Source organism: Bacteroides sp. An51A (assembly GCF_002161565.1).
In the GTDB taxonomy this organism is placed as follows: Bacteria; Bacteroidota; Bacteroidia; order Bacteroidales; family Bacteroidaceae; genus Phocaeicola; species Phocaeicola intestinalis.
The window spans coordinates 1-57671 of the sequence record NZ_NFIC01000010.1; the positions used below are offsets into that span (position 1 = coordinate 1).

The window sequence follows — 57671 nt, forward strand, 5'->3', positions numbered from 1 at the left end:
TTATTTAGAAGCTGTTTTGATTTCATTCGATAAATTTGTTAAGCATGATTTGGATGAATGCAATCTGTACCATAGCTTCTGCGGTTTCAGCAAGGAATTCATAATCGATGGTCAGCCTTCTGAAGTTTTCCAGCCATGAGAAAGAGCGTTCCACAATCCAGCGTTTGGGCAGTACTTGAAATTTGGATGGACATTCGTCCGGTCTGAGTACGACCTCCAATATCCATCCGAATTTCTTCTTGACCCAATCAGCCAAATCTCCCCTGTAGCCTCCATCCGCCAATATTTTAACCAAGCGCGGAAATTTATAAGCGAGTTTTTCTATGGCTTGTGGGGCGCCCTTGCTGTCATGCAGGTTGGCTTCATGGATTGTGACGGCTAACGGAAGGCCAAGCGTATCGACTATGATGTGCTCTTTCCGTCCCTTGATTTTCTTGTTCCCGTCTATACCACGGTCAGAATCAACATGATGGGAAGTCTTTACGCTTCTGGAATCCATGATGCCAAGACTGGGACTTTCCTCCCGTCCCGCCTGTTTACGGATAAGGGAGTGCAAGGCATCCATCACCTCTTCAAACACACCTTCAAGCTTCCACTTGCGGAAGTAGTAATAGACGGTTTGCCAAGGGGCGAAGTCAGAAGGAAGCATACGCCACTGGCAGCCGGTCTTGTTGATATAAAGGATGGCATTCATTATCTCTTTAAGCGGATGTTTTCGGTTCCTCGCTTGCGGCTCTAAAATATTTTTTATAACTTGCCACTGTTTTTCAGTCAGGTCGGTTGGATACTGTGTCATAACTTTATTGTTTGGTACCTTTAAAGATATAACATTTTTCCAATTGACCGGCTGATTTGAGATCTGAAGATGCTTATAACATTATTCTTGAATCAATTCAAAACAGTTTCTGAAACTTTATGCAAATATATAACGATTAAATAATATACAATGAAAACGATGAAATTATCAGGCATTTCTTTCTTAAACAAGGAAGATTTGAAAAAAGTTGAAGGCGGCAAAGTTGTACGCTCTTCTTGTCCTACAACAGGTTCTTGCAGTGGAACTTGTACTGATTTTATGGGAAATGTTGGAGTATGCAGAACTAGTTCAGGTCCAACTTATGATTGTCAGTGTATAACAGGTGCTTAGCACATATATAACAATTTAAAAGGAGCTGTCTTCAATTTATAAGACAGCTCCTTCACATAATCAACACTATGAATTTAAAAACATTCCTAATATTATTATTTACATTTACTCTATGCAATAATATCAAATCCCAAAATATAGAACTACGAGTAAATGAAAATGTTGAATTAATGAGTATTATATCTAGAATGGCTGGATATCCAGAATACCACATGGACATTGCTGGACAATATATCAAGGATATAGACCAACATTTCAGTCCTGTGAAAAGACATCCGATTATACCATTTATGAAAAAAGTTAGGAAGCAATATGGCATTTCTTTTGATGCAGTCATGTCAATGGCTATCCACCTCCAAAAAGAAAATGATAATTTCTTTTTAATAAAAGAAGAAATCAATACATTAGAAAAACGATGGAACGAAGTGGATAAAACTCAGTTTCTTAACTTGCTGACCGATTTCTATAAAGAGAGTTGCTTTCATGATTTCTTTGAAGCACACACAAAAATTTATAAAAAAGCTATACAAGATTATAAAGAAAAGGTACTCAATCACTTGGATATAAGCTGGTATGAATCATTTTATGGTAATAAGCCAGAAGAAAACTTTTCAGTCATTATCGGCTTTTGTAACGGCGGAGGAAATTATGGCGTTAACCGCCACGCAAGAAATAAAGAAAAGGAAGTATTTGCCATTGTGGGTTATTTCGTTAATAAGGATAATGAACCACAGTACAGTAAAGACTATCTTCCCACCCTAATACACGAGTTCAACCATTCCTTTATCAATTATCTACTGGATGAAAGCAAATATCCAAATCATGTAGAAGAACTTGAAAAAGCTGCTACAGATTTGTTCGAATCCTCTCAATGGGCTATGTCAAAACAAGCATACGGAAACTGGAAGACCATGATAAACGAATCATTGGTACGTGCCGCTGTCATTTGTTATATGCTGGATAAGAAGTATCCTTTGTTAGAAGTAAGAAAAGAACTATCAGCGCAAATACAACGCAACTTCAGGTGGATGCCTGAACTTGTCTATCTACTAAGAAAGTATGAAAAAAAACAGAGCCAATATACAAGTCTAAAAAATTTCTATCCTCACATCATCGATTTCTTTTCTGATTATGCGGAAAAAGAAAACAATAAACTAAACATAATGTATTAGCTATTCCCCTGCTAGGGACATACACTAAACGGTAATAATTAGCCAACTAATTTATATACACAAAGTATTGCAAATTAGTTGGTTTCTTATATATTTGTCTTGTACGCCGAACATGCTTTTTAAGCCATCTATCGTATGAATCAAAACTTGAATTTTCACCCTTCTTTTTATTCTTAAAGGCTTTTGCTGTTTTTGCCATAGCTACCTAAAAAGGGATATTCAGTAAATGCTAAGTTACTCACGACTTACAGTGCTACACAACCTGTCCACATCGCTTTCATCCCACAAGTCGAATACTTCCATATCTTTTAAACCAGGATAAACCAACTTACAGTGTGGAATAGCAGGAACTTTATAAGTATTTCTGATACTCTCTACATCACGACAAAACATAGTCCGCCAAGGAATAGCTTTATCTTTTACAAATGCTCTCCATTCTTCTACAGTATTTTTTTCATCAATAGAAACTGTTACCATATCCAACTTTTCTTTCAATCGCGCATATAGTTTTTTCTGCAATGGCAGTTGCTTATGGCATGGCTGACACCATGAAGCTGAAAACAGAATAAGAGTGTATCTAGAAGAATCTGCTATAACATATTCTTGCTTACCGGTCTTAGCATTTTCAAGCAATTCATTGGAAACAAGTTCATCCAAATATTTTTGTATTTTCTGACCAAAAACAGACTGTTTCATTCTATCACTAAAACAATCATACATACGTTTTATATCTTCTTTTGTCTTATAAGACTTCAGTTGGGTTGCAAGACGGGATATATAATATCTTGAATCTGGATTTCGTTTTACTTTATCCAGATATTCATCATAAAAAGTCCGATAAGGATAAATTGTATCTTTCGCCAAAAACATGGAGAAATAAGGATCATCCATGCGCAACAAAAAATCAAGGTTCTTTTTCGGTTCTTTCAAGGAAAAAAATATCTGCTTGTATGTACCACACACCAATTCCCCATTGGGAGCGGACATAAAAATACTATCGTGTATGACTGTTTCTTTATATTTAATAAAAATAAAATCCAAAGAATCATTGAAATTTAACTGCTGCAAATTACAAAGTTTACCATTAACTTGTTGTTGAAATACCATCCGATAACTAGTACTCTTATTATAATCAAAAGTTTGTGGGACAAACTCAAAGTCTACTAGATTATTATATACAGTATCAGGGATAGAGAAAAGCCATTTCCCTTTTCCTTTTTTTTCACCTGCAATTTTCAGTTTTGAGAAATCACCAGGAGAAAAACGGTAAATGAACAATGAGTCATAATCAATACCTTCAATTTCTACCGTCAATTTATGCTCTGGAGCTGGTTGCTTATTTTCTGAACATGAAATACAAAGCAAACAAAATAAGCAATAGATAAAACATTCTTTTCCCATATTTTTAGAATTAAGTTTCAAACAAAATGAATATTATAAATTCTGACTTACAAAAATAGATTATTTCCATAACTTACGAAATAAAATCACAAATAATTATCAAAACAACATTTAACTTACCACACACTATATGGATAGTGTAAAATAAACTGTATCACGCATTATTTTTCAGTAGAAAACTCATTGGTCGAAACGGTCAGCACCAAGGGGCGAAATCACCCGTATCGATGAGCGAAAATTACAATAATTAAAATTGTTCTCCAAACTTTATGCCAGTTGCTGTGAGATTGTAGCCCAATTGGCCAATGTCATAGTCCACTTCTTATGTTGCGGTATGCAAGATAAACCAATTTTTCAAGGGCTGTATCTGAGGGACACTGTCTAAATTTATTTATGTAAGTATGAATATATATCGAAGTAAGGACGTTAAATATATATTATTCCTTAACTCTGAGCTTTTTTATCTTATTACAAATTCGTTTTGATACAAACTTAGTACTTTAATTTTGAAAAGATATTCATATTTAGTAGAAAGATACTGAGTCTGAGCATCAATTAGAGAAGACATAACATCATTATATTCTAAAATACCAGCGGCTCCAGTTTCAAATTTTAGCGTTATCTGTCGTATCGCTTCTTTGGCAGAAGACAGATATTTCTTTGACCCTTGAAATTTCTTCCATGCAGTTTCTACATCCATCATTGCCTGAGTAAGTTCTTTCTCGACCTGTTTCCTTACCGTATAGAAAGCATACTCATTACGTTTAAGTTCCAACTTAGCTTTTTTTATGGAATTAACAGTCGAATTACTAAGAAACTGTTTTGAATTGATTCAAGAATAATGTTATAAGCATCTTCAGATCTCAAATCAGCCGGTCAATTGGAAAAATGTTATATCTTTAAAGGTACCAAACAATAAAGTTATGACACAGTATCCAACCGACCTGACTGAAAAACAGTGGCAAGTTATAAAAAATATTTTAGAGCCGCAAGCGAGGAACCGAAAACATCCGCTTAAAGAGATAATGAATGCCATCCTTTATATCAACAAGACCGGCTGCCAGTGGCGTATGCTTCCTTCTGACTTCGCCCCTTGGCAAACCGTCTATTACTACTTCCGCAAGTGGAAGCTTGAAGGTGTGTTTGAAGAGGTGATGGATGCCTTGCACTCCCTTATCCGTAAACAGGCGGGACGGGAGGAAAGTCCCAGTCTTGGCATCATGGATTCCAGAAGCGTAAAGACTTCCCATCATGTTGATTCTGACCGTGGTATAGACGGGAACAAGAAAATCAAGGGACGGAAAGAGCACATCATAGTCGATACGCTTGGCCTTCCGTTAGCCGTCACAATCCATGAAGCCAACCTGCATGACAGCAAGGGCGCCCCACAAGCCATAGAAAAACTCGCTTATAAATTTCCGCGCTTGGTTAAAATATTGGCGGATGGAGGCTACAGGGGAGATTTGGCTGATTGGGTCAAGAAGAAATTCGGATGGATATTGGAGGTCGTACTCAGACCGGACGAATGTCCATCCAAATTTCAAGTACTGCCCAAACGCTGGATTGTGGAACGCTCTTTCTCATGGCTGGAAAACTTCAGAAGGCTGACCATCGATTATGAATTCCTTGCTGAAACCGCAGAAGCTATGGTACAGATTGCATTCATCCAAATCATGCTTAACAAATTTATCGAATGAAATCAAAACAGCTTCTAAATAAGGGGATATTTAAATTTAACAATATATATTGATTAGCATTATCTTTGTATTGTTCCCCAAAAGAATATGGACTATATAGATATGAACCATCTTCATTTTGCAAAACTTTTTGTCTTGCACTGGAAAAACTTGTTCCATAACCTAAACTTAGTGACAAAGTTGGGTAATATTGGGCTTTTGAGATTTGTATACTCTTTCTAGACAACTCAATATTCTTTTTTGCCAAAGCGATTTCCGGTAGAAAATCAATTCCTCCTAAAATATCCGTATGACTATAAGAGGAAAATTCTATACTATCTGTATTTTCTACACTTGGAATAAAAGATGTATAATTCTTAATCTCCAAAAGCTGACATAAGTTCATTCTGGACAAATCATAACTGTGCTCCGCGGATAAAAGTGTATTTTCAGCATCCGCAAGTTTTGATTGAATTTGCAATAAATCGGCTTCAGTAACTTTGCCATGATTGACCTTTACAGATACTAATTCTTCTTGTTCTTTTAACGACTCTACGATACTCGTACAATTCTTAATATTCTCCAGCGCACAAAGAGTCTCCAAGAAATAAGCTGTTATGTTTAGATACAAATCATTTTCAGCCTTTTTGTATTTCAATGCAGCAGCTTCCTTATTTAATCTAGAGTATTGCAGTTGTCGTAAGCTTTTTAAACCATCGAAAAGCAATATATTTGCAGAGACGGATGAACTAGAACTTTCCATCATCTGATTCGTTACAAATTCATAAGTAGTTTCATCAAGAACACGACCTATTGAAAGATTATATGAAGTACTGGCTGAAACATTTGGAGCAAAAGCCCATTTGCTGTCAGAAAAAGATATTTTGCTTTCTTCCACAGAAAGCTTTTCAGACTTTAATTCAATATTATTTTCCAAAGCATAACGAATACACTCTTCCAAAGTCCAATATTTTTGCAAACGATTATTCTCCTGAGAATATGACATATTCTCAGAGAAAATTAAAAATGCTATAAGCCAAAGATAAGATTTCATCTATATACCACTTTTTAACAATGCAATAATAGGATCAATTAAACGCATCATTAGACTACGCTCTTCTGTTATTATTTCTGCGGTTCCATTCATCTTTTGAATAAGCCTTAGTTCTTTTCTATAAGAAGTCTTCATACCATTAGGAAAAACGATTTCTGCTGTATATTGAGGAGAAGATTGTTGATCTGTAGCTTCTTCTGGAACAGAAGACAAATATCCGATAACCCCTATCAGCAAACCATACTCCATATAAGGATAGCCATTTAATCTAACATTTACCTTTTGTCCTTTTTCAATCTTACCAAAATTTTCTTGTGGTATTTTAACAATGCCAATAACCTTATAGTCTTTCTTTGGTACTACTGTCAAAAATGCTTCCCCTGTATTAATAAATTGTCCTTCATCCCATTTCCTAACAAAAGAGATAGTGCCATCAATAGGAGACACTAACAGGTTTGATAATTTCCAGTTTTTAATTAAAGCAAGCAATTTTTCCTTGCTATTATTTATATTTTGCTCCATTTCCAGTACTTCATCATCCTGTTGTATAGATAATTCTATTATCTGTTGTCTGTTCTGCAAAATAGACAATTCTGTCGATGTCATTTGAGCTTCAAATGAAACAACATTATTGCGTGTCTGAAGCAATTTTCGAGCTGATTCTTCGTATTCGGTTTCCGAAATCGCCTTATGAATGAACAATGAAGAATCACGTCTGTAGTCTTTTTCTTCGTACTTCAAATCGTTCCTCAAAATATCAGCTTGATCTTTCATCTGGGAGTAATACTCAGTCTGTTTGCCTATTTGTTCTTTCAATAGTCCTTTCTTCTGCTCTATAACAGCTCGTTTTATATAATCACGATACTTTAAACAAGCCGAAGAGAATGAAGTCCATTCACTTTGTAAATCGCCAAGGTCATATAGTTTATATATCCAGTTATCAAATACAGCAAACTTCAACACAGAATCATTAACCTGCATAACATCTCGTTCAACAGCAAGAATATCCCTGTAATTAGCATTAGAATGTATAACACCAAGAATTACATTACTTTTTATTGAATCACCATTGTTCACAAATATTCGTTCAATGTTGCCTGAGCTTTTTGAAACGACATCAATGGGTGAGCATACCGTTGTTATGGTAACCGTACCGTTAACTCTTTCTGGATACTTTATAAAGCAACATCCAATTATAATTGCCAAAAAAATTAGGAATATCAATGTAATGCCCCACCGTATAATCCATGATGGTATCTTTCCTAAAATTTCTTGAGCTTCTTCACTATGAAAATTAGTATCATGCGGCATATTCTATATCTTAGTTTATCAGTTTCCTAATTCTAGTTGGTTCTTAACTAAATTATAATAACATCCCTGTAATTGGGTAAGTTCCTTATGTGTTCCCTGTTCAACAACTTTCCCTTTGTTCAAAACTATTATATTATCGGCATTTTTCACAGTGCTTAATCTATGAGCAACAATAACCACAGTTTTGTTTTCAAAAAGTTCATTCAAATTTTCCATTATGACTTTTTCATTGTTTGCATCAAGAGAATTTGTCGCTTCGTCAAAGAATAAATAACGTGCATTTCTATATGCCGCTCTTGCAATAAGCAACCTCTGTCGTTGTCCTGTACTTACACCATTACCTTCGGCTCCGATTTTGGTATTATATCTGAGCGGAAGCCCATTAATAAAATCATCAATATTAGCTATTTTTACTGCTCGTTTTATCTTGGCCATATCAGGAACTTCGTCTGAAACTCCAATATTATTCGATATCGTATCAGAGAAAACAAATCCCTCCTGCATTACTGTTCCACATTCTTTCCTCCAAACTGTAGGACTATAGTCGGAAATTTTATATCCTCCTAATAAAACCTCTCCAGAAACCGGTTCGTAAAATCCAAGCATCATCTTCAACATGGTTGTTTTACCACTTCCTGACGCTCCAACAATCGCTGTTACTTTATTATGTGGTATTCTTATATTTATATTATTCAAGACTTTTTCTGAATGAGGACCATTGTATTGGAAAACTACATCTTTAAATTCAATATCAGCATCATCAGGAATCTCATTAATATAATCCCGGTCATTATCTTCTTCATCTTTCTTATCATTAATCTCACTTAATCTCTCCAATGATATTTTGGCATCCTGAGCTTCCTGAACAAAAGTAATAAATTGGGAAATAGGAGCATTCAGCTGACCTATAATATATTGCATTGCAGTCATCATGCCTAAAGTCATATCTCCGTTTATCACAGCTTTTGCAGCCAAAAAAGAAATGAATACATTCTTGGTCTGATCAATGAATGTACCTCCAACCTGTTGCGTCTGTCCTAGAACCAAACTTTTTACGCTGACACTAAATAGCCTTGCTTGTATTCTTTCCCATTCCCATCTTTTTTGTTTTTCGCAACCATTCAACTTAATATCCTGCATACCAGTTATTAACTGAACAATACTACTCTGATTGGCTGATGCTTCCTGAAAGCGCATATAATCCAATTTTCTTCTTTTCTTCATAAAAAGCAGAACCCATATCACATAAAGAATACTGCCCAACATGAAAATTCCAAGAATTTCTATGTTATAACCTCCCATAATAAGAAGCTGTTTTGATTTCATTCGATAAATTTGTTAAGCATGATTTGGATGAATGCAATCTGTACCATAGCTTCTGCGGTTTCAGCAAGGAATTCATAATCGATGGTCAGCCTTCTGAAGTTTTCCAGCCATGAGAAAGAGCGTTCCACAATCCAGCGTTTGGGCAGTACTTGAAATTTGGATGGACATTCGTCCGGTCTGAGTACGACCTCCAATATCCATCCGAATTTCTTCTTGACCCAATCAGCCAAATCTCCCCTGTAGCCTCCATCCGCCAATATTTTAACCAAGCGCGGAAATTTATAAGCGAGTTTTTCTATGGCTTGTGGGGCGCCCTTGCTGTCATGCAGGTTGGCTTCATGGATTGTGACGGCTAACGGAAGGCCAAGCGTATCGACTATGATGTGCTCTTTCCGTCCCTTGATTTTCTTGTTCCCGTCTATACCACGGTCAGAATCAACATGATGGGAAGTCTTTACGCTTCTGGAATCCATGATGCCAAGACTGGGACTTTCCTCCCGTCCCGCCTGTTTACGGATAAGGGAGTGCAAGGCATCCATCACCTCTTCAAACACACCTTCAAGCTTCCACTTGCGGAAGTAGTAATAGACGGTTTGCCAAGGGGCGAAGTCAGAAGGAAGCATACGCCACTGGCAGCCGGTCTTGTTGATATAAAGGATGGCATTCATTATCTCTTTAAGCGGATGTTTTCGGTTCCTCGCTTGCGGCTCTAAAATATTTTTTATAACTTGCCACTGTTTTTCAGTCAGGTCGGTTGGATACTGTGTCATAACTTTATTGTTTGGTACCTTTAAAGATATAACATTTTTCCAATTGACCGGCTGATTTGAGATCTGAAGATGCTTATAACATTATTCTTGAATCAATTCAAAACAGTTTCTAAATGCATATACAACAAATGTAACTGTAGCCATCATGATACTGAGCAAGGAGCCTGTAAGAAAGGATTGAATACGACTATGATCTCCTATACGCTGCATAATGTCTCCCACCATTTTAGAATCAAAAAAAGAAATCGGAAGTTTCATTAATTTAGCAAGGAAATCAGATATAAGAGAAATACTGACTCTTGTTGTCATATGGAGCATTAGCCAACTACGTATTAATTCATTCGCCATCTGACCTAGTACCAAAACAATCTGTGCAATCAAGACAACTATAACAAAACTCAAATCACTTACTCCAATACCAACATCTATAACTGACTGAGTAAGGAATGGCAATATCAAACTTATTATACTGCCAGTAAGCATCGCTAAAAAAAGCTGTACAATAAAACGCCTATATGGAAATAAATATTTTAATAGGTTCTTAAAATTCAACCTAGCATTTTCATCTTTTTGTTCTGCAAACTTTGGAGTTGGTTCCAACAATAAAGCTATACCAATTGACTTATTACCAGAATTTTGCAACACAATTTGCGCCCAGCACTTTAGAAACTGCTCTTTTTTATATTTTAACAACCCAGAAGCAGGATCAGAAACGTAAATATAAGTCTCATTTTTCTTTTTCTCAATTTTGTATACTACAACAAAGTGGCATTGATTCCAATGCACTATACATGGAAAAGAAACCTCATTACACAACTGTTCAAAACTAATTTTTACCCCCATTGTACGGAAACCAATCCTTTCCGCTGCATCACTTATACCGAGAAGAGATACACCTTCACGATCAATATGGCAATAATCTCTTAATTTTTGTAACGAAAAACTTTTACCATAATATTTAGCAATAATTCTCAAGCAAGTTGGACCACAATCCATAGTATCCAATTGAGTATATGCAGGAAACTTATTTAACATATTTCTTATACATTACTAAAAGAAAAATAGAAAGATTCTTTTTACCAATAAAATATAACTATCATGATACAAATATAGTGAATTTTCTACAAAACTCTTTTCAAGTAATAAACATTATATAAATTAATTTGTTACATGTCTCATTTTGTGATTGATTCTGAAGTTATGTAACTCACAAACAACAAGAATCACCATATCTTCGAAACCGAATTTATGGCATCAAAATAGTTCTTTAACCATACGACATTTTTCATACGGCTTATGGTATGCTCCACTTTAATCTTGATTCCGGCAATTCGCTTAATATTTTCAGCAGTGGTAAGCTCTTTACCTTTAGGTTTCATCTTGGACATGCATATTTCAACGCTATCCAATCTATGTTCGATGAGATCAATATCTTACTAAAGTCTAATGTCTTTTGACTGAGAGACTTTGGAAAGTCTTTTGTTCATCGCGTACCCGGCACAGTTCCCGGTATGCCTTTTCCTTGTAGGCTTGCAGCTCTTTGATTTCGTTACGTAACCGGTTGCTTTCTTCCTGAATGAGTTGAAGTTCCTTTGTCTGTTCTTCAGTCCGTTTTTCAGCTTTTGCTTTTTCTTCTGTAGCCTTTGCTATGATTTCAGGAGCCGGAAGCTGTTTTGAGGTTTGTTCCTGGACCGCCAGAAGAAGTTAGCATTGCTGTGTTGTATGGGCTATATAGTTATCCGTTTGTATCGCCATCAGGTTTGCCGATGGCGTACGAGACGGAGAGTGGCCTTCGCGTCTATGGCTACAATTTAGCACGAAAAGCCAAACAATATAGACGAATTTTATAGAAATGTCAATTAAATCTCTCGGCCATTCAAGTTTTAAGTTTATTTATTTTTACTGTAAGGAGTCATTTCTTTATATGTTCTTGACATGCCTATTTCTCCAAATTCGCCGCTTCTGTCGTAAAATGCAAATTTTTTCTCGTTAAGTTTGTCTATATCCCAATAATGTTTGTTCCCAAAATAAATAGTGTTAAAGGCTGGGTCATAAAAGGACCATTGTCCATTTAGTGTGCCAGTGTTTTCTGCACCGTTATTACTTGTCGTGATGATTAATCGTTGGAATGTTCCATCACGATTAAATTGGTAGATTTCTTGATATGTACTTCCATTGTCATTATAAATTATATCTTTAGCCCATGTTATATCACATATTAGTGATATGATGCGATTTTCACCAGCATTGTAATACCCAGTTTTTTCTATACAAGCAGTTGGGAATATTACAATTATTAGTATGAAGATAAATTTTCTCATATAAAAATGAATCTATATTTTGTACATATGCAAAATTAATTGTATTTTTGTATAGTACATTCATATTAAACTGTTAAATAATTATTATAAAGGAGGTTTTTATGAAAAATTTTTATTTTGTTTGTGCTACTTTGGTTGCTGGATTTTTCATGTCGTCATGTACTCAGGATGATGGTATTGTAAAGAATTCTGTGAGAGATACTCATACGGATATGGAAATTCTATCTCGTTTCATTGACATAAATGAGGCTACAAATGAGTATTATCTCAATGAAAATAAAAAGACAAGAGCTTTGTCTTATGTGACAAATTCTGATTTTGAGGAATTAGAAAAAGTTAGCCCGGTTAATGTTGAAAAATGCCAAAAGGAATTAAACGAATTAAACGCTAAAGTGGCGCAAGCTATGGCTGATCCAAATATTGCTTATTTAGTACTTTCTGTTGAAGGAAAAACTGTTGTGAAGAATGTTAGAAAAGCAAACTTTGAATTTAAACTTGATGATAATGTTAAGGTTATAGCTTCTCGTGCTATTCCATCTACTTTGATGGTTTATGGTGGCTCTACGCAAACGACAAATGAATTTTTAGATGCGACTCGTACAATTCGTATGTCAGTTATAAAGGATTCTTTTGTTTCTGGATATTATTATTTTACGGTAAATAGCAAAAATGCAAAAGTAAATCCTGATGATAATACCACAACTCCAGAAACAGTTGCTTTTAGCGGAACAGGATCATTATGGAATACGTATTTTACTTGGACTTCTTATGCAGATTCAGAGGCAATGCAGGATGGAAAGTATAAATGGGAATTTAAAGCAACAGGTATAACTCCATCATCTGGAACGATTGCAACTTTAAATTTTAGCAAGTAATTTTTATGGCATAGATACTGCCTCGGATACATTCTGAGGCAGTATTTTTTTATTGCCGTTCTTTATCGTTGATTGTATTTTTCGAAAGTCTTTTGTTCGTCACGTACACGGGCAAAGTTCCCGGCATGCATTTTTTGTAGACTTGCAAGTCTTTGATTTCGTTACGCAATGGTCGTTTTCTTCCTGAATGCGTTGAAGTTCCTTTTCCTGTTCTTTATCCGTTTTTCAGCTTTTACCTTTTCTAAAGAAAGTATTTAACTGAAGAATAAATAACTAATCAAAGCAACATTTCAGAACAAACAATATCTATAATAAAAGAATTTCTTTCAATTTCGCCATCCCCAAATATGACTTCAAAAACACATCCAGATACATCTTCACATCTGGGAAAGAAACAAACGATTTCCGAGCAAAAGAAAAACAAGCAAACGGTCTGACCTCACAAGCATCCATATCCGGATAACGTTTCTTCGTCTGTTCGGAAACCGTTTTATTTAATGTAGCCACAAAGTTAGCCAAACGGATAGGATTCCATTGCAACATTTCTAAAATGACCATTCCGTCTTTCCTTTCAACGATAACGGCATAATCATCCTGCACATTACGGACATAATAACATATAAAATCAAAGGCTTCAGATACCTCATCCCCTACATGAATGCCGATTATACGCTTTTCTTTCTCCACAGAGGAAAAACACTTTTCTATCTGCTTCAGCACGTAACCGCATACAACGGGAGAAGAAGAAGCCAACAGATAAACCGGTGCATCCGGTTCTCCCCCCTTTTCAATGGAGTGGAATACACAAGGATTCCAACACAGGTGGATGACGCTCCCTTGGCAATCCCCACGTAAAGAAGCGGCACAGTTTCTGCTGTCAAACAACAGACGGGATTCTTTCTTCTCCAGATCAAACTGGAACAAGTTTCTGACCTTATCCGCTTTTGCCAAATCATACAAAAGATACCCCTGCAAACCGGAAGTATGGCGGATTTTCGCACAACCTTGGCTTTCCTTCACATCAAACAAGTAATCAATGATCTGTTCCTTCGTACAGCTTGCGGAAAAGGAAAACTCATCTTGCTCGTCTTTGGGCTGAAAGGTCAGCAACAAGGCCAACTGCATGGGACTTATCTCTGAGAAGTTGTACAATTCGATGCAGGAAACCATATCCTTTTTCGGAGAGAACAGCACATACCCCCTGCCGTTTATCTTATACCTCAACATAAAATCTCCCTGCTCGATTGGCAGGTAATCATTTAGAATAGTACGGTAATTCATCGTATTTTAAGTTTAATAATTATTTACATCTGTCACAAAGAAAAGCCTTGCTCATTCTTGCGTTTCTTCTTTTTCTTGGACGGGATGAAATCATCCTCATCAGGCTTCTTGCTGCCACCCGTTACATCCACATCTGGTATATAAGGAATCGAACCATGCTGCATATACATTGATTCCCGTTCCACCCTTTTACGGAACTCCCCTACCCTATCAATATGCGGCGACATCCCTGCTGCCACACCGTCAAAATGCTTTTGTATATTCCGGTAGGTCAGCTTGCGAGAAATGTCAGAGCCTTTGAACATTTGAGGGCTGTCAATGCCGGACATGCCGAACGAGATGCCATATACACCGCTTGCATTCTCATGTTCCTGCACCTGAATGCCTTCCTGCTCCAGCTTTTCCTTAAACTGCCGGTAACTGCCGGAACCGTTCAATGCCATGAACACATGGTCATAGAGATAGTGTTTCTGCTCATCGACACTCATGCCCTTACCGTCAAAGCGGATATGCCCGAAACGGTATTTCATGGGCAGTGAGGTATCTTTGACATAGAAAGATGTGTCTTTCATGCCATAGACATAATAAGACTTGTCTTTCTTCGTGACCAAACGCATATACAACCCTTCATACTCCAGATTCTTCCGGAAATCCGCCGTATTCTCAGAAAAGGCATAAACACGGTCAAGCTGATGAAGCAGTTCGTCTTTGAGCAAAGGTTTGAAGAATCCTCCTTTTTCCAATACATTGAAAAGGTCATCATACAATTCATCACCAAGCAGCACCCGCCATTCCTCATTGGATAGCGTAATCTCCTGAGCCGGTTTCCCGGAAGATCGCAGGGCATCCGCATGACACAACAAGGACGATACCTTATCCCGGTAAGCATGGTTGCGCAATGCCTTTTTCATGGCGGCATCGAAATAATAAGTACGATAGTGGGATTCCCCTAAGGTCGCTTTGGCGGAATGGCTGTTCTCTACCGGCATCAGCCCGTATTTCCGTTCCAGTTCACGGGAGATCTTTTCCGAACGGCGGTAGTTGTTTCCCGATGGGACGCTTCTTCCTTCTTCATCTACCGTAGTCAGGAGCACATGCACATGCTGATGGGCTTTGTCGGTATTCAACACCACAGCGTAACAGCATTCTCCGTAACCCATCCGCCTGACATATTCATTGACCAGCGAAAGCCATTCCTTATCTGTAAGCGTTTCCCCAGGATATAAGCTAAGGATAAACTCGGCATAGGGTAATTTTACCCGCTCATTCATTCCTGCGATCAGCTGCATATATTCCGGAATGTTTTGCAGTGCATCACCGGTCGAGGTGAACAATACCCGTGCGTCACCCTGCTCTATCTTCGTAAGCTGATAGGCCACTTTGCGTTCCATTGCAGCCGATGAGGAAAATGAAGGTTGTATCTCGGCTATCATAGAAGATTCTTTTTTATCCGGTCAATATCCGACAGGTATTCGTTCATACGAGCCAATAATTGCCTCACGTTTTCATCAACTGGAAGCATATTCGCGTGCTTTACCAACTGGTTGATATTGGCTCCAATTTTCTTCAGTTCATACACGGTTTGAATGTCTGTCTTGGAAGTTATATTACCTTTCAAAGACACCTCGCGGATGTATGAAGAAAGGGATTTCCCAACAGAACCGGCTTGTTTTACCAGCTTATTCTTTTCTTCTTCCGTCAAGCGAATGACTATATTCTTCGTCTTGTTTTCTTTCATTGCATACTATCTTTTAATACACTTACTGCATTGGTGAGCAAAGCGAATGGACTCGGCTGCCCGGCTGCCGCAAGGTTTTTTGTATATACAAAAACATACCTTGCATTCCACAAAGATAATGATATATTTCAACATGGAGAAACATCCGATGATTGGTTGCCGATTTCTTAATCTGCATTAAGAATACACAGCCATATACAAGCCTGCACAGTACAAATGTAACAAAGTAACAATGTTACATCGTATCATAGTTTCATATTATACAAACAACAAATATTACTTAGTTACTTATGTAACATAGTTACTTACTTAATTATGTAAGTATGTAATATATTACTTAATTACGAATATAGGTAAGAACGTAATAAATTGATTGCTTAATTTCATTCTTATTTACTTTATAAATTACGTGATTAATTAAGCTACTAAGAAATAACTAAATTTCGTTGTTGATAAAGAAATAAATTACTATATTTGCAACGTGCTTAATCAATAAAGGAATTAAAGATGGGACAGAAATTACCAGGCATAACAGTTGCCTTTGAAAACCCCAAAGGCGGGGTAGGGAAGTCAACACTGACCGCCTTGTTCGCCGGTTACATCCAATCCATGAATGAGGATGGGGAAGGACTGGCCGTTGCAGTTGTGGATATCGATGACATGCAGAATACGATCGGAAGATTGCGTGAGAATGAAACCTTGGAAGATGGGGATAAAGAAAACGAATATCAGGTTATCAACATCTCATCCTCCGAGTTCATCAATCAACTGGACTTTTTGAAAGATAGCTTTGATATTATCTTAGTTGATTTTCCGGGAAACCTGAAACAGAACGGCGTGATAGAAGCGTTACATTTCATTGATGTCATTATCATTCCGTTCGAGCCGAACAATACGGATTTGTCGGCCACGCTCTATTTTTATAACAACATTTATAAGGACATCCTCTCAGCCCGGAGCAAATTGGGACAAAAGACAACGGTGCGTGGAGCCATGAACCGTGTCATGCCGAATGTTCTGGAGTTCAAGGAAATCACGGCGAACAAGAGTGCGCTTCCATTCGAGCTGATGGATAACTACATCAAAGATTCGAGGGTGGACTACCAGAGGAACCTGTCGACACTCAGTAATGCGTATCATCATCCGTGTGACGCATTCTGCGAGGAAGTATTGGAACTGATTAGCAACCACATTAAAAATTGATTCACATGAAAGGAAATACATCCCAGGCAATGAAGAATCTCCTGATGCAAAGCGCAAAGCAAAAGGAGCAGGAGGTAAAGGAAACGACAAATGTAGCGGCAAATCCGGAAACGGAAACAACAGAAAACAAACCTTCAGCAATGGTCGAAGAAACTGTAGAAGCAGAAGAAAAGCAGCCTAAAGATACGGCGGAACCGTCCTCCAACGAGCCGGCTACGAATGCCAACGTGCGGAAAAGGAAATTCTCAGACTACCTGCAAGACCGGAAGATAAAAGGGAACGAAGTCATCCGCATATCCAGCGACACGCACAGGACGCTCAAGCGCATTTCAACGGCAACGGGAGTCAGCATGTACATCCTTGCGTCCAACATCCTCGACATCGTATGCGAAGAACACAATAAGGAGATACAGAGTCTCTTAAAAAAATACATGAGCATGTAACGAAGATACTTCCGGAAAAAAGCTATCTGCCTTAGAAGCCATATAGGGATGAATCCACCACAGACGGGGTTCATCCTTTTTTTGTTTAAAAATCGTTACAACCAAGGACACTTTTACACTTCAAACGCTTCATTCATCATTCCTGCAATGTTAAATAATGTAATAGCATAAAACCTTTCCCCTAAAAATTTTTTCCGAAAGTATGTTATGGTCAGTCGAAACATTTGTTTCCCCGTATTTTAGGTTTTTAGGTAATTATGAGTTTGTGGGACAGTTGTACACATCTAAAATGATGAAAGTTAGTACTAGTGCATTGAATATTAGTGTGTTGTGAAAAAATCTGCTTCAAAACAGACAAGGACAGTTATACACATCTGGGAGAATGGTCGGGACAGTTATACACATCTAAATCGGGAAGTAAGGACACCTGTACACATCTAAATCGGGGATCAAGGACAGTTATACACATCTAAATCGGGGATTAAGGACAGTTATACACATCTAAATCGGGAAGTAAGGACACCTGTACACATCTAGAGAGGGGAAAAAGGCACAAGTATGGACAGTTATACACAACTGATCGGGAGGGCAAATGCAGGACCGGAAAGTAAAAGCTCCAAAGAAGCGACTGATTGAAAAAAAATCCCTATATTTGTGGTCGTTATAGGAGATTATGGAGATAGTGGAAAAAGAACTGAGCCGCGTGCCACGAAGCCTGAACGAATCTTCCAATACAGAAGTATTGGAAGTGTTATTCGATTCTGCGGGATCCATTATGTCAGACATCATCATCTATGCCGCATCCTCACAGATGAAAGACCTGTTCGGTGAATGTTGGTTTACGATCAATGATTTCTGCAAGGCAATGGGTTATGAACGCACGCGCCTACAACGGAAGTTGCCGCAAGATGTGTTGGAGAAGCTTTTCGGGAACCAGTCTCCCATATACATGACCGAACAGAACGGGCGGAAAATCGAGCACCCCATTGAAAACTCCTTTGAAGCGGCCATCTACCGGTTAGGAACCTCCAACCTTACCGTCGCCTATTCCAAAGACGGGAAATCCAAGTATAAGTTCATCCAGATATTCGACAGCTTTGAAATCAAGGATGACTTCTCAACCAAGAAGAAAACGAAACGGGTCTACAACATCCATCTGAGCAAAGATCTGCTGAATACACTGTTCACGGAATACAACCTGATTGAGCTGAAGGATTACCGGAAACTTCCGAACCGCAAAGGCTACCGTAAGTTCTATCTGAACCTGACCCGGATGATTTATCTTATCAAATATAAGATCGAGCAGGGAAACGAGCCTTGCTTTACGGCTACTGTAGACCAGCTTGCCGACATATTTGAGGTGAACATCACCAATAATGCAGACCGCAAAAAAAAGGTAACCAGCATCTTGAATGCAATCAACAAGAATTTAGAAGTCACGAAATTCAAGTTTAAGTATATCAAGGGGGAAGGAGACCGATGGGCTTATACCGTGCAATTCCTGTTTGAAGAAGAAACGCTCAACTACTTTGACGAGAAACTGAAAGCTGTTCTTTTAGCCAAATACTATGAGAACCTGCAAAGCGAGTTTCTTAAAAAAATGGGCATACACATCAGCCAGCACTATCGCTACAAAGAACAATTCAAATTCGGCTCTGGAGAGTATTACCAATCGTTCATAGAATGGGCTTATTCTGAGGAAGATCGTCCACTCAAAGAAAATGTTTATCGGGACACTTATATCAAGGTATTAGGCGTGGCTCCAAGGAACTTTGACCTGCCAACTCTGAAAATTTGAAATAAAATCCCTATATTTGCAACGGATTGTCCGAAAAGGCAGTCCGTTTTTTTACATATTTACGCTTGCTCAACCAAAGAGTGGCATCTGAAAGTTAAAACAACGGCAAGCGCGTACCTGTATCGAAAATTCAAATCGGTGCGGGGCGTGCTTCTGTTGTTTGGGCGAGCCACTGCCCCGGTTGAGAGGTGCGCTTCCGCACCTTCATATATAAATAGACAATGAAGAGAGAAATAGCGATAGCCAGACTGATTGACGAAACTATTCTTAAAATGGGCATACATTCCCATGTACGGATGACCGAAGGCGAGAAGGCATTCATCAACGAGCACTTTGAGCCGATGACCGTCAAAAAAGGAGAACATGTAGTGAACAAGGGCGAAGAAGTCCTCTACCTGTATTATTTGGAGAAAGGGAACATAAAACTATGGTTTCCCGACAAGGATAACCGGGAGATAACCGCCAAGTTCGTAGAGGAAAAAGAGTTCATCAACTTTTTCCTGTCACACGATACACATTATGCCTATTACAACGTAAAGGCTTTATCGCCATGCAAAATCTGGCGGATGGAAAAGAGCAAGCTGCATGATTTCTATGACCTTTCGTTCAGCTTCAACAAACTGGCCAGAATTCATCTGGAGCGTTCGATTATCCACAAGATTGAACGAGAAAAAGTATTTCACACACTGACCGCAGAAGAACGTTACAGACACCTGCTCAATACAGAGCGGTGGCTCCTGCAATTCTTCTCACTGAAAGACATCGCCAGTTACCTAGGCATCACACCTCAGGCCTTGAGCAATATCCGGAAAAGGATATAAGAGAAAATGCCGTCAGCGACACAGCCGGAATAGGGACAGTTATACACAACTAGCCTATTCTGGCTATTTTATTGTGGAATAATTCCCCAACCCGGACAATCCGGAAGCCCGAAAATTTAATGCAGATTAAAGAAACAAACGAAACATCCAAAATGCCTTTCACAAAGTTTGTCGCATCGTATATAATCTATATGTTTGTAAGCGGAAAGCAGAAAAATAGAGCCATCTGTTTCCCATAAACAATACAAAGCTAACAATTTGAATATACAGATGAAAAAATATATATATCAACTTAACAAACTAACACTTATCGCATATGGAATGGATAAAAATTGCTGCGGCGACAATCGCGGCATTACTGTTAGGCATTGGGGACACTTACGCACAACAGCATTACAAAGGAGTCTCAGCCCTCGAAGTGAATTACGGAACCAACATTTTCGGTGACGCGGACAATTATTTCAACCTGTCCTATTCCCGATACATCAACCGGAAAAGCTATTGGAAAATAGGGGCTAACTACTTTGAAAAGACATACGATTATTCCGTCACACTCACAGAGGGTGAAATCCCGCTCACACGGGAAGCGAAAGGCAAAGACATATATGTGGACGGGAGCTATCATTATACCCTCGCCAGCAATCTGAAATCCGTCTATTGGGGGCTAAGCATCGGCGCATTTACCGGAGTAGAGCATACCAGACATCCTGATGAAGAATACCAGTTCATCATCGGTCCGAAGATCGGTACGGAAATGGAGATATTCATCCTCCCCCGGATGGCCTTGTTAGCCGGCATACAACAATATTGGAATCCGCTCTCATTCCATGAGTGGAACACCGTCTGGAACATAGGAATCAAAGCATTGTTATATTAGCATAATCACTGCATCATGTTGATAAGCATATTGTTATCCGCCACAGATGTGAGCGGACTGGTAGCACTGTACCGTGAAATAGGGGCATATTTAGTCGGGGTCGGTTTCATCTGCGCCGGATTAGCCGTATTGAAGAGACTGATAACCAACCATGAACGGACAAAAGAAGCGGTCATCACCTATGTCATCGCCCTCGTTGTCTGGCTAGCCGTATGGCAACTGCTATGAGCACGGCAGACTTTCTTATCATGGCCGCGATATGCCTGCTGTCGTATTTTTACTTCCGGAAAAAACAGCGGAAGGGCAGCGAACCGGAAAGGAATACCGGGCACAATCCGAACGGGGAAAAGAGCCAGAATGACCAGACAGGCACAAGCCCGGTCATCCATGTCATCTTTCAGAAAGAGGTCGAGGACGAAAAATTGGCCGCAGAGATAGCGGACATGTACCTGCACGGACGGGCTTTCTATTACACCGGGAAGCACGCTACAGACACACAAAAGGAAGACACCGTTTATGTACGGCATAAGGATGTGCAATGGAACAAGCTGAAGAACATTCATGTATAATCATTAAATATCAACAACTATGAACATCATCAAAACATCTATCAAGAAAGCAAAGACAGTCATCAATCGTCACGGGAAAGGGATTCTCACCCTGTTGGCATTCTGTACCCTGTTAGGGACAGCCGAAATGTCTTTTGCACAGAGCGGACTGAAAATCAACAGCCTGTCTGAAGTTACCGATACAGCCAAAGAAGGGGCAGACACCATCCTTGATGTCGCCAAATACATTCTTGCCGCCGTGCTCGGAATCGCCCTTGTATTCGTCATTTATTCATTGGCCACCAACAATCCGCACGCAAAGGAGTATCTTTTGGGGTGGATTATTGCGGTAGTAGTCATCATGGTAGCCTTCCTGATTATCTGACTTATGAGGACAATGCGCAAAATCAACAAACCTATCCGTTTCTTCGGGCTTTCTTCGGGTCAGTTCGGCATTTTCATGCTGTTTGTAGCCATCACTATTATTGTGAGCATCTTCAAACAGTTTCATCCGCTGCTCATCATCGGCATCGTATCGGCAATACTGTTTTTCTCAGCCATGCTGTTTAAGACCCTGAAGAAAGAGCACAAGGCCGGAAATCCCGATTACCTGAGCGGACTGAGCGTCCGAAGCGCGACACCCAGACGGATAACGGACAAAAGGAGAATATTCAAGTTCATTCTAAACACCGACAGCCCATGATAGGAATCATCTTACTATTGACAGCAGTAATCTGCCTGTTGAGCCTGCTGATAGCCTTGATTTATGTCAGGCAGACAGAAATCCGCCTGACGGACAAATCCGTAGATTTGGGGGATGTGCTGCCTATACAGACCATTACAGAGGACGCGATCATCAACGGGAACGGAGACATCACGGTCGGCTACCGCCTGTTCCTCCCCGAAGTGTTCACCCTTTCCGAAAATGACGCGCAATACATCCATGAGCGGTTGGAAGCCCTGTTTAAGATGCTTCCGGCAGGGACGGTCGTACACCAGCAAGCCTTTTATTACAAAGGGGAATACCATAACACGGAATATTCCACCAATGCCTTGGTTTCGGAGAACAACCGCTACTTTGAAGGGAAAGAAATCCTGAACAGCTATACCAACCTGTATGTCACGTTCACGAACGGCAAACGGAACGGCAAGATACGCAAAAGCGCATCCGGCACCTCGCTCATGCGCAAGCTGCACTACCCGTTTAAGCAGCCGTTTAAGGACTACCGGGAAAGGCTTGCCGAGATGGAAGCCTTTCTGCTGAACTTCGAGAACGGGCTTGCCTCCATCCAACAGTTTGAGATACGGAAGATGAACAGCCGTGAACTCAACAACGCCATATACGACTACATCAACCTCTCCTATGAGACACCCACTGACGATGCCACACAGAAAACGGTCAATCCGATGGCAGTCAGCCAGAACGGGGACATGAAGATCGGGCAACAGTTCGTAGCGATGCTGTCACTCACAAACGAAGGGGAACACCTGCATGAACTTGTCGTGCCGCATACCGGCAAGTCAAAATCCTACGGCGGACAGATAGAAGTGCCGGACAGTATCAAAAGCAAATGCTCGATGCTATATCCGGTAGGTTTGGGATTGCCGTTCGACCACATTGTGAATGTGGTGATAGAAATCACAGACCCTGATGCCACTGTAACCGCCATCGGCGCGGAAAAGGATGCGTTGAACTACATTACCAACTTCTATCCTCCGGCCTCAGAGAAGCAGCGCGAACAGGAAGCTTTCTGCAACGAAATTACCAAATTCGACTACCAGACCGCATACACGGCTTTCAATGTCATTGTGAACGACACGGACAAGACCACCCTCATGCGCAAAATCGCATTGGTACAGCAAGGTTACTCCTTCATGAACCAGAGCAGTTGTTACGTGGAGAATGCGGAATTGTGCAACTTGTTTTTCACGAACATTCCCGGCAATGCGAGAGCCAACTACCGTGGCTTCATCAACACCACGAAACAAGCCATCTGCTATTTGCAGAAAGAAGGGATGTATCTGTCTGACAGCAAAGGACACATCTACAATGACCGTTTTGGCACGCCCGTCAGGATCAACCTGTGGGATTATCCCACATTGAACAACAAGAACCGCATCGTCATCGGCCCGTCCGGTTCGGGAAAGTCATTCTGGCTGAACAACTATATCCTGCAAAGCTATGAGCTTGGCAGGGATGTCATGATCATCGACATCGGCGGCTCGTACCGCTCGATGATCGCGCTGAACCGCGGCAAGTATTTCGATTCGACGGAACAGAAGAAATTCGCGTTCAACCCCTTCCTCTGTGACCGGGACAAGAACGGGAAGTACCTGTACATCGACACCTCGGATGCCGAGTCTGCGGATGACCTCATCAAGACCATCGTAGCTATTATCAGCTACATTTGGAAAGCCCGTGAGCCGATGCTTCCGGCAGAAAGTGCCATCCTCCGGAAATCCATTATCGGATTTTATGACTATGTGAACAATTCCTCGATAGGGGAGAGGCATGAGCGCATATTCCCCTGCCTGACCGCATACCGGAAATACTTGCAAGATGTATTCGGCAACCGCATGAGCGAGTTTGAGAAACAGAAATTTGAGATAGAGGAACTGATACTGCTTCTGGAGCCATACACCGAAGGAGAAATGAGCTTCCTGCTCAACGCCAAGGAGAATGTAGACATCGTGCATGACCGTCTCATTGCGTTTGACATGGAAGATGCCAGCAAGAAAGAATACTTCCCACTGGTCGCCATCATCACCCTTCAGATGATTGTAGACAAAATCAAGAAACGGCAGGGATTCATGAAGGAACTGATCATTGACGAAGCGTTGGATTTCCTTCAGGACGAAAAGTTCGGCGATTTTATCGCCTACCTGTACCGCACGTTCCGAAAAAAGGAAGGAAGCATCACGCTTGCCGCCCAGAATATCCTTTTCCTGAAGAACATGCCGCCCAGCATCAAGGACTCCATCATCATCAACTGCGCGACCAAGATTATCTTAGACCACTCGGAACACCGGCAGAATTTGCCGGAAGTGCAAGCTGTCCTATCTATCACGGACGAAGAACTGTTTATGATAGAATCCCTCCAGCGGACGGAACGTTGGCGTGAGTTCTTCATCAAAATGTCGAATGACGCATTCATTTTCCGCAACGAGGTCTCCGAATTTGCGGCAGTCGCCTTCGATTCCCGTCAGGCTACCGTTGTCCGGTTGAAGCAACTGTTTCAGGAGACCGGTTCCACCTATACGGCCATCAATCTGTATCTTGAAGAAAGGAGGCGGCGGTATGGATGACGCGACACAAGGACTGAATGAAATCCTGAACTGGTCAGGCGACTTCAACAGCCAGTCTTACGCACTGGCCGGAAGCATCGCATCCGCCATGCTCGGAGTAGCCCTGATATTCGTAGTCTGGGCATTGGCCACCAAGAAAGACAATGCCAAAAGCTATCTGATAGCTTGGCTTGTCTGCGTGATATTCACTTTATTATTCATCCTCAAATAAGAAAAGACAAATGAAAAGGACACTTCTGGCTTTCAGCCTTATCGCCGTCTTGCTCTGCACGAACATCCGTCAGGCACACGCACAGTTTGTCGTGTCAGACCCCGGCCATACCGCACTGAACGCCACAGAATGGGTAGCCAATGTCAAGCAATGGATATCCCAAATCAATGAAATGATCGATGCCCAGGAACTTCGGTTAGGGTTACAGAAGATAGACCAGCTAAAAGAACTGCAATCGCTCAAAGAGCTTGCTGACCTGTTGGATGATGTGGCTTGCCTGAGCAGCGAATACAGTTTCTATCTGAATGTCGGTTCCAACTACCACTGCCTGAAGTTCCTGAACTTCCAGCGCGTGACCGTGAATCTCAGCCTGAGCACTGACCTGCTGTTTAAGGTAGCTACGGTGACCAGCTACTTCTCCATGAACTCGGAAGGGCGCATGTCGTTTATCGAGCAAGTGAAGGAATCTGTCGAGAAAGCCTCGGAACAGATGAGAGAGTTCAACGAATCGGTACGTTCTACCGTTATCTACAAATCATTGAAAGGGCATAACCGGAAAACCTATTACCAAGGACGGTTATCCGCCTACACACGTTATACCAATTAGCCGTTATGAATCAAGACAACTTTTTATGGGGCTTGCAGATAACAGACGGGCTGACGATGGAACTTGTTTCCCAAATGACCGTCATTGCCTTCGGCGTGGGTGTCATCTGCTTTATCTGCAACATCGCCTACAACTACCTGACTCATGGAGCCAGCCAGTTATTGAACCCGAACGAGGACAAGTTTCCGGACATGATGGAAATCGCCCGCTGCCTTGTCTTGTTCTTCTGCCTGACTTTATATAAGCCCATCGCCCAGACGATAGTCGGTACGATGGAAGTCATCAACGAGGCCACTTCGCTCACTTCGGACAGGGCACAGGAGTTCGCGCAATTCATGGCACAGTCGGCTACCGAACAGGGAGAAATGATTGCCGAGTACGACAAGCATGCCCTTGAATCGGAAGTTGCCGCCGGAGAGGACACGACCGGTGCCATGCAACAGGAACTGGACAAGATGGAAGAAGAGGATGAAATGACCGGCGTGCGCTCCAGCGTGGAAAAGATCGCCCAACTGCTCAATCCCGCCAACCTTGTCACACTGGTGCTTCACGCGGTAGCCGCCCTGCTTGTCGGCATCATCCAGATCATCATCTTAGGGCTTGGCGTGGTCATCGTCAAGATTCTGGTCATTCTCGGCCCGTTCGTGTTCGCCGCGAGCATGTTGCCCGTATTTCAGAAGCAGCTGAGCGTCTGGTTCGGCACGCTCTGTTCCGCCTGCATGGTGTTCACCGTCATCAACATCCTCAATCAAATCATGTGGCAGACGATGAAAGCCATCTATACGGAAAGCGCGGACACTGTGGATGCAGCCACCCAACAGCTTCAATATCTGGGCATGGACTTGGCATTGATCGGAGCCTATTGCAGTTGCTTCTGGCTGTCCTCTAAGATTGTCGGACACAGCGATGCCGGGAAAATCATCTCAAAGACCGTTTCCATAGTGACCACAGCCGCCACGATCGCACTGATGGGCAGTGCTGCCGCCAGCAAGCTCACCAATGTAGGAGCCGCCGCAAGTGCAGGAGAAAGTATCATAGACAACAATAAAAAATAGCATATTATGGACTTGACAAAATTCAAAGGAGCAGATGATGCCGTAAAACTGACCGTCCGTCTTTCCATCGGCTATTGCTTCCTACTGACTGCCGCTTTTGTAAGTTGCCTCATCTATCTGACCGTAAAGATAGAGAAAGCCTACAGCCAGGCATTGGTCATCGACAAGAACGGGGAAGTGTATGAGACAAGCAGCCTGCCAGCAGGTGCCATGCGCAAATACGAGTACCTCAACCATGTGAAAACCTTCGTTACCCACTGGTACGCATTCGATGAAAGCACGTATGAAGGCAACATATCCCTTGCGCTGAACCTTATCGGGAACAAAGGGAAAGAATTACTGAACGAATACAATGATGTGAACATGCTCAATTCGCTCATTCAGAAAAACATCCGGTACGGAGTCACCATCAAGGATGTGGAAATCCATACGAATACCATTCCCGTATCAGGCAAGATTCTGTTTACCCAGACCGGCTACCGGGCAAGAGGAAGCGTATCGCGCGACATTGAAGCCGAGTTCACCCTTTATGATGTATCGCGAAGCGAGGACAACGCGCACGGGGCAAAGATTGAGGACTGGATTGTCCGCTACTCAGAGCCTGTAGAAAACGGCGATGACCTGCTCCGCCACACCAACCCATCCTTCGCGGATGGAGATGAACCAAATCCTGAAAACTCAAACTGATAAGCCATGAACATGAAAGATTTATTGAAAGACAAGAACAAGCTGCTGATGGCCATTCCCATCCTATTGAGCATCCTGTTCATCTATGTGTTCTTCCTGCACGGTTCCGGTCAGGAAAAACAAGAGTCATCCGACAACCGCACAGCGGAAACTTTGTTGGAACCCGAATCGCGTGTTGCCGAGAAAGCTGACAACAAAATAGATGCGTATAAACAGGACGAACGTGAAAAGCAGGAACAAGCGCGGCTTCAGGAAGCCTCCCGTGTCAGAGGATCGGACTTCTATTTCGATATGCAGAACCGGGAAGAGAAGTATGACGAAGCGACACTCGAACGTATCCGGCGGATGCGTAAAGACCCGTATTCAGAAGTCATGGAGGGATATGGGGGAGGAAAAGACGGGCGTTTCTCACGGCAACTGGAAGCCCAACTAAGCGGTCTGGAAGATGAAGAAGCCCTGAATGAGATTATCCGAAAAGCCAAGAAAAACGCCCGCATCCGGAAAGACCTTGAAGAATCGAGCGCATACCGGGAAAAGATGTATGAACGTATTGCCGGGTACGACAAAGAGGAACAGGCAACGGAAGGACAGCCCGCTTCTTCAGACACCGTAAACAACCGGGTGCGGCACACCCCCATCTATCTGGCCGGTAACGGGAAACGGATGCGCAGACAACGTTCCGCGCTTCCCAAGAGCAGCAACCTTATCAAAGCCTGCATTCACGGAGACCAGACCATCGTCACAGGCAGCACGGTACGGATGCGTCTGTTGGAAGATGTGCAAGTGTCAGGGATGAAGATACCAGCCAACACGCTGTTCTACGGCACCGCCACATTAGGAGCCAGCCGGTTAGATATTGTCATCAACAACCTGAAAGTCGGCAACAGCATCAATCCCGTCTCCTTCCTCGTTTTCGACAATGACGCGATGGAAGGTCTGAACCTGCCGAACAACATGAAGGCGACTGCGGCAAAGCGCATGGAGCAGGGGCTTGTGCAGAACATCGACATGCCGCTCTCCAGTATCGGGACGATGACCAGTGAGGTCACCAGTGCCATCAATGCCACGACACAGATAGCCAAGCAGATTCTGAACATGAGTCTGTCGCAGACCAAGGTACATCTGAAGAGCAACTACGTGATGTACATACAGGAAGAAAGCGAGGAATCAAAGCTCAAACGGGAAGCCATACAGCAGGAACTGCAAAGGCTATACAGCCAACTGGAACAGGAGAAAGAGAAAAAGAAGTCTCACCCATTAAAAACTCTCATAGACAAGTTATGACCGACATGCTCAACTATCTGTTGGCGTTATCCGCAATTTTCTTCGGCTACCGCATCTATGTATCACGAAGGAAGGGGAAAAGTTTCCGGGAAATCCGTCCGCTTACCCTCTCATTCGCTGTCTGCGTTCTCCTGCTATGGGGGATCACCGTATTCACCGCATTTTTCAACTAAAATACAGAAACATGAAAAAGATAAAAATCGCAACCATACTGTTCGGGCTGCTCTGTTGGCTGTCCGCATCCGCACAAGAGACCGATACACCCCGGAAAGAGGCTATCGCCCAAAAGGATATCCGCATCTCTTTCGACTTTGTGACACACCTTGTCTTTCCCGTGCAGGTATCGGACATCGCCATCGGGAAAGAAAACCTGATACTGGCCGAACGGGTGGAGGAAGCCCCCCACATCGTCCGTTTGTCCGCACAGACCGAGGACTTTGAAGAAGAAACAAACCTTACCGTTGTCTGCATTGACGGAAGCGTCTATACCTATCACATCACTTACCAGTCAGGCGATGAGACAGACGCATACCAGGTCATCTGCGAAGACAACGGCAAATGGCAGCACCATGACTACCGGGCGGAAGTGAGTGACCTGCACATCACCGAGTTCTTTTTCCCGGCAGATGTCGTTTACGGCACTCCCGGCAATGAAATGTCATTCAGCCTTTCCACCTACAACAACCAGTTGAAGGTGGTTACCGCTCCCGATGCCGTGCCACATTCCAACCTGTTTATCATCGACAAGGACATGAACACCTACCATATCACAGTGAAGAAAAGCGAAACGGCATCCTATACCTACAACTTCGACAACGCACGCCAATATACGGCTCATGTCGATGTGAACAGTCAAGAGATGGAGAAGTGCATCCGTGAGCTAAGGACAAAAGAGCGGAACATTTTCAGTCTGGGTGTCATCAAGAACAAGTTTGAGCTTTCAATGGCCAACCTCTATGTACACAATGACTTCATGTTTTTTGTCTTTGACATAAGAAACAATTCCTACATTGATTACGACATCGAGTTTGTGAAATGCTTCCAGCGCGACCTGAAGAAAAGCAAGAACGCCATCCAACAGGAAACGGCCATAGATCCCGTTTACCTGAAGGACTTCGAGAACAAGATCAAGGGGAAGAGCCGGAACCGTCTGATACTCGGATTCCAGAAATTCACCATCCCGGATGACAAAGTGTTTGAAATCGAGATGTATGAGAGAAACGGCGGACGCCACATGAAGCTCGCCGTATTCAATGAATATATCCTTTCCGCAGAACCTTTATACAAAGAACGCCCATGACCCTGAAAGAAGCACTGGATTCCTATCAGTTTGACAACGTAGGACAATTCAACGGCATAGCCCGTTCGCTCGGCTACCAGACCGAATACAAAGACCAATATTTCCGTTTCCGCAAAGACGGAGAAGAAACCGTCCTGCACATTGACCAGATACGGGCGTTAGCCGGGAGCAAGACCGATGAGAGCTTACGGGAACAGTCAAAGGAACGTGTCGCCGGGATTTTCGACAAAGACCGGGCCAACGATCCTGCATACGCCGCAGAACTGGAGCGGAAGGGCATCAGCATCATCCGGTGGGAGAACCTGAAAGGGCAGGACAAGGACGGGTTCACCGTTATCGACCATCGCCACAAGGTCTGTTATACCGGGCAGTCCTTATACGAGTACGCCCATAAGAACGGGAACATCCTTGACGGTAAAGGGACGAGACTGGAGAAAGGCATCCTGTCTGACATGATGGAGATTAACGGCAAGCAGGGCAAGCTGCGGTTCAGTGAAAACGGCATATCCGTGTTCTACCGTAAAGAAGCACTGACCATTCCCGACAAGATATTGGGGAAAAAGCTCAGCAAGAAAGACAAGGAACTTCTGCTTGCCGGAGAAATTGTCCCACTTACAGTCAAGAAAAAAGACCTGATGCTGCAAGTGGACAAAGACTTGAATTCCGTCATCGTCCGTTCCAACCAAGAGATACGGATTCCTGAAGCCATCGGACAAACATCCGAATATCAGGGATATAAACTGACCAAAGCGGACAAATACCTGCTTGCCAACGGACATGCGCTTGAAAACATACTGATGCACAGTAAAGAAGGGTATTTCATTGCGGATGTCCGGCTGACCGATGACAAGAAAGGCATCCAGTTCACCAACATACAGAGCCTCACACCGTCAAAAGCACAGGAACTGATAAAAGAGATGACCCCTAAATTGGACTCATCCCCCAAACGGGATATTCCTCATGAAGAACGGCCAACGCGCGACATGGAAGCCGAACTGAGGGAAGCAATCGGAAAGAAAGACTTCGAGAAGCTGCAAATCCTGAAAGAAGAAGGCTACAGACCCAGCGAAGAATATATCCGGGGAATCGCCAAGGAAAAAGGACTGGATGAACACCAGACCGCATCCGTCTGTCAGGTGTTCGGTGTTCTTACCGAAACAAAGAACGAACAGAAAACCATAGCCAAAAAACTTTATGATGCCGCATTGAAAAACGATTTCGAGACGATACAGAAAATACAGTCCGGCGGTTATCGGCTGCGCAATGACGATCTCACCCACATGCGTGAATCCGGCGTACAGTCCAACACCCTCATCGCCATACAGAAAATATTCGGGCTGAAAGCCCAAGAGAAGAACATGGGAGATGTGCGACTTGCCAACAGCGCAAAACCGGAAAACGCCAAAGACATGGCGCGGCCAATAGCCAGCACCATCAACCGGGCATTCAATGACCTTTAAAAAACGATACAATGGATTACGAAGAACTGGTACAGAGAAATCAGGCAGGAGAAATCAGCGATCTGGAGTTCCTGCTTGCACAAGAAGAACTTGCATCAGCCTACAAGGAGGCGATGCAGGAAAACCATCAGGAGATAAATGACGAGACAGCCCGAAAATGGCTGCTCCAGTATGAAAACGACAAACTGTACGAACATGGAAACAGCAGGTGACAAAGCTCTGAAATTGTTTGCAGACCTAATGGTCGAAAAAATCCGCCAAGTCGAAGACAACTGGCAAAGACCTTGGCTATCCATCCGAGGCGGAGGATTGCCACAGAACATTGAAGGGCGTGCATACAATGGTGTCAATTCCTTCATGCTGTTTCTACTTTCGGAAAAAATGAATTATTCCCTCCCGGTATATATGACCTTCATGCAAGCGAAGGAGAGCGGCGTGAATGTCCTGAAAGGAGAGAAGTCCTTTCCGGTCATCTACTGGAACTTTTCTATCAAAGACAAGGAAGGGCGGAAAATCACACTTGACCAATACCGGGCACTGAGCAAGGAAGAGCAGGAACGGTATAAAGTCACCCCTTTCATGAAAACATACAACGTGTTCAACGTGCAGCAGACCAACCTGCAAGAAATACATCCGGAGAAATGGGAAGCCTTGAAAGAGAAATTTCAGGTACCTGCGTTAAAGGACGAACAAGGGATGTTCACCATGCCGCTGTTAGACGCTCTGATGCGCGAACAACAATGGCTTTGCCCGATCCATCAAAAGGAAGGGGACAAAGCCTATCATGTCCGAGGGGCAGATGGTTATATTGTCGTTCCGAAGAAAGGTCAGTTCGACTGCGGAGAGAATTTCTATTCAACCCTGTTGCATGAAATGGCACACTCTACCGGTGAACCAACATACCTGAACCGTGAAAAAGGCATGATTTTCGGAGATGAAAAATATGCAAGGGAAGAACTGGTAGCTGAACTCACTGCGGCAACCACCGGTCAGGCGATGGGCATATCCACCCACATCCGCGAAGAAAACGCCATGTATCTGAAAAACTGGCTCGCCGCATTGAAGGAAGACCCGAAATTCATCTATTCCCTCCTGTCTGATGTGGGCAAAGCCAGCGGCATGATTCAGGAGATAAGCCAATCCATGCATCCCTATCTGAGCCAAGAGGAACAGTTTATGTTGGCCATGCTCAACCATGACGGGAAGCAGCTTGAAAAAATGAAGAAAGACGGTTTCACACCTTCGGAAAAAGACATCGAACGGGTAAGGACGAACGGCATTACGGAAACCGGCAGCGAACTGCTTGCCACCATCTATGAAATCGCCGTCCCGCCAACGATTGAAACGGGAACCATACATAAAGGCCATGAGCCACAACTTGGATTATAGATTACAAACAACTAAAAAACAATCATTATGTTTACAGGAGAAATTATCGGTTATGTCGGTGCGGACGCACGCGCCAACAAGAACGGGAAGGGATTCAACTTCCACGTATCACACAAATTCAGAAATGCGGACAGCGAAGAACAGACCTTGTGGGTATGCTGCTTCGTGAACTTTGAAAGCAAAGTAATGGAATACCTGAAGAAAGGCACGCAAGTCTATGTTTGCGGAGATGTCTATGCCGATGTGTTCCATAAAGAGGACGGCACCCATGTCCCTTCCGTCAGCCTGAATGTCTCGCGCATCGAACTCTTGGGCAAAGCGGACAAGAGAGAAGAATCACCGGCAACCCAATCATAACAAGCGGACTATGGAAAGAGAAAAGAAAGACCTGTCATTTATCCTGATTCTGCTCTCCACCTTGATAGGCATCGCCGTACTATTTCAGTGGGCGATAGTAAACGGGCTGTATGTACCGCTCCGTAATCCGCCACTGTGGGAAAAGCTGATGGAGAAAGGCATGATGTTCCGGTTCCTGTATGTCATCCTCATTGGCGGGCTTGCCTTTCTCTTTCCATTCGGTTTACCGAAAGACGAAAGCCGGAAATGGTTCTATGCCAGCATGACACTGCTGACCGCCTCGGTATTGGTCATCGGATTCAGCCGTCTTTCCCATTGGTACAACCTGTTCGTTTTCCCCTGCCTGTTTGTCTCCTATACCTTACTAGTCATCAAGACACTTCCGTACTTCATCCGCAAGCATGTCAAGTCTGATGAAAGCATCTTCGGCCTGAGCAACGAAGAATCTCCGTTCTACTTCCGGTTTGAGACGGCGAACGGTCCGCTGACCGTCCACAAGCCCCAACAGAACATCTACATCGATGGCGGTCCGGGGTCAGGCAAGTCCGAAAGTTGGATAAAAGGCATGATTTACCAGTGCGCCGAACGTAATTACGCCGGATTCATTTACGACTGGGAAGGAGACCCGACCAAAGCCAACTCGCCCATCCTCTCACGCATTGCCTACGGCAGCATCGAGCACTTCAAGAGACAAGGAAGGGAAGTGCCCGGCTTCGCCTACATCAACTTCGTGGATATGTCCCGTACAGTCCGTGTGAATGTCCTTTCGCCACGCTACATGTACAAAGGCAACGAATCTCTGTTTATCCGGAACATTATCACGACATTGATGAAGAACCTCGAAGCCAGTTGGAAGGAAAAGACCGACTTTTGGGCAAACAACGCCATCAACTATGTCTATTCAATTGCCTACAAGTGCTTTAAGGAACGTGAGCAAGGCATCTGTACGCTTCCCCATGTCATCGCTTTTGCTCTTTCTGACAGCGATCTTGTGTTTCACTGGCTTTCAGAAGACCCGGAAATCGCACTGAACATGTCATCGATGCTGACCGCATGGAAACTTGGTGCCCAACAGCAGACTGCCGGTGCCGTTTCATCCGCACAGACTCCGCTTGTCCTGCTGAACAACAAGTACATTTTCTGGGTATTATCTCCCTTGCCTGAAGAAGAGTTCTCATTAGACATTACCAACAAGGAACATCCTACGCTGCTCTGCGTTGGCAATGCACCCACCATCAAAGAAGCCGTATCTCCGGCGATCTCCTGCATCGGAAGCGTGCTCATGTCGCAGATGAACAATCCGGGCAAGGCGACCAGCGTGTTCATGGTGGACGAGTTCCCCACCATCCTCCTGCAAGGAATAGACACCTTCATCGGAACAGCCCGAAAGCACAACGTATCGACCATCCTTGCCGTGCAGGATTTCAACCAAGCGATCCGTGATTACGGCGAGAAAAGCGCGAATATCCTGAAAGCCTCCTGCGGGACACAAGCCTACGGCATGACCGGAAACGAAAAGACCGCCAAGGACATTGAAAGCCTCTTAGGAGAACAGAAGGAAGCACAACAGTCTTATTCACATCAGGAAAGCGGAAGCAACAGCATGACTGAAAGCCTGCAAAAAGAAAAGGTGCTGAAAGCCCGTGAAGTGGCCGGTCAGTCTGCCGGTCATTTCACCGGGAAAATTGCCGGTGGGAAACCGCCCTATTTCAGCGTCCAATTCCAAATGTGCCGGTTTGAGGAACAGGAAATACCCCGTTTCTCTTTTCCGGTCAGGCTTGGAAAGGGAAAGGAGAAACTGGAACTGGAGATACTGGAAGAAATCGTACAGCAGAACTACATCAGAATCATCAGCGATGTGAATGCCATCCTTAACAACGTGGCAGACCGGTTGAAGAACCAAACCGCAAACACAACCAGCCAACGGAAACAATAATGAAATTACAAACCATTTAAAATTTTGAAACATGAAAAAGCATTATCAAGCATTCTTAGCGATTTTATGCACAACCTTATGCATCATGACCTCATGCAGCAGTGAAAACGATCCATCCGTAACAGACAGCGGAAGCATATACAGGGTAGTCGTGGAAGTCAGCGGAAACAGCCCTAAAGGAAACCTGCATCTGTATAACCTTGACGGAGTAGCGTTCAGGAACGAACAGACCGGAGAACGGACGGAACAAGTCAATGAGAGTTTCACCAGCCGGACTTCCTATGTAACTGACGGGAAAGTCAGCAAGATCACGGCACAAGGCATCCTTTATTCAAAAGAAGATGCCAAACTGACCATGAACGTATATAAAGACGGTGAAACGGTATTCAGCCAATCCAAACAACTGACTACTGCCGTGCCGGGCACAGACACCACCATTGACCTAGTGTACAGTACCGTAAAATGAAAATTCCTCTGTCCGATACCTGCCTATATCGGGCAGAGGCCCAACTGCCCGCCGCATGGGGTGATACCCTAAGAAAAGCCTTACCATAGCAAAAAAACATGCGCTTTTTTTCTCTGCTTGAAAGAAAATTATTATCTTTGTGAAAGATAATTTTTGTTATTTATAATTCCAGAAGAAACCGATGAGATTTGACAGATTCATAGACAGACAGGATTCGTTGGAACGGATTAAGGGAGCGTTCCAACGGCAGCATCCACAGTTCGTTGTCATTTATGGCAGACGGCGCATCGGGAAATCCACGCTTATTAGGGAAATCCTGACGGAAAATGATGTGTATTTTCTCAGTGACCAGACCAATGAAGCCAACCAGCGGATGCTGTTCGCCAAATCCGTTTCCGACATCATCCCCCGTTTCGACAAGGTGGTTTACCCTGATTGGGAAACACTGCTGTTGGAACTGAATGAACGGATAACCCGGCGTATCGTGGTCTGTCTGGATGAATTTCCGTATATGGTCAAAAGCTGCGCCGCACTTCCATCCGTTATCCAGAAACTGCTGAACGGAAGGACGCTCAGGTTTGACCTGATTGTCTGCGGCTCTTCGCAACAACTGATGCAAGGCTATGTGTTGGACAGGAAAGAACCGCTATATGGTCTGGCTGATGAAATCATCAAACTGGAACCTATCCCCGTCCCGTACATCTGCCAGGCATTGGGTGTGGATGAGACAACCGCTGTGGAAGAATATGCCGTTTGGGGCGGGATTCCCAGATATTGGGAACTGAGAGCCGATTACCCGGATCAGGACACCGCCATAAGAAAATTGATTTTAGACACCAAGGGGATATTGGCGGAAGAACCCCAAAGGCTGCTCCGGGATGACCTTCGCGACACGGTGCAGACCTCCACCATCCTTTCCATTATCGGCAACGGAGTGAACAGGATTACCGAGATTGCGGCACGTGCCGGAAAAGAAGCCACCCAAATATCCGAACCGTTAAGCAAGCTCCGTGAATTGGGGTATGTCAGACGGGAAGTGCCATTCGGCGAGAGCGAGAAAAAAAGCAAGAAAGGCATCTACCGCATCAACGACAACATGCTGCAATTCTATTACCGGTTTGTCGCGCCACACCGTTCCATCCTTGAATTGGGGCGTGTCGATCGGGTCATGAGCCTCGTTGAATCGCAGTTCAACCAATATGTCGGCGACTGTTGGGAACATCTCTGCCGCCAGTTCGTGAGCGGCAATGAGATTGACGGAATCGCATACGGCATGGCTTCCAGATGGTGGGGGAAAATATTCCCGGATGACAGCAAGGCAGGGAAGATGGCTGAACTGGATGTCGTGGCTGAATCCTTTGACAAGAGGCACATCCTTATCGGAGAGTGCAAATGGACGGGTGGGGAAGATGCCCAAAGGCTGCTCCACGACTTATCCGAAAAAGCCCGGTGCCTCCCGTTCGTCAAGGACAATCAGGAAGTGCATTTCGTCCTGTTTCTGAAACGGGAACCTGTACACAAAGAAGCCGTCCGCTATTTCCTGCCGGAAGATATTCTAAAGAGTCTCTAACCCTACAACACCAACAAGATGAAAGTAGACTTCAATCAGATAAAGACCGCCATTTCCTTACCGGATTTCCTGTTGCAGTTGGGATGGAAGTTCGTCAGCGGATCGTCAAATACCTGCCCGAAGATGAGCAACGGCACACACACGATTGTCATCAAGCGCAACGCACAGAACCAGTACACCTATTGGGATGTACACAGTGACAGCATTCGTGGAAGAAGCATCCTTGACTTCATGCAGGAACATCTGTTTGAAACGACCGGGAAAAGACCGTCATTGCGAGAGGTAGGGGAGATACTACAGAAATACATAAACACCAACCGGATTGTCACGCCCGAACAAAGCAGGTATGATGTAGGAAACACTTCCATGAACATGAATGAACTGCAATTCTATCTGAACCAACTGAAGCCTTACAGCGGCAATTACCTTCAGAAAAGAGGCATCAAGAAAGAAAGCATCGAGAGCAAAGTGTTTCAGAACACCTTCTTCATCCGCGAAGTGCGGAACAAAGGAAGCGTCTACTGGAATGTCTGCGTAAAGATGTACAGCGAAAAGGGGGTGGAAGCCATCTCCCAGCGGAACGAGACCTTCAAGGGCATCATCGGCGGAAAGTTCGACTGTCTCGCCACAAGCTCACACGACAAAAGCCGTCCGATTGACATCCTGTATGTAGGTGAATCCATCATTGACTGCATTTCGCATTACCAGTTGAAACACGAAAATACACCGCTGAACCTCGTATATGTATCTACCGAAGGCACACTGACCGAAGGGCAGATGCGTCTGCTCCGCATCATCCTTGACAAAAATGAAGTGAAGGCGATGCGCACGATATTCGACAACGACAAACAAGGGTATAAGTACACCCTATGGATGCAGCGTTACTTCTATGGGAAAGATATCGACACGGAAAACATGAGCACAACGGAACTGGCAGCAGAGGTGGCGATGTTGGATAGTGTGGAACTGCCGGAACACAAGGACTGGAATGATGACCTGAAAATCGTCTATAACATAACAGAGGAATCACATTAATACAAACGAGCTATAAAAATCCTAATATTTTATGACCTATAATGACAATCAAATACTAAGATACTTGTATGGTCTTGATGAAAACCGGGATTATCCCCAAAGTATAAAACGGTTCTTAAACAGTATAGGCAGCATAATTGATGAAGACCGTGAAGCTGCCATTGATGAATTATACAGAATAAAAAACAACTGTAAGAAGTTAGCTGTCTTATCTAAAAGTTTCGTGACAGCTATGGATAAATCATATATGAAATTTACACAATTCCATATAGATATATTAGCTGAATGTGACGGAGAGAATGGCGTTGTGAAAAGCCCATATTTCATTGAGGGATGCTTTGTCATATACTCAATAAAGAATGGCTCACTATCGCTATGGGTATTCCAGAACCTTCCGAATGCCAACAATAACTTAATGGCTATACCTACATTTTACATTGTAGCAAGTCCCAAAGACAGGATACAAGGTGCCGGTCATCAATTGGACTGCATGATAATTCCAATAATAGACAACTTGTATGAAGCCAATTTAAGGGATTATATTGATATGGTCTTGGACTACCTTTGCCTTAGACAATGGGCGGAAATTGAAATATCAGAAATACAAACAAAACAAAAGAAAAATGTAAAGGGCAAGAAAATAAGCCTTATCCAAAACGGCATATCATACTTTGTCTTTGACAGCAAATGGTTTACTGAAATATGTAATAACAATGAATTTATTGTTAGCGGACATTTCAGGCTACAACCATATGGCGATGGCACCAAAAAACTTATTTGGATTAATGAATTTAAAAAACACGGCTACCATAGAAAGGCTTTAATCGAAAAGGCTAATGAAGGAGAAGATTTTCTTTCTTAAATGCAAGCATCCAAATCCATTAAGCCCGACAAACATGATAATACACTTTGCCAATCAGGACAGATTGATTTTGGCATCATCAAAAGGAGCTTCCAAGTCGGAAGCTCCTTTTGATGTTTACTGAAGATAAATAGGCTCAGTGCCTTTATTATACATATACATCGGGTCATTACGAAATCCCTCAAAGCACACATTAAAATCATCAAAATCCCGCTCGGTAGCCAAACGGACTTTATCGTCAAAGGACACATAGCGTCTCATATTGATAGCATCCAACAAAGAAACACAATCCCCCGATTCAACCGCCAATGCAACCACAAAAGATGTCTTGTCCGGGTAGATATATCCCAGCATCCTTTCATTAAGTACCACCAAGCGGATAACATATTCATCCAACTTTGGTATATTATTCAGTCTAACTTCCATAGTTCATTACTTTATTTTAATGATTCATCACTTCCGGAAAAAATACTCTATTGCCGAATGCACCAAGATATAATGAGTGTCTGTCTGCCTGCACCGGTCGGCATAAGGGTTGGGGAACTGCAATGCCAAAGAATCATAGACATGTGGAAGCTCTTTTTTGATGCGATTGACAAGAAGCCTGTAAGAGCAGCGTCTTGAACGGCGCATAAGGCATCGCCATTCCTGCATGGTCAGCAGCGTACAATTCGTTTCGTAAGTCATAGGATAACAGTTCTTAGCAGGGTAGGGAATACCCTACCCTTGAATTATCAGTTACACAATCTCAATCTCATGCACAAGCAAGAACGAATGTCCGTTCCATTCGGTAAGCATCGGTTCCACATCTTCAAATTGCCTTACCTCGATACCTGTCATCTCCCTGATTACAGAAGCTACTTCTTCAAAATCATCAAAATACTCACATCCTTTGCTCTCACTATCCACCATATATCTGGCAGAGAAATAGACACCTTCCGCATCGTTCGTCTGGAAAATGCCCATACCCGGCTCTTCCGTATAATAATATGGATGCAATGCATATTTGTCGGCAATCCTTTGCATCAGTTCCTCACAAGCACACCAAGCGGTTTCCGTTGAGAAACGGACTCCCGCAAGCCCATCGCTGTACTCATGCAGTTCATCATCAAGATAAGAAACCTCACCTCTGCATGGAATATCCATACCGCATGATTCAGGCAACAAGGCTTTCCTCACATAAGCCAACCAACTATCGGCGCATACTGCCTGTTCCAAATCAGCCAATAACCTACGTGCATTCTCTGTAGCACCCACAAACATATAATCCGTTGAACACCAATTTGCCATAACTCCACATTTTAAAATTAACAAACCATGAATTTTTCTCCAACGAAAAGGGATTTCAGGCAATCCCCGACAGTCAGACCTTCGGGCAATTCACAATCCACCTCAGCAGTAATCCCGTGCAATTCCAGTTCCGCAATCTCCGAAAGGGTGAAATACCCCCATTCCCATTCAAGGATATGGCAATACCCAAAGAAAATCCAATCCCCGTCCTCTTGTCTCTCCGCTTCGGTAACAAGCCACACGGCAGAAGTGAACGGCATGAAAAACTTGGCAATTACAGTAGCCTCAAACCCCTTTCCCTCTTTGGAATACAAAGAAGCGGAAGCAAATGCACCCAACATCGAATCTGTTATCTGTATCATACGCAAAGAATTAAAAAATTAAACTTGATTTATGCTTCAGCCAGATTTAAAGACCTTTTTCTGAAAAACTTCCGTCCCGTCCTTTTCCTCTCAGCCGACTTTTTTTTAACGCAATTCATGCCCCATCCGAGTTTATGAGCCTTTTCCTACGGCAAAACAAACGGATGGAAAAGGGGAAATACGAAAAATTTTGATAGGGAAAAATGTTGGGAAGGCAAGGACTTCATCGTTATTTTTCCTGAAGCAAAGGCTCTGACGGAATTTTTCATTTTCCCCTCACATCAGAAATTTGCCGACGGGAAAAGGCTTCCACGGATGGGGTGGACTGCCAAAAAACGGGAGTGCAGGAGAGACAAGGAAAAGGACGGGACGGAATGGGAAAAGAAATGATTGAAACGGAATCCGATACTGGGAAAGAAACCCATGAAACACTAAATTATATGGAAAGCTGACTGACAGCTTTCAAGGGGTCAGACAACGGGCTGCCGGAACAGACATCAGGAATGGCCGTGTACAGAAAGGGCATCGGAAGTTGTTAAGGCTATAGCCTTAGCTCAGGAGAGGAACATCCGGACACCGTCTTTCGTCTGTTCTTCCCGGATGGCATATACAGTTCCGTGAGCCAGTGAGCGGATCTGTACATGTCATTCACACGGGACAGCCATTCCGCTACAGGGTGGGTGGGACATCAATGCGTACACGCAAACCGTTTCCGTCCGCCGTGCAAAAAGAAAAGCGGCTTAAAGCCGCTTCGTAAGGCTGAAGGATCATTTCTTCCTTCTGGATGCCCGTTTTTTGGGGGCGGGTACTTCTTCCTCCTCTTTTTCAGGAGTAGGATAGAATTTGACACCTGCAAAAACAATGCGGTTCCGCTTTCTCTTCGTTTCCTGATCAAACCATTCTTCGGGTTTGAAGAATCCCTCTACAGTAATCAGCGTGCCTTTCTTCAACACCTCAAAGGTATCGATGGCTTCATTATTACGCCAGGCTTCCACGTTGACGAATGAAGAAACATATTTCCCGTCTCTCTCCGGTCTGCTGATAGCTACAGCGAATCTGGCTACGCTTGCCTTCTCAAAATTGATGATTTCTGCATCCTTACCGATGAAACCTGATACTGCGAATGAATTTTCCAACTTTTTCATGACTGTAATTTTTTGAAGTTAATAAATCATTTTTACAGTGCAAACACCGAATGACGGCTTTAGGGTACACCAAGAAATCCGTTTGAAATACGCTTTTTTATCCTTAAAAAAGGAAGATTTTGAATGGATTTATTGGTTAAGATGGCAGCGAATAATTTGCGCTTAAATACGCTTTCCTAAGAGGGAAGGAAGATTTCAGCCAAATAGGAGAACGGTATTTGCGAATCGTCCCTAACCCATGAAGGGTTAGCGTCATACGAAATTTGCACGAGGAAAAATGATTTGACTTCCAGAAATAGCAGGGAAAGGGGGAAAATCCAGTATCAGGTTCGGCAAGGATGCGATTCAGCAGCCAAGGCAAGCGGAGTTCCATTTTTGCATATCATAAAAAGGAGAGGGACGGGGAATATTCCATTACAGCCAATAAAAGTCTGGCGCAACAATGAAGCACCACCTGAACACATCAAGAAAGGCACGCCGATTACCGTAGAGATACACAAGCCACATATCCGGTTTGGAAACGAAAAGAAAGCACTGCCGGACAATGCAGGTGCCTACCATAAGGCACACCGAAAAAGAAGAGGAAGAACCGCCCCTACCCATCCAAAGAAATCCTTCAGCCATACGAAGCCTTACCGAAATCAAAAGGCACGGCGGATGCTACCGCTCTCCCTTACATGTAAGGGGTCTGACGGGTCATCCTCCGGCTGTATGCAGCCCTACCGATAATGGGGTGGGTGGGGATTATTGGATTAAGTAAAAATACTTCCCGAAAGCCTTTTTTGCTACTTTTTGGGGTGACTGCCAAAAAGTAGGGCAACCGCCCGCAACCCTTCAGGACATCAAAACAGGTTACGGACAACCACCCGTTTGCCATTTAATGCCTTTCGGACAGTGTAGGAAGTCCCTCCACAGGAAAAGCCGTCCCAATAGGCAATCAGGACACTTGAATGCAGCAGCATAAAATCATTGCGTTTGAGATAGCATTCAGGGCTATAACTTTCGGAAAGAATGACTGCCGCATCCGCTTCTTCCAGAATCCGCTTGTACCGCAGCTTGGCTGACTGGCTGAAAAGTGCATCCTGCCCGTTGAACGGCACGGCAACCACCAGCACCATGTCCGGACAGTTCCGTTTTTCCGACAATACGGCTTCGGCTGCCAACGTATCGAATCCGACTGCCCCACCCGTATAAAACAAGCGGTAGCCCGAAGCGTAACACGCACGGATTTCCGACAACAGGCAGGGCAATACCCGATTGGGATTACCCTGCAATTTACGATGACCGCTGAAAGCCACAGAACGCTTTTTCAGCCATTCGGCGCAATGCTTCCGGCATTCTTCCAATGAAGCCGCCTCCGTTTCATAGGCAACACACCCCACCATGAATCTGTAACGGCATACGGACACATCACCGAACAAGCCTTTTCTTATTTCGGTGACGGTCTCTGTTCCTACATTTTCAAAAAATCTTTCCCTCATCCTGATAGCTGTAATAGGTATCGTTCGCCACAATGATATGGTCAAGCAAGCGGATGTTCAACGCTTCTCCTGCCTTGCGCATACATTCGGTCAGTTTATCATCCTCCGCACTCGGTCTGTTGTTTCCGCTTGGGTGGTTATGGCAAAGCACCATTGCCGTAGCCTTAGCCAACAACGCTTCTCTCAGCACGATACGGACATCCACCTGCGTAGAAGCATATCCACCGCAAGAAATACGTTTCTTGCTTATCACTTTTGCCGACTGGTTCAGAAGAAGCACCCAACATTCCTCCGTCACGATGTCGCCGACAATCGGCTGCATAATTTCAAAAGCATCCCTGCTGCATTGAATCTGAAAGCCATTGAGCGATTTCGGCGCACACCGCTTGTAAAGCTCGATTGCCGCCATTGCCACCTGCCTGCGTGCAGGGGTCATGGAATCAAGCACCGCATTGAGGTCAAACCTCTCGTCAGTCCGCATTTCCTTTTCCCTTACCTTACCTGCCATCCGCTCGCTATTGGTCAGGATATACACAAGTTCCGTATTCTCCATAACCCGATATTCACTGTTGATTTCAAAATTTCCTTTCATGATTTACGATTTAAAGATTATTATTCCGTTAGTTGCTATGAAAAATGGTTTTACCCAAGAAGAAACCTCCCAAGATTTCAGCACCGAATTTCTCCAGTTGAAGCGCAAACCTCGCATACGAAAACCCTTTGGTCAGAATGTCATCAAACACCAGCACTTTCTTTCCGTTGAAAAACTCCTTGTCAAAGTCAACCACCTGCACATTCCGTATGCTTTTCTCGTCAAACCGCTCATGCACCCCCAAGCGGTTTCCCTCGATACGGATATGGTCGTATGCGTTGATGGCTCCTGTCAGACCGCACACCTTTTCCGCGAATTTTCTATATCTTTTCTCGTTCTTCGCTGCCGAAGAAGCGGGCACACATGCAAAGACGATATTCCTTGTCTCCTTACCGAAAAACCTCACCAGTGCGGATGCCGTGATTTCAGCCACACTTTCATAGGCTCTCCCGTCTTTGAAGTCCCAAACGAGATGCCTTATCTGCCAATCCCGTGCGCTTGCGTTCTTATACTGCATGGGCAAATAGTCATAAAATGCGTACATCAGCTTCCGCCATTGCCGTTCCAAACTTGGGTATTTTCCTTTCTGTGCCATAATCTGCGATTCTTAGGGTTGAACTTCCTGATTTATGCTTCGGCAAGATTCAAAGACCTTTTTTCAAATTTTCCTTTCCGTCCTTTTCCTTCTGCCGACCTTTTTTTAAAGCGGGTTCTGCCCCGACTGAGTTCATGAGCCTTTTTTCACGGCAAATACGAACTAATGAAAGGGGGAATACGACAAATTTTGATAGGGAAAAATGTTGGGAAGCCAAGCCTTCATCGTTATTTTTCCCGAAGCAAAGGCATCGCCGGAATTTGTTCATTTCCACCCCTCATCATACCTTTGCCGAAGAAAAAAGGCTTCTCGGTCGAGACAGTACTTCATACAAGAAGGGGGAGGTAGAAAGAGGGAAAAGGGCGGAAAGGAATAAACAACAGATACCGCTTAACGCATAAGGGATAGCAGAGTAAAGCCCACAGCCACAGCGAGGACTTGCAACGGACAGCCCGGCGGCTTGCCGATATGCCCCATATAAATTTTTCCGAAAGTAAAACCTGCAACGCCCATAGCCCGGAGTCAAAAGAAAGAATCCAAATAGAGAGAACATCGCAATCGCTAAGGCAATGAAACAAGACAATATGCCATTTGATAAGATAGCAGAATACACCAAACTATCTGAAGAAATAATAACCTCTTTATAAAAAAAGGCGTGTTACGGACTTGCACCGATTAGAGAATATGGTAGTGCTGGCCGAACTGAAAAAAGGCTTGTCCGAATGAAACTGACAAGCCTTTTTTCTTTCTATAGATTCTGATTATTTATCCTGAGTATTATGCTAGGAATCAACTTTTTATCAATTTCTCTATCTAGTCATTAAAGTGTCTACATTTGGCACGGAGCGTTTCAATCCCAATCTGTTTGGCCATATTTTTCCCGTAACAGGCTTATTATAATTGTAGTGTGTCTTTTTATCTCCCTCTATTGCCTTAATAATACGCTTCGTCTACCGGAATGTCTGCGTAAAGATGTACAGCGAAAAGGGGATGGAAGCCATCTCCCAGCGAAATGAGACCTTCAAAGGTATCATCGGCGGCAAGTTCGACTGCCTTGCCACAAGCGCACACGACAAAAGCCGTCCGATTGACATTCTGTATGTTGGTGAACCCATCATTGACTGCATTTCGCATTATCAACTGAAACACGAAAATACCCCGTTAAATCTCGTATATGTATCTACCGAAGGCACACTGACCGAAGGGCAGATGCGTCTGCTCCGCATCATCCTAGACAAGAATGAGGTGAAGGAAATGCGCACGATATTCGACAACGACAAACAAGGGTATAAGTACACCCTATGGATGCAGCGTTACTTCTATGGGAAAGATATCGACACGGAAAACATGAGCACAACGGAACTGGCAGCAGAGGTGGCGATGTTGGATAGTGTGGAACTGCCGGAACACAAGGACTGGAATGATGACCTGAAAATCGTTTATAACATAACAGAGAAAAAAGATAAATCAAGGAAGCGCATGTACGGCATCTTCCTTACTGCATATTGTATGTGTCTCGGGGCCGAACCATAGGATGCAAACTCACCGATTTTTGATTCGATAGTATAAATATGCTTGGTGTAGCGTTCAAATAGGCAACCTTTTTAAAGTTAAGACAATCTTTAATTTCTAGGAGGAAGGCGCATTGGTAACATTTTATTTTGTTGTTTATTATCTTTTATACTTCTTACAATTTCGTATAATATACCTCCAATATCAATTCCTAAATCAAACTTTTCAAATTTATAATAGGGTATGAAAATTGGGACTGTTTTCCAACCGTTCTGAGCATCGTAATATCTTTGTACTCCAACTTCTATACCGACTCGCTCTGAAAATTCATAACCTATTGTAGTACCATAATATGAATTATTAAAATTGTATATATTGTTAGGAGTATAACAACCAAAAATACTGATGTGTAGTTTTTCTGTAGGTAAATATGTAGCAGAACCCAATAGGCCAAAAGATTGTCCGCTTTGTTTTAAGTTGGGTAAATGGTATTTTATAGCATTAATTCCTATCTTAATATTAAAATACGAATTAAAATTTTTCTGATATATTAATGATGCTTGATTAATAATGCCAATACCAGGAAGTGTATTTTGAGAACTTTGACCATACATATAAGATGCAATTTTTCCCCATCTATTATAATCATAGGAAAAAGTATTGGAATGATTTATGAAATTTGGAAAGGCATCATACTTATAGCATTTCATATCAAATATTTTATTCATGTATGTATTCTTTCTTATTCCAAAATCTGTATGATTATTATAATGAATTAGGGAAATAGGACATTTATAATAATCTTCAAAATAGTGAACATTATTATTTATCCTTAATTGAATAATACTATCATTTTGTGAATAGATATTTAATGTAAGTAAACATAAAATCAGTAATGTAATATTTTTATACATGCAATGATTACTTTAATTTATGTGTCTAAAATGTATTCTTTATAATAGAGTTTATACAGAATAAGAAACAGGGCTATTGGTTATCAGTGCCCTAAAACCTTATTCGATATAATGTCTAATATTTATTTGAACTAAGTTAAATAAAAAAGTGCTAAGTATTATTTGCTATATAGATAATAGCTCATAATAGATAGCACAAAAAATCACTTTTTTCTTTTAGAAAGTAACACTCCCTGTGACTCCTATTCCGGTTATAGTCCTATCTGTACGAGTAACAGATATAGGTCCAACTGGAGGTTTACCCAAAACAACCCCTCCTCCTTTTACTTCATTTAGAGAACCTTTACTTAATCGGTCTAATTTCTGCATTTTTTCAGAAACAGATTCTTGCATAACTTTTTTCATATTTATATAAATTATTCAAGTTTCGCAAGTTAATAGAAAACCTTCTTCTTGGGATATAAAAGGGGCACAGGGATTTCCGCATATCGCAGAAAATGAGTAATTTTATAGTTGCAAATCAAAACATTACTCAGCCCTATGCCCTTGCACAAAGTTACAGACTTTCTTTCAGAAATCAGCGCATTTTTTAGAAAAAATGACGCGCATAAAGCGATGTATTCCATACTGGACGTTATCAAATGGTTAAGAATGAATGAATCCACCTTGTTCGGCATGAAGAGCAAGTGCAACAATGTGTATCCGTTGTTGCAGGTGTTCCAGGCTTTGCTGTTGTACCCGTGTTTCATGGTCCGTAACCCTTATCGTTTCACCGGGTCTTCCTTAAGCGGCTTGCTGGGATGCAAGAAAGACGTGTTCTACCGTTTCATGAGTAATCCCAAGATAAACTGGCGGAAGTCCGTCTATCACCTCACCCTCCAGCTTTGGTCGAAGATCAGACTCCGCTCCGGGCGCAAGGAAGGCACGGTCTGTCTGATAGTCGATGACACGGACTATCCCAAGACGGGACGGCGCATGGAGAACATCGGCAGGGTGTTTTCCCATGTCCATCACAGGTGCATCCTCGGTTTCAAGGCATTGTTCCTTGCCGTCACGGACGGGACAACCCAAATGCTTCTGGATTTTGCACTGCTGGGTGAAAAAGGAAAGGATGGAAAGTTCGGGATGTCCGATGAAGAGCTCGCAAGACGTTTCACCAAAGGACGTGACAGCGGCGACGCCTTGCAGGAGCGTATCGATGAATACACGGCAAAGAAAACCGACCTGATGATTGCCATGATAGGACGCGCCATCCGCAAAGGGCAGAGTCAACCAGCGAGTGCAACATTACGAAATATTTTTGAAAAAGACCTCAGCCGGAGTCAAGAAATTGAGTTTTTCTCTCGGTCTGGCATTAATTTTCTTCCTGATCTTGGTTATTTTTCCTTCTGTAACCGTACTGATGTCGGTTCCTTTCGGGATATATTGCCGTATCAGCTTGTTGCCGTTTTCTATGGCTCCTTTCTGCCATGCGCAATAGGAATCGGCAAAATACACGGGCACGTTGAGCTTCTTGGTTATCCATTCATGCTCGGCGAACTCACTGCCGTTGTCCGTGGTGATGGACTTCAAGGCCTCTCCCTTGTATGGCAGCAGCAACCTCCACACGGTTCTTGCCACAGGCTTCGCTTTCTTCCCGTGCTTGAGCCTTTCCATCAACAGGAAGTTCGTGCTCCTTTCCGTCAGCGTGAGGATGGCGTTGCTGTCCTTGTCCACGATGAGGTCCATCTCCCAGTCCCCGAAACGTTTGCCGTCGGCTTCCGCCGGACGCTCGTGTATGCTCACACGGTTACGGATGTTCGTGGCCTTAGTCTCATGACGGTGTGAGGCCTTGCGCTTGTATTTCATCTTATGCCGGCAATGGGAAGCCAGTTCCCCGCTTTCGTCCTTGCGGATGAGGGCGTAAATGGCTTCATGGGAGACGTTTATACCCTCCAGCTTCAAACGTCCGGATATCTGCCGGGGAGACCACTGCTCGTTTTTTATGAACTCAATGATGCGCCATTGCAGCACATCATCCAGCCCCCTGTTGCCGGGCGTATGACACCGGCGGGATTCTGCCATGTCATGCGCCTTGTTCCATACATACTTGCCGCTCGGCGTGGAGTTACGCTTTATCTCACGGCTTACCGTCGATTTGTGGACTCCTATGGAACGAGCAATCATTTCCAGAGTCTCACCCTTTTGTCGTCCCAGGTAAATTGCGTACCTTTGCTCACGGGTTAAGTGCTTATACTTCATAGACAATACAAAAGTAATTAATCCGTGGGAGACAGAGGTCTCCCTTTTTTATTTTGTATTGCCGGATGACCCTGATTCCGGGCTTCCACCGCCTTCCTCCGCCCTTTCCGCTACGCTCCAAGGACGGAGGAAGGCGGTGGCGGAGTTGCACTTCTAACTTGACGGTGGGGTTTTTATAAAAAATAACTTCTAATGAATATAAAGCTTTTTGACTGAAGTTTATATAATTAGGCAACTATTCAAATTTCTATTATATGACATTTTATTTACAATGTAAAAGTATCTTTTTTTGTCAGTTATTTCAGTTTTATATTAAGATAGCATTTCTAAAGAATATTATTATTTTTCTAAGATATATTTGTATTTTGGTAAAAATCTTAAGTGAAAATTTTATCTATAAAAACAAATGTTGATAAATTAACGTGAGTTCGACAAATTCAGAACAATGTAGACTGTGTGTCAATAGTTCTCGTAACATTGATACACGGCTTCTTTGGAAAACAGCAGTATGCTGCAATCGCACTTAAAAAGTTGACAATAAAATCAACAAAAGCTCTGTATCTTGAATGTTCCACTTGTGCTATATTCTTAAGTTCGTCATTGATGGTTTCGATTATGACCCGTTTCCTAAGAAGAAGTTTGTCGGAAAGTGACATTAATGCTCCTTTCATATTGCTTTTCAACTTAGTTATAAGTTGTATGCCATCAACAAACAGTCTCTCAAAGAGCTTCTTGCCAATATATCTCTTGTCGCCGACAAGCCTTCCATAGATGAAATCTACAAATGACCTGTACTCAAGAGGCTTACGATCATCTACATCACCGGGCGTAATCATGAAATTCAAGAGTTCTCCACATTCGTTGCATATCAGATGTAGTTTGAATCAGAAGAACAAGCTCATAGAACATTTACCTCTTTGGGCTATTCATTTGAACGCCTTATGAATATGAATTCTCTGGTTTTTGCATACCCGTAAGGAAGTACTGTCAACAAAACTGATACCGGTACATTTGCCAAAAAATACCTTCTTAATGAACAGAGCCAATGGAATTGCCACCTCTTTTTCCAACTCTACAAAACGGTTATAAGAGACGACCTTTGGAAAGAGATGGCGTATATTTTGCCATCATTTCATCAAAAAAATGGCAGAAATCATCTGCCATACAGAATAATTCTATAACTTTGCTCTCGGTGATTATAACGATTATTGTTTGTAAATCTTTGTAATTCAGCACTATAAAGATACAACAATTTTCGCTAATCACCAAATTCTCAACTACTTATAATTCGTCGAACTCACGTTAAATTAAAATTATATGAAGAATAGAATAGTTTTGAATTGGTGTCCGCCAGCAACAATCGATATGCCATCACCAAGTATGTCTGTTTTAAAAACATATTTAGAGAGATTTAATTTTAACGTTGAAATAAAATATTGGAATATTGCGATTTGGAAGCTTCAAAGAGAATTTGTTTTTGAAGTTCAATGTGCTAACGAGATGTTGTCTTTGTTGCTTTTTTATAATTATTTAGCTATAAAATATGATGATAAGGATGCATTGTGTAGAGTAAAAGCTAATTTAATGAGTGTAAAACCTCAGTATTTAAATTTGCCGAACGATTTTTTTGATAAACATATGCTAGCATATGCAGATAAATTGCATGACATAATAATACAAGAGCTAAATAATATAAACTTTGAGAATGTATTATTTATAGGTTTTACTGCAAATCTTTATCAATGGATACCATCTTCTATAATTGCAAAAATAATTAAAGAGAAATATAACATTCCTATAGTAGTAGGAGGTATAGGAACAAGAGGTAGTGCATTATCTATTTTAAATAATTTCCATTGTTTCGATATCTCAACATGGGGAGAAGGTGAGAATATCTTGTTGAAGATATCATCTTTTTTGCAAAAAAATGATACTACTAATGATAATATGTTGTTAATACCAAATATTGCAATTCGAAAATCTACTGGCGTAGCAGTTTCATCAAACATAAATCATGATTTTACGAATTTGTCGGATAGTCTAAATTCACCAAATTTTCAAGATTATTTTAAGCAATTGTCTGAATATTGTATACTTAATGAAAATATTGCTTTAACTATTGAAGGTGGAAGAGGATGTCATTGGAAAAAATGCAATTTTTGTTATTTAAATATGGGTTATAAATATAGAACCAAAGCGGTATTGACTATTATAAAGGAAATTGCATATTCAATAAAGAATTATAATATAAAGAAATTTACTTTTCTAGATAATGATCTTATAGCAAATGATATAGAAAGATTTGATTCTTTGTTAGATAGTTTAATTTCAATAAAAAAGAAGTTTCCTTCATTTCAAATAGAAATGGCTGAAATAATAACAAAAGGGGTTAATGCCAAAACAATAAAAAAAATGTCTTTAGCAGGTTTTAAACATGTACAAATTGGCTATGAATCTGCAAGCGATGATTTATTAAAGAAAATATCAAAAAAAAATTCATTTGGAAGTAATTTATTTTTTATTATACAAGCTATAAAATATGGAATATCTATTGAAGGAGCAAATATTATTAAGGGACTTTTTGGGGAAACAGAAGATAATATATTAGAATGTATAGAAAATTTAAGGTATTTACGATTTGTTCTATCGAATGATAAATTTAGTCATAGCTATTCAACTTTAACAATTTCTCATTCTAGTAAAAATTTTCAGATATTGAAAGATTCTCCTAAATTTATAACTAGTCATATTTTGTATTATTTACCAAAAGGATTTATTCTCCCTGATGAACTTGAGGACTGCTTTTTTACAGAAAGGCTTTTATGGGTTGAAAGTCCTCTTTGGAGCCATTTTGAATTAATTGAACGTTATTTTAGATCTTCCATCTATACATATAGGTTAATAGAATATAAAAATCAAATTGTTTATACAGAATTGTTAAATAATGAGACAATCAATATTTTAGAATTTTATAAAGATTCATTGGATTGTTTAATATTGAAAACTATGAAGCTGTTTTGATTTCATTCGATAAATTTGTTAAGCATGATTTGGATGAATGCAATCTGTACCATAGCTTCTGCGGTTTCAGCAAGGAATTCATAATCGATGGTCAGCCTTCTGAAGTTTTCCAGCCATGAGAAAGAGCGTTCCACAATCCAGCGTTTGGGCAGTACTTGAAATTTGGATGGACATTCGTCCGGTCTGAGTACGACCTCCAATATCCATCCGAATTTCTTCTTGACCCAATCAGCCAAATCTCCCCTGTAGCCTCCATCCGCCAATATTTTAACCAAGCGCGGAAATTTATAAGCGAGTTTTTCTATGGCTTGTGGGGCGCCCTTGCTGTCATGCAGGTTGGCTTCATGGATTGTGACGGCTAACGGAAGGCCAAGCGTATCGACTATGATGTGCTCTTTCCGTCCCTTGATTTTCTTGTTCCCGTCTATACCACGGTCAGAATCAACATGATGGGAAGTCTTTACGCTTCTGGAATCCATGATGCCAAGACTGGGACTTTCCTCCCGTCCCGCCTGTTTACGGATAAGGGAGTGCAAGGCATCCATCACCTCTTCAAACACACCTTCAAGCTTCCACTTGCGGAAGTAGTAATAGACGGTTTGCCAAGGGGCGAAGTCAGAAGGAAGCATACGCCACTGGCAGCCGGTCTTGTTGATATAAAGGATGGCATTCATTATCTCTTTAAGCGGATGTTTTCGGTTCCTCGCTTGCGGCTCTAAAATATTTTTTATAACTTGCCACTGTTTTTCAGTCAGGTCGGTTGGATACTGTGTCATAACTTTATTGTTTGGTACCTTTAAAGATATAACATTTTTCCAATTGACCGGCTGATTTGAGATCTGAAGATGCTTATAACATTATTCTTGAATCAATTCAAAACAGTTTCTATAAATAATAGGAATATTTCTATATTAGAACTTAAAGAAATATTAAATGAATATTCGTTTGAAGAGATTCAAACTACTTTAAAGGCATTAAACGAAGAAAAGTTAATTTATGTCAACGCTGACTTTTCGGAGATAGTTCCTATTATAGATTTTGAACAAATGAATTAGTTTCTTAAATAAATATTAAATTCCTAAATTATGAAATACATATTATTGACACTGTATTTATTGTTAGTATCTACTACATCTGTTTTCAGTCAATCTGCAAATAAAATCATAGTTGATGCTATAGATGTAGGTGATTGGAGGACTTTACGTGAAACATATTTTTCTATTGGAAAAAGATTAGAGCCAGAATATTTATCAGTTTTATCTCGATTCTTTATATATCATTTTTACAATCAACCAGATTCAGCTATCCATTGTGGTACTATATTATTGAATGATTATCAAACAGAAATAAGTGAATATATAGGAAATGTAATGTATTTTATGGCAGAAGACTATGCGAAGTTTGGTGAATATGAATATGCGGCCGATATTCTTAATATGTATAATAGCGCTGTAGAACAGGCAAATCTTGAGGAAAATAACTTTTTTATAAACTCTGAACATCAATATAGATTTCGTTCTAAGTATAAACCATTTGAAGTTATAAAACCAAGTCATGATGTAGTTATTCCAATGACATATTGCAATGATAAATCGAATAAATTACAAATGATTTTCGTTCCTATAGAAATTAACGGTCTTGGGTGTCAAGCAAATTATGATACTGGAGCTGGTGTAAATGTTATATCATATAAAATGGCAAATAAAATAGGAGCGCATATAACAGAAACAAATGGGGTAACTCTACTGGGAATCGCTTCGCACCCTTCTAAATTTGCAATAGTAGACTCGATAAAAATAGGTGAAATTACATATAGAAATATACCATTTCAAGTTATTGATTTTGAAACGGGAGATAAAATTGCGGACAAAAAAATGGAGGAAATAGGGTATCAATGTATATTAGGTAATCAAAGTATGTTTCCGTTAGAAGAAATACATTTTAATTTTAAAGAAAAGAAACTTATTATACCACATAAAATCGCAGAAAAAACGCCTTTTGCTCCCAACATATATAAATCAGAAAGTGGTTTATTGATATTATCGATATTTGATAAAATATCAGGCAAAGTAATTGATGGCAATTTGGATACAGGGGCTAATGTTGCCAAATTAACATCAAAATACTTTAAATGCAATAAATCATTGTTTTCCAGTTATTCTGAAACAGATACCTTAAAAGTTGCAGGTATTGGGGGGGTAACATTTAGTAATGTTTTTTCTGTTAGTTGGGATTTTGAAGCAGGAGGAATGTCTCACACAGAACCGTCTATTCTTGTTGATACAAATTTAGAAATAAAAGAAAATTATGATTGTTTATTTGGTCTTCCTTTACTTATGGAATATAATTCAATCATTCTAAATTTCAAAGATATGTGGGTGAAATTTTTAGATGAGTAATAAATAACTGTTAGTCTTGTATATTATTTAAAGTTCGAATTCAGTAGGAGCGTTGCTGCAAAAATTCTAATGTAAGTAGCTGATTATTTGCAAGAAATAATTTCCTTTTTTTTTGGGAGGGAGGATATCAAATGGCCGAATAATGGGTCAGCGGAAATTTCCGGTTGGTATCACTTCTTTTTCATTAACATTTCCTATCTTTGTTACATGAAAACAGAATTATTCCTTCGTGCCATCCTTCTAGATGTACTCATATAGTTAGCCTTGACAAGAGTGCCGATCGTTTTGATATTTTTTTGACGAGAAAAAAGTTCGTGAGCATCCTATAAAGTACACATTGTAGATTCATATGGCTTACCATCCCCCGACAATGAAATGGAGCGAAAAAAACTTCAAGTAAATGTTTAACAATTAAAAAACTTGAAATTATGCCAAATTGGTGCAGCTTATCAATAGATTTTGATAATGAACACCAATTTGGCATAACATTACATTTTAAATTTAACAACTATGGATTCATCTCTCACAAAAAGGGATTTCAGGAAATCCTCAACAGTCTGACTCTCCGGCAATTCACAATCCAGCTCAGCCGTAATCCCGTGCAAATCTTCTATCTTCAGGACCATTAATATCGCATTTATCAGCAATCCTTGAATTACCAAAAACCAGTTTGTCCTTTGACTCCTAACTCCATCTTCATGCTCTAACATTCGTCTAATGGAGTCGTTATATTCCTTAATCTCTTTTTTGTCCATTTCTTCCGTAATAATTAAAGTTCATCATATATTAGGTTGTGCTTAACTATTCTAATATGCATTCATTGTTTATGAATGTCATAAAATAAATATCATTATTAATATAAAATGAAATCACATAAAATATTAAAGTTTTTTATCTATTTGTTCATGGATAACGTTTATTCATAGTGCTTGAACAGAAATAAAATCATGAACAAAAAAATGGCAGAAGAAATCTTTAACGGTTCTTTCATTTGCCCTGTTCTTTATGACGAATACGTTATACCTTCTTTTCCTTGAAATACAAACAAGGGGATTCCGGCAACAGCCCATCGATTGAACCAATCCGCTCAATGACTTTCAGCAATAACAAGAAAGTCCCTAACGAAGTTTGAGGCTATTCCCGTTATAGCTTATGAAGTATCATTACCGTAATCCCTGAGAGTTCAGACTCCTAAATTATCCAAACAAATAAAACGTATGGATTTTTAAATTTTCCAAGCAAATAATTCCTTCCCTTCATAAAGAATCCAAATATCTGAATCTCGAAAAGAACTATGAATTTATTACCTATCGAATCGTTCGGAGACTGATTTTTCAGTCTCCGAAGCGACTTTAAAAGTCAAAAGACAGTTGCAGCTGCCTCATGGCTTTTGCCGCTTTTATCTGAGGCGTATTCTGAATACGGGTAATCAAAGAAGTATCTCCAGCACCGCATACAGACAACAGCGGCAACCATACGCCACAGACAGAAACAAGCTCAACCTTATAACTCCGCCAATGCTTCAATGTCAGCGCATCCATCCAAGCGACCTCACCCGGTATTGAGTTCATCAGGAGATTGACCGTTGCCATCTTCACACAATTTAAATCAATGTCCGAACCATAGCAGAAAGGTCTATTTGAAACATCAGACTTCGTGCTTGCCTTGACTGCCGACAAAAGCATCCTGCCGGAACCACAACAAGGGTCATAAACAGACTGACCACGCCGCAATGTCTCACAGCCAGACACAACCGCCATAAAGTCAGAGATAGGTATCGGAGTGAAAAACTGCCCGTGATGCCCGTGACTGACATGCTCCATAAACACATCCCCCAACACATCATTGAAACCCTCCGAATGATTGGCAACAGAATGCAACATCTGTATAAAAATCTCCATTTCATTTTCTTTATAAGAAATAGAAAGCCTGTCGTAATCTTCCCGATATGTACCACCGGACAACATAAAAAGAGACACATCCAAAAAATCACGGAACACATCTTCACGCCCGTGCGTATAAGACAGCCGGTCGTATAACTCTAAAAAATCTTTCGGTGTCATAGCTTATTCACTTTTAACGGTCACACGAACATCATCATACAGCATATCAAACGCATCTGCGATATTGTAAGGAAATTGGCAAGCAGATTCAATCACAAGCTCCTTCAACCAAAAATCAAAACTGAACCAATCAATCCCGTCAACATTCACACAAACATAATCAGGCAGACCGCTCCGGCAGACAACCGCATGAACACCCATTCTAAAGGAGATATTCAACGGAGTGCCGCATCTTGTTACCTTCTCTACAATTTTATCAATCCATTTCATACGCAAAGAATTAAAAAATTAAACTTGATTTATGCTTCAGCCAGATTTAAAGACCTTTTTCTGAAAAACTTCCGTCCCGTCCTTTTCCTCTCAGCCGACTTTTTTTTAACGCAATTCATGCCCCATCCGAGTTTATGAGCCTTTTCCTACGGCAAAACAAACGGATGGAAAAGGGGAAATACGAAAAATTTTGATAGGGAAAAATGTTGGGAAGGCAAGGACTTCATCGTTATTTTTCCTGAAGCAAAGGCTCTGACGGAATTTTTCATTTTCCCCTCACATCAGAAATTTGCCGACGGGAAAAGGCTTTCACGGATGGGGTGGACTGCCCAAAAACGGGAGTGCAGGAGAGACAAGGAAAAGGACGGGACGGAATGGGGAAAGAAATGATTGAAACGGAATCCGATGCCGGGAAAGAAACCCATACCAATACAAATACATAAGAAACGGACAGACTGCATATCCCCAAAGACTGATAAGGAAACCTAACCGAAACAGA

The 57671-nt window shown here is 41.8% G+C and carries 59 protein-coding genes and 4 pseudogenes; 34 read left to right on the forward strand and 29 right to left on the reverse strand.

The window, feature by feature from the left end; translation table 11 throughout:
* Positions 1-22 precede the first annotated feature (22 nt).
* Positions 23-796 carry an IS5 family transposase gene (locus tag B5G04_RS16700; RefSeq protein ID WP_087396588.1) on the reverse strand — a complete coding sequence of 258 codons (774 nt, stop codon included), beginning with the start codon at positions 794-796 and terminating at the stop codon, positions 23-25.
* A 150-nt stretch (positions 797-946) separates the two neighbouring features.
* On the opposite strand from B5G04_RS16700, the gene B5G04_RS19470 reads away from it, so the two are divergent.
* Positions 947-1147, forward strand: coding sequence for a hypothetical protein (locus B5G04_RS19470; RefSeq protein WP_143270478.1), 201 nt, complete (start codon positions 947-949; stop codon positions 1145-1147).
* Between the two features lie 68 nt (positions 1148-1215).
* Positions 1216-2319: a DUF4932 domain-containing protein gene (locus B5G04_RS16705; protein WP_087398096.1), complete on the forward strand. Its 1104-nt coding sequence runs from the start codon at positions 1216-1218 to the stop codon at positions 2317-2319.
* A 234-nt stretch (positions 2320-2553) separates the two neighbouring features.
* On the opposite strand, the gene B5G04_RS16710 is transcribed toward B5G04_RS16705, so the two are convergent.
* Both B5G04_RS16710 and B5G04_RS16715 read right to left on the reverse strand, forming a co-directional pair.
* Positions 2554-3720 carry a TlpA disulfide reductase family protein gene (locus tag B5G04_RS16710; protein WP_087398097.1) on the reverse strand — a complete coding sequence of 389 codons (1167 nt, stop codon included), beginning with the start codon at positions 3718-3720 and terminating at the stop codon, positions 2554-2556.
* A 460-nt stretch (positions 3721-4180) separates the two neighbouring features.
* Positions 4181-4552 carry a TolC family protein gene (locus tag B5G04_RS16715; RefSeq protein ID WP_087398098.1) on the reverse strand — a complete coding sequence of 124 codons (372 nt, stop codon included), beginning with the start codon at positions 4550-4552 and terminating at the stop codon, positions 4181-4183.
* A gap of 91 nt (positions 4553-4643) precedes the next feature.
* Here B5G04_RS16715 and B5G04_RS16720 point away from each other — a divergent pair, with 91 nt between their 5' ends.
* Positions 4644-5417: an IS5 family transposase gene (locus B5G04_RS16720; protein WP_087396588.1), complete on the forward strand. Its 774-nt coding sequence runs from the start codon at positions 4644-4646 to the stop codon at positions 5415-5417.
* Here the strand turns inward: B5G04_RS16720 and B5G04_RS16725 are convergent.
* From B5G04_RS16725 to B5G04_RS16755, 7 genes and pseudogenes are all read right to left on the reverse strand, one after another.
* On the reverse strand, positions 5407-6450 hold the full coding sequence (locus tag B5G04_RS16725) for a TolC family protein (protein WP_087398099.1): 1044 nt from the start codon (positions 6448-6450) through the stop codon (positions 5407-5409). The two genes, B5G04_RS16720 and B5G04_RS16725, sit on opposite strands and share 11 nt — an antisense overlap.
* The gene (locus B5G04_RS16730) at positions 6451-7761 is read right to left on the reverse strand and encodes an HlyD family efflux transporter periplasmic adaptor subunit (protein ID WP_087398100.1); all 1311 of its coding nucleotides are present in this window, start codon (positions 7759-7761) and stop codon (positions 6451-6453) included.
* Between the two features lie 18 nt (positions 7762-7779).
* Entirely contained in the window at positions 7780-9087 is a 1308-nt protein-coding gene (locus tag B5G04_RS16735; RefSeq protein ID WP_239414134.1) for a peptidase domain-containing ABC transporter, read from the reverse strand.
* Entirely contained in the window at positions 9084-9857 is a 774-nt protein-coding gene (locus B5G04_RS16740) for an IS5 family transposase (protein ID WP_087396588.1), read from the reverse strand. The genes B5G04_RS16735 and B5G04_RS16740 overlap by 4 nt, the downstream gene beginning before the upstream one ends.
* Before the next feature lie 81 nt (positions 9858-9938).
* Positions 9939-10892, reverse strand: a complete 954-nt coding sequence (locus tag B5G04_RS16745) for a cysteine peptidase family C39 domain-containing protein (RefSeq protein WP_239414135.1) — start codon at positions 10890-10892, stop codon at positions 9939-9941.
* Between the two features lie 408 nt (positions 10893-11300).
* A pseudogene (locus tag B5G04_RS20615) lies at positions 11301-11561 on the reverse strand (hypothetical protein); the annotation flags it as partial.
* A 185-nt stretch (positions 11562-11746) separates the two neighbouring features.
* On the reverse strand, positions 11747-12178 hold the full coding sequence (locus tag B5G04_RS16755; protein WP_087398101.1) for a hypothetical protein: 432 nt from the start codon (positions 12176-12178) through the stop codon (positions 11747-11749).
* A gap of 101 nt (positions 12179-12279) precedes the next feature.
* Between B5G04_RS16755 and B5G04_RS16760 the strand changes: the two genes are divergently transcribed.
* Positions 12280-13053, forward strand: coding sequence for a hypothetical protein (locus B5G04_RS16760; protein ID WP_087398102.1), 774 nt, complete (start codon positions 12280-12282; stop codon positions 13051-13053).
* 306 nt (positions 13054-13359) lie between these two features.
* On the opposite strand, the gene B5G04_RS16765 is transcribed toward B5G04_RS16760, so the two are convergent.
* The 3 genes from B5G04_RS16765 to mobC are packed head-to-tail and all read right to left on the reverse strand — an operon-like array spanning position 13360 to position 16072.
* Entirely contained in the window at positions 13360-14334 is a 975-nt protein-coding gene (locus B5G04_RS16765; RefSeq protein WP_087398103.1) for a hypothetical protein, read from the reverse strand.
* Between the two features lie 32 nt (positions 14335-14366).
* Positions 14367-15767, reverse strand: coding sequence for a relaxase/mobilization nuclease domain-containing protein (locus B5G04_RS16770; RefSeq protein ID WP_087398104.1), 1401 nt, complete (start codon positions 15765-15767; stop codon positions 14367-14369).
* A complete protein-coding gene (gene mobC / locus B5G04_RS16775) occupies positions 15764-16072 on the reverse strand; it encodes a plasmid mobilization relaxosome protein MobC (protein WP_087398105.1) in 309 nt (102 codons plus the stop codon). Before mobC ends, B5G04_RS16770 begins: the two co-directional genes overlap by 4 nt.
* A gap of 507 nt (positions 16073-16579) precedes the next feature.
* On the opposite strand from mobC, the gene B5G04_RS16780 reads away from it, so the two are divergent.
* The 25 genes from B5G04_RS16780 (at position 16580) to B5G04_RS16900 (ending at position 39287) form a co-directional block, all read left to right on the forward strand.
* Positions 16580-17275, forward strand: a complete 696-nt coding sequence (locus B5G04_RS16780; RefSeq protein ID WP_087398106.1) for a ParA family protein — start codon at positions 16580-16582, stop codon at positions 17273-17275.
* A 5-nt stretch (positions 17276-17280) separates the two neighbouring features.
* Positions 17281-17718, forward strand: a complete 438-nt coding sequence (locus tag B5G04_RS16785; protein WP_239414136.1) for a DUF3408 domain-containing protein — start codon at positions 17281-17283, stop codon at positions 17716-17718.
* A gap of 673 nt (positions 17719-18391) precedes the next feature.
* Entirely contained in the window at positions 18392-19516 is a 1125-nt protein-coding gene (locus B5G04_RS16790) for a hypothetical protein (RefSeq protein ID WP_087398107.1), read from the forward strand.
* A gap of 221 nt (positions 19517-19737) precedes the next feature.
* Positions 19738-20337 (forward strand): Crp/Fnr family transcriptional regulator, encoded by a 600-nt coding sequence (locus B5G04_RS16795; RefSeq protein WP_087398108.1) that lies wholly within the window; start codon positions 19738-19740, stop codon positions 20335-20337.
* Positions 20338-20653: 316 nt separating this feature from the next.
* Complete coding sequence (locus tag B5G04_RS16800; protein WP_087398109.1) at positions 20654-21214, forward strand: conjugal transfer protein TraO; 561 nt, start codon at positions 20654-20656, stop codon at positions 21212-21214.
* A 15-nt stretch (positions 21215-21229) separates the two neighbouring features.
* On the forward strand, positions 21230-21442 hold the full coding sequence (locus B5G04_RS16805) for a hypothetical protein (protein WP_087398110.1): 213 nt from the start codon (positions 21230-21232) through the stop codon (positions 21440-21442).
* Entirely contained in the window at positions 21427-21783 is a 357-nt protein-coding gene (locus tag B5G04_RS16810; protein ID WP_143270479.1) for a hypothetical protein, read from the forward strand. Before B5G04_RS16805 ends, B5G04_RS16810 begins: the two co-directional genes overlap by 16 nt.
* Positions 21784-21802: 19 nt before the next feature.
* Positions 21803-22147: a hypothetical protein gene (locus B5G04_RS16815; protein ID WP_087398112.1), complete on the forward strand. Its 345-nt coding sequence runs from the start codon at positions 21803-21805 to the stop codon at positions 22145-22147.
* Between the two features lie 3 nt (positions 22148-22150).
* Positions 22151-22465 carry a hypothetical protein gene (locus B5G04_RS16820; RefSeq protein ID WP_087398113.1) on the forward strand — a complete coding sequence of 105 codons (315 nt, stop codon included), beginning with the start codon at positions 22151-22153 and terminating at the stop codon, positions 22463-22465.
* Entirely contained in the window at positions 22462-25068 is a 2607-nt protein-coding gene (locus B5G04_RS16825) for a TraG family conjugative transposon ATPase (protein ID WP_087398114.1), read from the forward strand. The genes B5G04_RS16820 and B5G04_RS16825 overlap by 4 nt, the downstream gene beginning before the upstream one ends.
* Positions 25061-25279 (forward strand): hypothetical protein, encoded by a 219-nt coding sequence (locus tag B5G04_RS16830; RefSeq protein WP_087398115.1) that lies wholly within the window; start codon positions 25061-25063, stop codon positions 25277-25279. The genes B5G04_RS16825 and B5G04_RS16830 overlap by 8 nt, the downstream gene beginning before the upstream one ends.
* 10 nt (positions 25280-25289) lie before the next feature.
* Entirely contained in the window at positions 25290-25886 is a 597-nt protein-coding gene (locus B5G04_RS16835) for a hypothetical protein (protein ID WP_143270480.1), read from the forward strand.
* A gap of 5 nt (positions 25887-25891) precedes the next feature.
* Positions 25892-26941 carry a hypothetical protein gene (locus tag B5G04_RS16840; protein ID WP_087398116.1) on the forward strand — a complete coding sequence of 350 codons (1050 nt, stop codon included), beginning with the start codon at positions 25892-25894 and terminating at the stop codon, positions 26939-26941.
* A gap of 6 nt (positions 26942-26947) precedes the next feature.
* Positions 26948-27628 (forward strand): hypothetical protein, encoded by a 681-nt coding sequence (locus B5G04_RS16845; RefSeq protein ID WP_087398117.1) that lies wholly within the window; start codon positions 26948-26950, stop codon positions 27626-27628.
* A 12-nt stretch (positions 27629-27640) separates the two neighbouring features.
* Complete coding sequence (gene traM / locus B5G04_RS16850) at positions 27641-28912, forward strand: conjugative transposon protein TraM (protein WP_239414137.1); 1272 nt, start codon at positions 27641-27643, stop codon at positions 28910-28912.
* A gap of 184 nt (positions 28913-29096) precedes the next feature.
* Positions 29097-30212 (forward strand): DUF4138 domain-containing protein, encoded by a 1116-nt coding sequence (locus B5G04_RS16855; RefSeq protein ID WP_087398119.1) that lies wholly within the window; start codon positions 29097-29099, stop codon positions 30210-30212.
* Positions 30209-31672, forward strand: coding sequence for a DUF3945 domain-containing protein (locus tag B5G04_RS16860; RefSeq protein ID WP_087398120.1), 1464 nt, complete (start codon positions 30209-30211; stop codon positions 31670-31672). The genes B5G04_RS16855 and B5G04_RS16860 overlap by 4 nt, the downstream gene beginning before the upstream one ends.
* Positions 31673-31683: 11 nt before the next feature.
* Complete coding sequence (locus tag B5G04_RS16865) at positions 31684-31884, forward strand: hypothetical protein (protein ID WP_087398121.1); 201 nt, start codon at positions 31684-31686, stop codon at positions 31882-31884.
* On the forward strand, positions 31844-33061 hold the full coding sequence (locus B5G04_RS16870; protein WP_239414138.1) for an ArdC-like ssDNA-binding domain-containing protein: 1218 nt from the start codon (positions 31844-31846) through the stop codon (positions 33059-33061). The genes B5G04_RS16865 and B5G04_RS16870 overlap by 41 nt, the downstream gene beginning before the upstream one ends.
* A gap of 27 nt (positions 33062-33088) precedes the next feature.
* Positions 33089-33418, forward strand: coding sequence for a single-stranded DNA-binding protein (locus B5G04_RS16875; RefSeq protein ID WP_087398123.1), 330 nt, complete (start codon positions 33089-33091; stop codon positions 33416-33418).
* Between the two features lie 10 nt (positions 33419-33428).
* Positions 33429-35354 (forward strand): TraM recognition domain-containing protein, encoded by a 1926-nt coding sequence (locus B5G04_RS16880; RefSeq protein ID WP_087398124.1) that lies wholly within the window; start codon positions 33429-33431, stop codon positions 35352-35354.
* A gap of 31 nt (positions 35355-35385) precedes the next feature.
* Positions 35386-35820, forward strand: a complete 435-nt coding sequence (locus B5G04_RS16885; RefSeq protein WP_087398125.1) for a hypothetical protein — start codon at positions 35386-35388, stop codon at positions 35818-35820.
* A gap of 181 nt (positions 35821-36001) precedes the next feature.
* Complete coding sequence (locus B5G04_RS16890; RefSeq protein WP_087398126.1) at positions 36002-37390, forward strand: ATP-binding protein; 1389 nt, start codon at positions 36002-36004, stop codon at positions 37388-37390.
* An 18-nt stretch (positions 37391-37408) separates the two neighbouring features.
* The gene (locus B5G04_RS16895; protein WP_087398127.1) at positions 37409-38425 is read left to right on the forward strand and encodes a toprim domain-containing protein; all 1017 of its coding nucleotides are present in this window, start codon (positions 37409-37411) and stop codon (positions 38423-38425) included.
* Positions 38426-38456: 31 nt separating this feature from the next.
* Positions 38457-39287: a hypothetical protein gene (locus B5G04_RS16900; protein ID WP_087398128.1), complete on the forward strand. Its 831-nt coding sequence runs from the start codon at positions 38457-38459 to the stop codon at positions 39285-39287.
* A 117-nt stretch (positions 39288-39404) separates the two neighbouring features.
* Here B5G04_RS16900 and B5G04_RS16905 read toward each other — a convergent pair whose 3' ends face one another.
* The 5 genes from B5G04_RS16905 to B5G04_RS16925 form a co-directional block, all read right to left on the reverse strand.
* On the reverse strand, positions 39405-39713 hold the full coding sequence (locus B5G04_RS16905) for a hypothetical protein (protein WP_087398129.1): 309 nt from the start codon (positions 39711-39713) through the stop codon (positions 39405-39407).
* A gap of 27 nt (positions 39714-39740) precedes the next feature.
* Positions 39741-39974, reverse strand: coding sequence for a hypothetical protein (locus tag B5G04_RS16910; protein ID WP_087398130.1), 234 nt, complete (start codon positions 39972-39974; stop codon positions 39741-39743).
* Between the two features lie 51 nt (positions 39975-40025).
* Positions 40026-40577 carry a hypothetical protein gene (locus tag B5G04_RS16915; RefSeq protein WP_087398131.1) on the reverse strand — a complete coding sequence of 184 codons (552 nt, stop codon included), beginning with the start codon at positions 40575-40577 and terminating at the stop codon, positions 40026-40028.
* 17 nt (positions 40578-40594) lie between these two features.
* A complete protein-coding gene (locus tag B5G04_RS16920; protein ID WP_087398132.1) occupies positions 40595-40939 on the reverse strand; it encodes a DUF2958 domain-containing protein in 345 nt (114 codons plus the stop codon).
* Positions 40940-41706: 767 nt separating this feature from the next.
* Positions 41707-42084: a single-stranded DNA-binding protein gene (locus B5G04_RS16925; RefSeq protein WP_087398133.1), complete on the reverse strand. Its 378-nt coding sequence runs from the start codon at positions 42082-42084 to the stop codon at positions 41707-41709.
* 282 nt (positions 42085-42366) lie between these two features.
* On the opposite strand from B5G04_RS16925, the gene B5G04_RS16930 reads away from it, so the two are divergent.
* Positions 42367-42813: a hypothetical protein gene (locus B5G04_RS16930; protein ID WP_087398134.1), complete on the forward strand. Its 447-nt coding sequence runs from the start codon at positions 42367-42369 to the stop codon at positions 42811-42813.
* 113 nt (positions 42814-42926) lie between these two features.
* Here B5G04_RS16930 and B5G04_RS16935 read toward each other — a convergent pair whose 3' ends face one another.
* Genes B5G04_RS16935 through B5G04_RS16945 form a run of 3 tightly spaced genes read right to left on the reverse strand, consistent with a single transcriptional unit; the run spans position 42927 to position 44752 of the window.
* The gene (locus B5G04_RS16935) at positions 42927-43565 is read right to left on the reverse strand and encodes an SLOG family protein (protein WP_143270481.1); all 639 of its coding nucleotides are present in this window, start codon (positions 43563-43565) and stop codon (positions 42927-42929) included.
* Positions 43546-44157, reverse strand: coding sequence for a JAB domain-containing protein (locus tag B5G04_RS16940; RefSeq protein ID WP_087398135.1), 612 nt, complete (start codon positions 44155-44157; stop codon positions 43546-43548). Before B5G04_RS16940 ends, B5G04_RS16935 begins: the two co-directional genes overlap by 20 nt.
* A gap of 28 nt (positions 44158-44185) precedes the next feature.
* Positions 44186-44752 (reverse strand): phosphoribosyltransferase, encoded by a 567-nt coding sequence (locus B5G04_RS16945; RefSeq protein ID WP_087398136.1) that lies wholly within the window; start codon positions 44750-44752, stop codon positions 44186-44188.
* Between the two features lie 948 nt (positions 44753-45700).
* Here B5G04_RS16945 and B5G04_RS16955 point away from each other — a divergent pair.
* A pseudogene (locus tag B5G04_RS16955) lies at positions 45701-46189 on the forward strand (toprim domain-containing protein); the annotation flags it as partial.
* Between the two features lie 185 nt (positions 46190-46374).
* Here B5G04_RS16955 and B5G04_RS16960 read toward each other — a convergent pair.
* Complete coding sequence (locus B5G04_RS16960) at positions 46375-46992, reverse strand: hypothetical protein (protein ID WP_143270482.1); 618 nt, start codon at positions 46990-46992, stop codon at positions 46375-46377.
* 402 nt (positions 46993-47394) lie between these two features.
* The gene (locus B5G04_RS19480) at positions 47395-47583 is read right to left on the reverse strand and encodes a hypothetical protein (protein WP_143270483.1); all 189 of its coding nucleotides are present in this window, start codon (positions 47581-47583) and stop codon (positions 47395-47397) included.
* A 135-nt stretch (positions 47584-47718) separates the two neighbouring features.
* Between B5G04_RS19480 and B5G04_RS16965 the strand changes: the two are divergent.
* A pseudogene (locus B5G04_RS16965) lies at positions 47719-48441 on the forward strand (transposase); the annotation flags it as partial.
* Between the two features lie 24 nt (positions 48442-48465).
* Here B5G04_RS16965 and B5G04_RS16970 read toward each other — a convergent pair.
* Both B5G04_RS16970 and B5G04_RS16975 read right to left on the reverse strand, forming a co-directional pair.
* Positions 48466-49419 carry an IS30 family transposase gene (locus tag B5G04_RS16970; RefSeq protein ID WP_087395476.1) on the reverse strand — a complete coding sequence of 318 codons (954 nt, stop codon included), beginning with the start codon at positions 49417-49419 and terminating at the stop codon, positions 48466-48468.
* Positions 49420-49856: 437 nt separating this feature from the next.
* Positions 49857-50619, reverse strand: a pseudogene (locus tag B5G04_RS16975) (IS982 family transposase).
* A 117-nt stretch (positions 50620-50736) separates the two neighbouring features.
* On the opposite strand from B5G04_RS16975, the gene B5G04_RS16980 reads away from it, so the two are divergent.
* Positions 50737-52440 (forward strand): radical SAM protein, encoded by a 1704-nt coding sequence (locus B5G04_RS16980; RefSeq protein WP_087398140.1) that lies wholly within the window; start codon positions 50737-50739, stop codon positions 52438-52440.
* 2 nt (positions 52441-52442) lie between these two features.
* On the opposite strand, the gene B5G04_RS16985 is transcribed toward B5G04_RS16980, so the two are convergent.
* Positions 52443-53216, reverse strand: a complete 774-nt coding sequence (locus B5G04_RS16985) for an IS5 family transposase (RefSeq protein ID WP_087396588.1) — start codon at positions 53214-53216, stop codon at positions 52443-52445.
* Positions 53217-53525: 309 nt separating this feature from the next.
* Here B5G04_RS16985 and B5G04_RS16995 point away from each other — a divergent pair, with 309 nt between their 5' ends.
* Positions 53526-54839 carry a retropepsin-like aspartic protease gene (locus B5G04_RS16995; protein WP_087398142.1) on the forward strand — a complete coding sequence of 438 codons (1314 nt, stop codon included), beginning with the start codon at positions 53526-53528 and terminating at the stop codon, positions 54837-54839.
* A gap of 488 nt (positions 54840-55327) precedes the next feature.
* On the opposite strand, the gene B5G04_RS17000 is transcribed toward B5G04_RS16995, so the two are convergent.
* From B5G04_RS17000 to B5G04_RS17010, 3 genes are all read right to left on the reverse strand, one after another.
* Positions 55328-55594: a hypothetical protein gene (locus B5G04_RS17000; protein WP_087398143.1), complete on the reverse strand. Its 267-nt coding sequence runs from the start codon at positions 55592-55594 to the stop codon at positions 55328-55330.
* 597 nt (positions 55595-56191) lie between these two features.
* Entirely contained in the window at positions 56192-56902 is a 711-nt protein-coding gene (locus B5G04_RS17005) for an N-6 DNA methylase (protein WP_087398144.1), read from the reverse strand.
* 3 nt (positions 56903-56905) lie between these two features.
* On the reverse strand, positions 56906-57172 hold the full coding sequence (locus B5G04_RS17010; RefSeq protein WP_087398145.1) for a hypothetical protein: 267 nt from the start codon (positions 57170-57172) through the stop codon (positions 56906-56908).
* Positions 57173-57671: the final 499 nt, after the last annotated feature.

Excerpts from the sequence above, each read along its gene's own strand:
- B5G04_RS16785 (WP_239414136.1), top strand. The coding sequence starts at position 17,281 with ATGAAAGGAAATACATCCCAGGCAATGAAGAATCTCCTGATGCAAAGC.
- B5G04_RS16795 (WP_087398108.1), top strand. The coding sequence starts at position 19,738 with ATGAAGAGAGAAATAGCGATAGCCAGACTGATTGACGAAACTATTCTT.
- B5G04_RS16725 (WP_087398099.1), bottom strand. The coding sequence starts at position 6,450 with ATGAAATCTTATCTTTGGCTTATAGCATTTTTAATTTTCTCTGAGAAT.
- B5G04_RS17010 (WP_087398145.1), bottom strand. The coding sequence starts at position 57,172 with ATGAAATGGATTGATAAAATTGTAGAGAAGGTAACAAGATGCGGCACT.
- B5G04_RS16700 (WP_087396588.1), bottom strand. The coding sequence starts at position 796 with ATGACACAGTATCCAACCGACCTGACTGAAAAACAGTGGCAAGTTATA.
- B5G04_RS16910 (WP_087398130.1), bottom strand. The coding sequence starts at position 39,974 with ATGACTTACGAAACGAATTGTACGCTGCTGACCATGCAGGAATGGCGA.
- B5G04_RS16845 (WP_087398117.1), top strand. The coding sequence starts at position 26,948 with ATGGACTTGACAAAATTCAAAGGAGCAGATGATGCCGTAAAACTGACC.
- B5G04_RS16995 (WP_087398142.1), top strand. The coding sequence starts at position 53,526 with ATGAAATACATATTATTGACACTGTATTTATTGTTAGTATCTACTACA.
- B5G04_RS16885 (WP_087398125.1), top strand. The coding sequence starts at position 35,386 with ATGAAAAAGCATTATCAAGCATTCTTAGCGATTTTATGCACAACCTTA.
- B5G04_RS19470 (WP_143270478.1), top strand. The coding sequence starts at position 947 with ATGAAAACGATGAAATTATCAGGCATTTCTTTCTTAAACAAGGAAGAT.
- mobC (WP_087398105.1), bottom strand. The coding sequence starts at position 16,072 with ATGAAAGAAAACAAGACGAAGAATATAGTCATTCGCTTGACGGAAGAA.
- B5G04_RS16865 (WP_087398121.1), top strand. The coding sequence starts at position 31,684 with ATGGATTACGAAGAACTGGTACAGAGAAATCAGGCAGGAGAAATCAGC.
- B5G04_RS16770 (WP_087398104.1), bottom strand. The coding sequence starts at position 15,767 with ATGATAGCCGAGATACAACCTTCATTTTCCTCATCGGCTGCAATGGAA.
- B5G04_RS16830 (WP_087398115.1), top strand. The coding sequence starts at position 25,061 with ATGGATGACGCGACACAAGGACTGAATGAAATCCTGAACTGGTCAGGC.
- B5G04_RS16765 (WP_087398103.1), bottom strand. The coding sequence starts at position 14,334 with ATGAATTACCGTACTATTCTAAATGATTACCTGCCAATCGAGCAGGGA.
- B5G04_RS16905 (WP_087398129.1), bottom strand. The coding sequence starts at position 39,713 with ATGGAAGTTAGACTGAATAATATACCAAAGTTGGATGAATATGTTATC.
- B5G04_RS17005 (WP_087398144.1), bottom strand. The coding sequence starts at position 56,902 with ATGACACCGAAAGATTTTTTAGAGTTATACGACCGGCTGTCTTATACG.
- B5G04_RS16820 (WP_087398113.1), top strand. The coding sequence starts at position 22,151 with ATGAGGACAATGCGCAAAATCAACAAACCTATCCGTTTCTTCGGGCTT.
- B5G04_RS17000 (WP_087398143.1), bottom strand. The coding sequence starts at position 55,594 with ATGGACAAAAAAGAGATTAAGGAATATAACGACTCCATTAGACGAATG.
- B5G04_RS16800 (WP_087398109.1), top strand. The coding sequence starts at position 20,654 with ATGGAATGGATAAAAATTGCTGCGGCGACAATCGCGGCATTACTGTTA.
- B5G04_RS16920 (WP_087398132.1), bottom strand. The coding sequence starts at position 40,939 with ATGATACAGATAACAGATTCGATGTTGGGTGCATTTGCTTCCGCTTCT.
- B5G04_RS16755 (WP_087398101.1), bottom strand. The coding sequence starts at position 12,178 with ATGAGAAAATTTATCTTCATACTAATAATTGTAATATTCCCAACTGCT.
- B5G04_RS16980 (WP_087398140.1), top strand. The coding sequence starts at position 50,737 with ATGAAGAATAGAATAGTTTTGAATTGGTGTCCGCCAGCAACAATCGAT.
- B5G04_RS16860 (WP_087398120.1), top strand. The coding sequence starts at position 30,209 with ATGACCCTGAAAGAAGCACTGGATTCCTATCAGTTTGACAACGTAGGA.
- B5G04_RS16815 (WP_087398112.1), top strand. The coding sequence starts at position 21,803 with ATGAACATCATCAAAACATCTATCAAGAAAGCAAAGACAGTCATCAAT.
- B5G04_RS16745 (WP_239414135.1), bottom strand. The coding sequence starts at position 10,892 with ATGTTAAATAAGTTTCCTGCATATACTCAATTGGATACTATGGATTGT.
- B5G04_RS16870 (WP_239414138.1), top strand. The coding sequence starts at position 31,844 with ATGAAAACGACAAACTGTACGAACATGGAAACAGCAGGTGACAAAGCT.
- B5G04_RS16890 (WP_087398126.1), top strand. The coding sequence starts at position 36,002 with ATGAGATTTGACAGATTCATAGACAGACAGGATTCGTTGGAACGGATT.
- B5G04_RS16810 (WP_143270479.1), top strand. The coding sequence starts at position 21,427 with ATGGCAACTGCTATGAGCACGGCAGACTTTCTTATCATGGCCGCGATA.
- B5G04_RS16805 (WP_087398110.1), top strand. The coding sequence starts at position 21,230 with ATGTTGATAAGCATATTGTTATCCGCCACAGATGTGAGCGGACTGGTA.
- B5G04_RS16825 (WP_087398114.1), top strand. The coding sequence starts at position 22,462 with ATGATAGGAATCATCTTACTATTGACAGCAGTAATCTGCCTGTTGAGC.
- traM (WP_239414137.1), top strand. The coding sequence starts at position 27,641 with ATGAAAGATTTATTGAAAGACAAGAACAAGCTGCTGATGGCCATTCCC.
- B5G04_RS16940 (WP_087398135.1), bottom strand. The coding sequence starts at position 44,157 with ATGAAAGGAAATTTTGAAATCAACAGTGAATATCGGGTTATGGAGAAT.
- B5G04_RS16895 (WP_087398127.1), top strand. The coding sequence starts at position 37,409 with ATGAAAGTAGACTTCAATCAGATAAAGACCGCCATTTCCTTACCGGAT.
- B5G04_RS16985 (WP_087396588.1), bottom strand. The coding sequence starts at position 53,216 with ATGACACAGTATCCAACCGACCTGACTGAAAAACAGTGGCAAGTTATA.
- B5G04_RS16705 (WP_087398096.1), top strand. The coding sequence starts at position 1,216 with ATGAATTTAAAAACATTCCTAATATTATTATTTACATTTACTCTATGC.
- B5G04_RS16790 (WP_087398107.1), top strand. The coding sequence starts at position 18,392 with ATGGAGATAGTGGAAAAAGAACTGAGCCGCGTGCCACGAAGCCTGAAC.
- B5G04_RS16710 (WP_087398097.1), bottom strand. The coding sequence starts at position 3,720 with ATGGGAAAAGAATGTTTTATCTATTGCTTATTTTGTTTGCTTTGTATT.
- B5G04_RS16840 (WP_087398116.1), top strand. The coding sequence starts at position 25,892 with ATGAATCAAGACAACTTTTTATGGGGCTTGCAGATAACAGACGGGCTG.
- B5G04_RS16720 (WP_087396588.1), top strand. The coding sequence starts at position 4,644 with ATGACACAGTATCCAACCGACCTGACTGAAAAACAGTGGCAAGTTATA.
- B5G04_RS16935 (WP_143270481.1), bottom strand. The coding sequence starts at position 43,565 with ATGAGGGAAAGATTTTTTGAAAATGTAGGAACAGAGACCGTCACCGAA.
- B5G04_RS16835 (WP_143270480.1), top strand. The coding sequence starts at position 25,290 with ATGAAAAGGACACTTCTGGCTTTCAGCCTTATCGCCGTCTTGCTCTGC.
- B5G04_RS16945 (WP_087398136.1), bottom strand. The coding sequence starts at position 44,752 with ATGGCACAGAAAGGAAAATACCCAAGTTTGGAACGGCAATGGCGGAAG.
- B5G04_RS16960 (WP_143270482.1), bottom strand. The coding sequence starts at position 46,992 with ATGAATAAAATATTTGATATGAAATGCTATAAGTATGATGCCTTTCCA.
- B5G04_RS16875 (WP_087398123.1), top strand. The coding sequence starts at position 33,089 with ATGTTTACAGGAGAAATTATCGGTTATGTCGGTGCGGACGCACGCGCC.
- B5G04_RS16735 (WP_239414134.1), bottom strand. The coding sequence starts at position 9,087 with ATGAAATCAAAACAGCTTCTTATTATGGGAGGTTATAACATAGAAATT.
- B5G04_RS16915 (WP_087398131.1), bottom strand. The coding sequence starts at position 40,577 with ATGGCAAATTGGTGTTCAACGGATTATATGTTTGTGGGTGCTACAGAG.
- B5G04_RS16855 (WP_087398119.1), top strand. The coding sequence starts at position 29,097 with ATGAAAAAGATAAAAATCGCAACCATACTGTTCGGGCTGCTCTGTTGG.
- B5G04_RS16970 (WP_087395476.1), bottom strand. The coding sequence starts at position 49,419 with ATGAAGTATAAGCACTTAACCCGTGAGCAAAGGTACGCAATTTACCTG.
- B5G04_RS16880 (WP_087398124.1), top strand. The coding sequence starts at position 33,429 with ATGGAAAGAGAAAAGAAAGACCTGTCATTTATCCTGATTCTGCTCTCC.
- B5G04_RS16730 (WP_087398100.1), bottom strand. The coding sequence starts at position 7,761 with ATGCCGCATGATACTAATTTTCATAGTGAAGAAGCTCAAGAAATTTTA.
- B5G04_RS16925 (WP_087398133.1), bottom strand. The coding sequence starts at position 42,084 with ATGAAAAAGTTGGAAAATTCATTCGCAGTATCAGGTTTCATCGGTAAG.
- B5G04_RS16780 (WP_087398106.1), top strand. The coding sequence starts at position 16,580 with ATGGGACAGAAATTACCAGGCATAACAGTTGCCTTTGAAAACCCCAAA.
- B5G04_RS16900 (WP_087398128.1), top strand. The coding sequence starts at position 38,457 with ATGACCTATAATGACAATCAAATACTAAGATACTTGTATGGTCTTGAT.
- B5G04_RS19480 (WP_143270483.1), bottom strand. The coding sequence starts at position 47,583 with ATGAAAAAAGTTATGCAAGAATCTGTTTCTGAAAAAATGCAGAAATTA.
- B5G04_RS16760 (WP_087398102.1), top strand. The coding sequence starts at position 12,280 with ATGAAAAATTTTTATTTTGTTTGTGCTACTTTGGTTGCTGGATTTTTC.
- B5G04_RS16740 (WP_087396588.1), bottom strand. The coding sequence starts at position 9,857 with ATGACACAGTATCCAACCGACCTGACTGAAAAACAGTGGCAAGTTATA.